The sequence below is a fragment of the Sodalis sp. RH19 genome (assembly GCF_047324215.1).
Lineage (GTDB): Bacteria > Pseudomonadota > Gammaproteobacteria > Enterobacterales > Enterobacteriaceae > Acerihabitans.
In genome coordinates this window covers 745,595-803,265 of the sequence record NZ_CP178734.1, presented here as the reverse complement: position 1 = coordinate 803,265, position 57,671 = coordinate 745,595, and the positions used below count along the sequence as shown (strand labels likewise).

Genomic DNA, 57,671 nt, shown 5'->3' with positions numbered 1-57,671 from the left:
ATACTTATCAGCGCGTCGGTGATTTAAGCACTGAAATGGTCGAGCACTTTTTCCGCTCGCTGTCTTATGCCATGGCCTGCACCCTACACCTGAAAACCAAAGGCAAAAACGATCATCACCGCGTCGAAAGCCTGTTCAAGGTCTTTGGCCGCACGCTGCGCCAGGCTATCCGCGTGCAAGGCAACACCCTGCCCAGTTCGAAAGGAGTGCTGTGATGAAGGTCGTGATACTTGATACCGGTTGCGCCAATCTGTTCTCGGTTACCGCCGCGGTGCGCCGGTTCGGCTACCAGCCCGTGGTCAGCCGCGATACCGATATCGTGCTGCATGCGGACAAGCTGTTCCTGCCCGGCGTCGGCACCGCCCGGGCGGCGATGGATCAATTGCGTGAGCGCGGCCTGATTGAGCTTATCAAGGCCTGCACCCAGCCGGTATTGGGCATCTGCCTCGGCATGCAGTTGCTGGGCCGCGAAAGCGCCGAGAACGGCGGCATCACGACGCTTGGCATTATCGACGCCCCGATCGACAAAATGACCGATTTTGGCCTGCCCCTGCCCCATATGGGCTGGAACCAGGTGCATCCCCATCATGACAACCGGCTGTTTCGCGGCATCGGCGACGGCAGCTACTTCTATTTTGTCCATAGCTACGCCATGCCCCTGTGCGCCGCCACCATAGCCCAGACCCATTATGGCGAGCCGTTTACCGCGGCGGTGGAGCAGGATAATTTTTTCGGCGTGCAGTTCCATCCTGAACGCTCCGGCGCCGCGGGCGCTCAACTGCTGAAGAATTTTCTGGAGATGTAAACGGTGATTATTCCCGCGTTGGATTTAATAAATGGCGAAGTGGTGCGGCTGCATCAGGGCGATTACGGCCGCCAGCGCCAATACGGCGGCGATCCCCTCGCCCGTCTGCAGCAGTATGTCGGGCAGGGCGCGCAGCTTTTGCATCTGGTGGACCTTACCGGCGCCAAAGACCCCGCGGCCCGCCAGATCCCGTTACTGAAAACCCTGCTGGCCGGCGTTCGGCCCACGCCGGTGCAGATTGGCGGCGGCATCCGCACGGCGGAGGATGTGGCGGCATTGCTGGATGCCGGCGCCACCCGCGTGGTGGTGGGCTCCACCGCCATCCGCCAGCCGCGCGAGGTACAGCGCTGGTTTGAGCGTTTTGGTCCCGATGCCCTGGTATTGGCCCTGGACGTACGCATCGACCGTGACGGACAGCGCGAGGTGGCGGTCAGCGGCTGGCAGGAAAATTCCGGCATGACCCTGGAGCAGGCGATTGGCGAGTATCAGCCCTTCGGCCTCAAGCACGTACTCTGTACCGATATTTCCCGCGACGGCACCCTGGGCGGCTCGAACGTGGCGCTTTACCAGGATATCTGCCGCGCCTGGCCCGCTATCGCCTTCCAATCCTCCGGCGGCATCGGCTGCCTGGAGGATATCGCCCGGCTGCGCGGCACCGGCGTCCAGGGCGTGATCGTCGGCCGCGCGCTGCTGGAAGACAAATTTACCGTTGAGGAGGCTATCGCATGCTGGCAAAACGTATAATTCCCTGCCTGGACGTGCGCGCCGGCCAGGTGGTGAAAGGGGTACAGTTCCGTAATCATGAAATTATCGGCGATATCGTGCCCCTGGCCCGGCGTTATGCCGAGGAAGGCGCGGACGAGCTGGTATTTTACGATATCACCGCCTCCGCGGACGATCGTGTGGTGGACCAGAGCTGGGTGGAACGGGTAGCGGAAGTGATTGATATCCCGTTTTGCGTCGCCGGCGGCATTAAAACCCTGGAGCAGGCGGGCCGTATCCTGTCGTTCGGCGCCGATAAGATTTCCATTAACTCGCCGGCGCTGGCGGATCCCGACCTGATAAGCCGCCTGGCGGACCGGTTCGGCGTACAGTGCATCGTGGTCGGCGTCGACACCTGGCATGACAGCGGCACCGATCGTTACCTGGTCAATCAATATACCGGTGATGAAACCCGCACCCGGGTGACGACATGGGAAACGCCCGACTGGGTGACGGAAGCGCAAAAACGCGGCGCCGGCGAAATTGTGCTCAATATGATGAACCAGGACGGCGTGCGCAACGGGTATGACCTGAAACAGCTCCGGCTGATCCGCGGGCTGTGCCACGTGCCGCTGATCGCTTCCGGCGGCGCGGGCGCGCCCGAACACTTCCTTGAGGCGTTTCGCGACGCCGACGTGGACGGCGCGCTGGCGGCCTCGGTATTCCATAAGCAGATAATTAATATTGGCGAGTTAAAAACCTTTCTCGCACAACAGGGAGTAGAGATCAGATGTTAACCACACAGCAGCGCGACCAGTTGGATTGGGATAAAACAAATCAAATGATGCCCGCCATTGTCCAGCACGCCATTTCCGGTGAAGTATTGATGATGGGGTATATGAACCCCCAGGCCCTGCAGGCAACCGAGGACACCGGCAAGGTGACTTTTTTTTCCCGCAGCAAGCAGCGCCTGTGGACCAAGGGCGAAAGCTCCGGCAACGTCCTGCACGTGGTGGGCATCTATCCCGACTGCGATGGGGATACCCTGCTGATCCTGGCCAACCCCGACGGCCCCACCTGCCATACCGGCGCCAGCAGCTGCTTTTATCCGGCCGCCACCGACTGGGGTTTCCTGCATAACCTGGAAACCCTGCTGGCGCAAAGGAAAACCGCCGACCCGGAAAGCTCCTACACCGCCCGGCTGTATGCCAGCGGCACCAAACGCATCGCCCAGAAGGTGGGAGAGGAAGGCGTGGAAACCGCCCTGGCGGCCACGGTGCACGACCGTGAAGAACTGACCAACGAGGCGGCGGACCTGGTTTATCACCTGCTGGTGCTGCTGCAGGATCAGGATCTGGATTTAAGCCGGGTTATCGGCCGGCTGCGCGAGCGGCATCAATAACCGCTCCAGCAAGCCGCCCGGCGGCAGATAAGGCGTATTATGTGCCCCCGCTCATTGATCGGGGGTATGTAAAACCGCGGTGATTCGTCATCACTATTTAAAAAAATTGCGAACCTTTTCCACAGCCCGCTTAGTTTCATTCTTTGTCTGCTCTGCAACACGGTTAAATTCATGTCCTATCTTCTGTGGATCAATACGCGCAGCTTCATCCCCTATCTGCTCTAAAATACGGTTAGCTTCATGTTTTAACTTCTCTTTATCCAGCGATTTTATTTGACCATGAATACGCGAGGCTTCCCGCAATACCTTTTGCCCCAAAGAAAAAGAGGTCGCTGATCCGGCCGGTTTATTGCCGGCATCATTAGCCGCGGCCGCTTCAGGACGGGTGGCGTCATCCGGGTATTCGTTCCTTACCCTTTGTAAATAAGCGTGAATATCATTAAATAATGCTTCATCGATATCTTCGCCTCCCCGGCTATTATCTATACGCGCAAGCAGACCCTCGGGCAACGGCCGCTGGGAAGCATTGGCGACCCCGGTCAGCTTATCGCGCAGAGATGAAAAAAATGCATTATTGTCTGAATTCGTTGATACACTGTGCTGAATAGGTGCATGATTACTTTTAGGAACTAAACCATCATAAATCATTGTAAACTCCTTATTTATAATATATTAAACTAAAAATATTGCTGATAAGTTTACCTGGCATGCTTAGAGCAAATACGTTCGTTAATTGAATCATTATCAGCATGATTATCCGGCGCTAACTTTAAACAAATCGTCAATATGACAGGTAAATCTGAATCAAATATGAAACGCCTCTTTATCCCTTGGCGGCGCCATTGCTGCATGGATAACATCGCCGTCGTGACCGGGCTAGATTCACTTTCAGCGCCGGCTACGATGGTTAAGGCTGCGGCGTTAGCCTTCATGGCGCGGCGCTGCCCGATCCTGAACTGCCGCGCAGCGAAGGCGAGGCTGGGAACAGTTTTTTGTAGCTGGGAGGCGGTGTGTAGCTGGGAGGCGGTGAATCGCCCTTAATGTTCTTGAGTTCAGGAACGGCCGGGAATCCCGCATCCAAAGGGGGTGGATAATAAGGAACTAAACTGAGCGGCGGCCCATGGCGGTTCGACGCGAACGACAGCGCGCTGAACCCCCCTGACGTTGGCGCCGGCCCGGCTATCGGGGTATTATCCGTCTTTCGCGTGATGGGGCCAAAACCGCAACAGTATAACCAACTTGGCATCTGATACTCCTGATGATTGAGACACAAAAAAACACAGTCTAAGAACATTACGGATGTGTTATTTTCCACCGAGCACAACGACCGCGATCGGTTTGAATTTATGATACCGGGCCGCCGCCACGGGTAATGCTTCCGTCATTTTTGGATTATATTTACAAGCCATTTCGTCAAAAAACCGCAGATTATTGCGATTAATTTTATTATTCATTAGTCCGTGGCAATATAACTCCGAATTATCAGGAAGCAGTAAAATTATCCTGAATATTCACTTCTTTTTCATCCGGTTTAATGAATTTGTTGAAAAATGATTAAGGTATTTTCACTTCATTATCACGACCTGTTGATACTGCATTTAGGGCTTTATTAAGGGGCAACCTTTTCGCGTATTCTTGACATAAAAATGGTAGAATAGGTTAATTATTCATTTATACCTAAGTACACCGCCATGCGTTAATCAATCGGATTGCCACCTGATGATTAAGTCTGGGCAAAAGAATATGGGGCAGTTGATACTTAAGTTCACGGAAGATCCTCAATCTTCCGTCCAGGGGCAGGGTTAATACCGCCGCAAGCAATGCATCCAATGCCGGTAATATATGCCCCGGGCAGAGATGAAGAACGTCAAGCGACAGCTCTGCCAGTATGGCTTCCCGGGTCCGCCGGCGATAGCTTACCGTCAGCGCCAGCAACCCCAGCATAATCTCACCTCGATCCCGCTGCCGCAATAGCCTGAAATGGTAAAGGATATTTTCGCCGACATGCTCACGGCATACCGTCGACAGCACCGGCCCCTTACGTAACAGGTCTTTGCAGGCATCGGCCAGGGCGCAGGCGGATAATCCCCGCAGGCGGTAATAACTGAGCGCCGTCCAGCCCTGGTTTTGTAGTGAATCCGGCCAGGCGTCGATAATCTGGCTAAGACGCTGATATAGCCATTCCGCCGCCGCCTCGTCCGGCGGGCTCACCCTTTCAATGATACGCAAAACCGGCGCCAGCTGGTAGTGAGGAGGAAACGCGGCCAGGACACCCGGGGTGTCGTCACTGCCCATCAGCATTTTCACACGCGGATAACCGCACCGGCACGCCAGGCTGCGGGTTAGAATAATGCTATCCCGCTGCGTTTTCAGCCGCTCATATAATGTTTTATTAACGCAGGATAATCTGAGTAAATCCCCAGGCGAGAGAGAATGGCCGATACGCGTTAAAAGCTCCATGGATAAGGTATCCAGGCCCTGCGGGCGCGCCTCGCCTGCGGCCTCAAGCGACGGCGCCATGCGCAGCGCCTGGGAGCATCGGTTGGCAACGGCATTGATTCCCCGTGCCAGCGCGCCGGGAATGCAGCTCCCGGATGAGAACGCGTTGGCAACGCCCGGCGGGGCAACAGATTCAGGCTCACTTGGGGAATGACAGCATAATAGCGAACGCAGCATGGCATGTTCCTCTTTATGATTGGCAAGGTTAGCCCGTTTTTTATGGTAGCGGCAGGTATATTTACGCTATGCGGCGGCGCTTTGCATCCGGCCTGCGCGACAGAAGTTAATTCTTGAACCCCCCTCGATTCTTCAGGAAGCAAACATAAAAAAACCGCCCGGTTTCGCGGACGGTTTACGATGACATCACGACGGTGCCTATGCCCTACACCGCCGGGTTACAGACGGCTTACACCGGCACCCAGCACAGTGGTTTGCCGGGCAGTCTTATTCCAGCCATTCGGTATGGAACACGCCGTCCTTGTCGGTGCGCTTATAGGTATGCGCGCCGAAATAGTCGCGCTGCGCCTGGATAAGGTTAGCGGGCAATACCGCCGAGCGATAGCTGTCGTAATAGGCGATGGCGGCCGAAAGGGTCGGGGTCGGAATGCCGTGCTGTACCGCATAGGCCACCACGTCGCGCAACGCCTGCTGATAATCGTCGGCCACCTTTTTAAAGTAAGGCGCCAGCAGCAGATTGGCGATGTCGGCGTTTTCGGCATAGGCGTCGGTGATTTTCTGCAGGAACTGCGCGCGGATAATGCAACCGGCACGGAAGATCTTGGCGATCTCGCCGTAGTTCAGGTTCCAGTTATTTTCTTGCGACGCGGCTTTCAACTGGGAAAACCCTTGGGCATAAGAGACGATTTTACCCAGATAGAGCGCCCGGCGGACTTTCTCGGTAAATTCTTTTTTATCACCGCTAAAGGCTTGCGGCGCGGGACCGGATAATACTTTCGCGGCGGCGACGCGCTGATCTTTTAGCGACGACAGATAGCGGGCGAACACGGACTCGGTAATCAGGCTTAACGGTTCGCCCAGATCCAGCGAACTCTGGCTGGTCCATTTGCCGGTCCCTTTATTGGCGGCCTCATCAAGGATAACATCGACCAGGTAGTTACCCTCTTCATCTTTCTTGGTGAAGATATCTTTGGTGATGTCGATCAGATAGCTATTCAGCTCGCCCTTGTTCCATTCGCTGAAGGTGGCGGCCAACTCGTCATTGCTCAGGCCCAGGGCATTCTTAAGCAGCGCATACGCCTCCGCGATCAGCTGCATATCGCCATATTCGATGCCGTTATGCACCATTTTAACATAATGACCGGCGCCGTCCGGACCGATATAGGCCACGCAGGCTTCGCCTTCGGCGCGCGCGGCGATTTTCTCCAGTATCGGGGCCACCAGGTCGTAAGCGGCTTTTTGCCCGCCGGGCATGATGGAAGGGCCTTTCAGGGCGCCCTCCTCACCACCGGAAACGCCGGTGCCGATAAAATTGAACCCTTCAGCGGACAGCTCGCGGTTACGGCGAATGGTATCGCGATAGAAAGTGTTGCCGCCGTCAATCAGGATATCGCCTTTTTCCAGGTAGGGTTTCAGCGAGTCGATGGTTTTATCGGTGCCTTCGCCGGCTTTGACCATCAGCAGGATGCGCCGCGGTTTTTCCAGTGAATTGACAAATTCTTCCAGGCTGTAGTAAGGCACCAGATTCTTATCGGCATTCTCGGCGATCACTTCTTCCGTCTTTTCGCGGGAACGGTTGAAGATGGACACGCTATAACCGCGGCTTTCAATGTTCAGCGCCAGATTGCGCCCCATTACCGCCATACCGACTACGCCGATCTGTTGTGTGGACATTAAGCAACTCCTGTCTGAAGTATGTGTCTTAAGTATGAACCACCTGCGGCCACACGTTGGCCGGCAGGTTATAAAATGTGGATGATATGTTAACCCAGCTTTACGGGCGACGGGTAGTTATTGGTGCGATAGTCACTGTTCGCTACGCATTCCATGCCAACATAACGGTGCGGCTGGCTTGCCGCCGCGAGCGTGTATGACATGCCAGAAAACGTCTACAGTAAAGAACGATACAAACTGATATAACTCTCGACCATTTTCGCCGAGGTAAACATCGCATCGAAACGCTCCCGGGCGTTGTCGCCATAACGCCGCGCCAGTACAGGATTATGCCAGAGCTGCCGCATGGCATCGGCCAACTCCTCGGGATCGGTAGGACGAACCGCCAAGCCGGTCTCATGGTGAATATTAACAAACGTGGTGCCGGTACCAATCTCGCACGTAATCATAGGCTTGGCAAACATTGCCCCCTCCAGCAGAGTAATACCGAAGGCTTCTGAGCGCAGATGGGATGGAAAGACGATACCGTAGCATAACGTAAGCAAAGCAATCTTATCCTTATCCGGCAGCGCACCGAGAAAATGAATATTTCTCAGCCCCAGTTGCGCCGCTTGTTGCTTCAACTCGCCTTCCATGGGACCGACGCCGACCAGCACCACCGGATAACCGCTGATTTTAGCCGCGGCCAACAAAGTTTGCAGGCCCTTGTAATAACGAAACGCACCGATGAACAAAAAGAAAGGCCCGCCGATACGGGATCGCCATGCCTCAAGCAGCTCATCCCTGGCCGGCGGATACGACGCCGGATCCAAACCAAAGGGGATAACGCTTATTTTAGGCAAAAAGCGCTGCAAAACAGGGCTACTGTCCACATAGTTTGGCGATGACGCCACGATACGGTCAACGCTGGTCAGAAAACGGTTCATTAACGGCCGGTAAAGCTGCAGCATCGCCTTTTGTTTGACGATATCGGAATGGTAGGTCACGACAGTCGGCTTTTTAATTCCGGCGACAAAATGCATTATATCCATAAATGGAAAGGGAAAATGGTAATGAATAATATCCGCCCCGGCGGCAAGGGCCTTAAAATGACCAATCGCTTTATAGGAAAAAGGCGTGGAAGCGAACTGCCAGCTGATGGCGCTATAGGCGACATGGTGGCGGTAAAACGGCTTGCTATCACTGGACCCGTTTGGGCTAAGCGCCAGAACGGTTGATGATATGCCGTTGGCAAACGCCCCTTCACTTAATTGGAAGATCACCTGTTCAATTCCCCCGTAAGAATCGGGATAATAGGTTTTATAAAGGTGAAGTATTTTCAACATAACAGGATTCAGACCTTCCGGTAGGCTTCAATCGTTTCCGCAGCACAACGCTGCCATGAAAATTGCCGCGCGCGCGCCAGGCCGGCGGCTATCGCACTCGCGCGTTGATGTTCATCTTCAAGGCTGGTGCCAAGAGCCAGAGTCAATGCGTCCACATCCAGCGGGTCAAACATACTGGCGGCGTCGCCGGCCACTTCCGGCAAAGAGGCGGCGTTGGAGCAGACCACGGGAACCCCGGAGGCCATTGCCTCAAGCACCGGCAGGCCGAAACCTTCGTATAGTGACGGAAAGGCAAACACCCGCGCCGCCGCAAATAATAAGGGCAGGTCGTGGTTAGGGAGATAACCTAAATAATGCAGCCACCCCTGGCGCTGGCCACGTTCAAAGCGCCGATGCACCTCCTCGCTGCCCCAGCCCTGGTAGCCGCAAAGCACCAACGGATAGCGCATCCTTACCTCTTGCGGCAACCGTTCATAGGCGGTAAGCAGCGTGGCGATATTCTTCCTCGGCTCGATGGTGCCGGTAAACAGGGTATATCCCTGCTCGGTCAGGCCAAGCCTTGTCAGCAGCGGCTGCAACTGCGCGCTTTCCCTGGGATAAAATTCCGCGCTACAGGCCAAATAGGTCGTATCGATTTTTTCACTGGGGTAATTGAAATAGTTGGCTAGTTCATGCCTGGAAAAATCAGACACAGTGATGACGCGACTGGCGCGCTTTAGGCTGGCCTGCATAGCTTTATGCATGTAACGAACCCGCTCGTGGGGATGGTATTGCGGGCAGGTAAAAATCGAAATGTCATGGAACGTGGTTACTGCGCGGTCAAGGCCGGCGGGCAGATAGTAATTCGGGCTATGATAAATATAATCGCGGTAATCGCGCAACGCTCTCTTTTGCATCAAAGGGTAAAGATGCTGGTAGACTTCAATCAATGTTGCACGTTTTTTTAGCCATTCTTTCAGCGGACTCGACGGCAGCGCTTTATCGGCATGATCGGGCAATGCATCGACCACCTTCAGGTTGTTGAAATATTTCAATTCACTGATAGCACTGCTTTGTTGCAATTGTTTCAGTAATTCCAACGCGTAGCGGCACACCCCGGTAAGGGGATACTTGATGGCATCGGTGGAAAACATAATTTTCACTATGATTATTTCCATTCTCATCTATGGATACAAAACCGATGCGATACGCTTTATACCCGCACCTTATAGAATTTAAACGTACTCCCGCCTGCGCCCTAAGCCACTGGCGGGACAGTACAGTGGCTGTTTATTTTCCAGCCGGTCGTAATAATGGCAGTTTATTTAATAACAGCCGTATGTCCTGCGGAAGGTTAAGCCCGGCAGCATTCAACGCGCAAACGTTAAGGTAAGGGTTTGCCATCACCTCTTCAGCACATTCCTTTAACCACAACCGTAGTTGATCGGCCTGATGATCAGAAGCACAAATGATACCGTCGGTATGCCTCGCCAGGGCGCTCAATACAGGGCGGTTGTTCGTCTGCCGGTCGGCATCGGCATCCGCAGCGTTGATAAAAATCTCTTGTTCCTGAAGAAGGCAATAAACCGTTGTGCCGACGCGCCTCAACGTATCCCACTGTTGAGTATTCAGGGGAAAAACGCCGTTGGCCGGCACGTTGACCAGCACAATATCGTCTTTTTTTAATAAAATGGGCTCATCATCCCCCCAATCATGCCCCTGATGAGCAGCCTGGTAGCGATTTGCATAATGATAGTATCCCGCCTCATTGCAACTGATGGCCCTGACCTGATAACCAGGGACATTGCCGGCCAGCAGGCTTGCCGTCAGCGCTTCTAACGGCGCCGGCGCTGCAGCTGTGGTAAGCGGTTGCAAAAAGCGTGATACATCTATCGCTAATTGCCGCTGGTGCTGGCTGAAATTATTGCGTGCAATAGCCCATGCCGTGCCGAGTTTATCCGTATCACTGAGGTGATGCGTTTTCGACATCATGCGATTAAGGATATCATCCGTCGATTGCTCAGGCGTGCCGTCAAAGACTCGAAACATTTTTGGCGTATTCATTATGTGCGCAAAACTATCCCAGGCAATATGGGCGGTACGATCCCATGAAAACAAGCCAGACTGGGTCAGGGCATGCTTTTTAAGCGCCAAGAAAAAATCCTCATCCGTCAGAGCGCGTTCCATTACTGCCTTAATGGCATTGACATCATTTGGATCAAACATCGCCTCTGACCAGCCGATCACTTCCGGCAAACTGGTAGCGTTAGAGCTCAGCGTGGCCGCACCGCAACTCATGGCCTCCAGGGGAGGTAACCCGAATCCTTCGTGCAGCGACGGGAAAACAAACAATTTACAGGTGTTATATAAGGCTATCAAATCACTATCAGGCAAATAGCCGGTAAATACAATTTGGTTAGGCTTGATACCATATTTTTCCACCATCTCAAGCGTACGTTCTAAATCGTAGGGGCGGATCTTACACGCCATCACCAAGGGATAACGATCTCGCAATTCCTCGGACAACATGCCAAATGCCTGAAGTAATGCATTAATGTTTTTACGCGGCTCGATCATAGCGAGCGTAAGCAGATATTCATCGGGTAAATTATAACGTTCTTTTAATCGGGCCCTGGCTTGGCTATCTAACTCCAGGCGGCAAAATTCAGGTTCAACCGCTGATGAAATATTAAAAATCCGTTTATGATCGATGGACGTGAAGCGTTTAACCTCATCAGCTGCAGAATTAGAAATCGCAAAAATCGCATCCGCATATTCATATTCATGCAAACGTTCAAGGTAAAAGCCTCTGAAATTAGCGTCAGCAAGATACACTTCTTTATTAAGGTATGGTATTAAATCATGGCAAACGCAAATGGTACGCCATTTTACCGGAAAGTCAGGAATAGAGACAATATAGTCATCAACATGGCCTTCAAAGAAACTGATAACAAAAACAATATCAGGATTAATGTTGGCAATCGCAATATTACGGCACTCTTCCGCCGTTTGATGACGCCATTGATTTTCAGCATGGCAAGCGACCACTGGTCCATGGGCTGAAAAAGTAAATATTTCCTCGGCAGGTAATATATCTTGATAAAGATGCCGTGTTTCTTCAATGTTATCAATAGGAAAAATACCGTTAACCAGTATACTTACTCGATTATCACCGGCATTGCGTATGATTGCCCGGCTCATGGCCAAAGTACTGCGTCCTATACCCCGAAATTTGCTTTGTGTTTGCAATCCCTGCACGTCAATAAGAATATGCATTTAATCAACCTTCTTTATTATCGTTTTTTAATTTATTGAATATAATTTGTACCTGCCGCGGCACGTTTTTTAGATCGATTAACTGCGATTGTAGTTGCGTTTTAACGATTTCATTATTAATTGCCTGCTCAACGATCACCGGCTCGATAGCTTCGGGGTAGATACGGCGATAAAGACGGAGCGCTGCATTATATGCTCCTATTTTATTAAGCATTATTCTCAAGCGGGATTTCATGACCGGCCGCTGTTGAATACGGTAAAATGCCGCTTTCAGTATTCGTCTGATGGCATGCTTGCTACGTTGCTTAGCGCCATACTGGCGCAACAAATGATACTGGTTGCCGGCGTAGCGATAAGGGAATGTGAAACGCCAGGAGTTACTTTGGGTTATCGCTTCAAGGCGATGGGCCAAATCCTGATTGATCGCCGATAACTGTTTGATTTGCTGTTCTTCGCCAGCAATGATATCACTTAGTTTGTCGTTGCGTTCCCCTGCAGCAGTAAGCATCTCAGCAAAGCGCATGTTGATATTTTGTGTTTCAGTCAATAAATCGCGCAGACTGTCGCTGGCTTTGCCGCTTTGCGCTGCGTTGAGGCTTTCTTTCTCGGCCAGTTTCTGTTGGATATAAGCATATTCTTGACTCAAATCGAAAATTTTCTGCTCCGACATTTCACCATTACTGTGAAGCGTAGCAAGTATTTCATCAACAAATGGGATCCGTTCATCCAAAGCCGTTTTACACTCGGCGATCCCCTTGCGCATTTCCTGTGCCAGCAATTCGACGCGGACATCCTGTTGATCAATGCGCTCCGCTAACGATAGTTCCATATCGTGTAAATGTATTTGATACATTTGCATCCCTCTTTCAACCGCAGCAATCCATTGATTAAAACCGTAATTATCCGTTGTGGGTGCAGGCAAAGACACGCGTGATTGCAGTAATGCCAGCATAGTCTCGAAGGACCATTGTGCTTTAGGCAACTGCCACACTGCGTACAGCCAATTATCATACGGCTCCGGCAGGTTAAAAGGGCTTAGCGCAAAGGGCCGGGAAAAATTAATTTTAATTTCCGGCGGGTTAAATATTTCATTAACCAGAATAAAAAACGCCAGAAAAGGATCATGGGGCCAGACGCAATCGGTCTTTTCAGTCGCGACTGAACCCAAATCGATCAGACGCGCTTCACTGTTATCGTTAACCAGTATATTCCAACTACGCACATCATCATGATACAAACCGGCCTGTTCGAGGGCGGTAAGTTGAACCAAAAGAGAATTGAGCAGCGTCTCATGATTGAGGGGCGCACGGCGGCTCAATAAATCCAGCAACAGCTCTCCAGACAATCGCTCCATCATAAGCCAGCCATCGTATTCGCTGATGCCACCGCCAAGAAATTCCGGTGCGGGAAAACCCGCCGGCGGTTGCTTTAAAAAAGCGCTTTCGCTGGCTATCTCATCACGATTGCGTTGGCTTTCCATAGCGGAAAGTTTGCTGCCTTTAATATCAAAGTTAAAAACCTTACAAACAAAATCATGCCCAAAATAATAACGCCGGCTTCCTTTATGGGCCCCCTGCGCCGCTTTATAGGGCCAGTCGCGCCACTCAGTAAAGAGGGCAAAAATATCATCCAGGATGATATATTTGTTACTTACAACATATAAAGGACGGGTGATGCTCGAAAGATGAGTATCGAAACTTGTCAACTGATGATAAAAAGCGCAATCCGAGATGAGTTCGCGTGCATCTTCAGGCTGAGAGGGACCCCAGTACAACGGTTCATCGCGCAGCGCCAACTCCAGTATAAGGGCCTCGGAGCAATCCGCCAGCCGTTTCAACCAGGCCTTGACCTTATCCACACCGTGTAAATGTACGATATGATGAAAGACGCTCAGTCCGGTAACGAGGTCATAATCTCCGGGCGAGAGCGCATCAATAACATCCTCGATACGCCCTACCTCGAACGACACCTTGAGTTGAGGGTTTTCCGCGGCCAGGGCGCGGCACAAGTCGATATTTTGCTGCTGGAAATCAATCCCCTTCACACTGGCGCCTTTGGCGGCCAGGCTTAAGCAGAAAAATCCCTGGGCACAGCCTAAATCCAATACCCGCAGCGGACGCCCCAGTTTTGCCGATAAGTGTTCATACACCCCATCGATAACCTTTAAACGATCAAAACAATTCCTGGACGCTTCCTGAGCACATTCCGGGTGACCATAAATTGCCTGATATACTTCGGGGAGCTCAGACACAAGTAGCTGTATGCGTTTATCTGTCGTTGTCATCTGGTTCGATCCAATTAACAAATTTCGAATGTTGATTCAAGGTCAATTACGCCCCAAAATTCAATATTCCGTCCAACATGCAGTATTATCGAATCATAACGACGGTCAAGGGGAACGACCTCCCCTTGAGGATGACCGGACGATACGCCGCAGGATAAGAGATAATCACCTTGATTCAGGTTCATCGGAAAGCTGAATTTATAAACCCTGACATCGCCGGCTTTGACTGAAATCGTAGTTACGCGCCCGCGGGAACTCAAATATGAATTGCTACCATATAAAAACAACCCCTCGAGACTTTTGATCAGAATACCCAAAACCACATTATCAAAATCTTGCTCAAAAGCGACTTTGAAATAAAAGTCGGTTTGAGTATTGCTTTCAATACTAGAGGGATAACTAATACCCCCCGCGCGAATATCGTAATCTATGATTTTGGCACCACCCTGCCCCCAGCGGTATTCTTCCGCGCGGTAACCGTGACGGGATGAAAACAGATCGGCTAAGTTATCGCCAGTGGGCGTATTGAGGCTAAACAGCGTCTCGGGGCTATCTGCTGCAGTCTCAGGGACACCATTTTTGGCAACAGATTTGCCGAACAATTCGTCGAAATAACGATTGGTGACATCGCGGGAAGGTCCATCCATTTCAATGGAACCATTTTTGAGAAAAATAGCGCGGTCGCAATGTTTAACGATATCCCCCGCGCTATGGGAGACCAACAGCAACGTGGTACCTTGCTTTTTGTAACCGGCAATACGTTCATAACATTTCGCCTGGAAACGCGAGTCGCCGACAGAGAGCGCTTCATCAACGATCAAAATATCCGGACGGGATGCGGTGGCTACGGCAAAGGCCAATCGCATTTGCATGCCGCTTGAGTAGATGCGTACCGGCTGATCGATATATTCGCCAATATCGGCGAATTTCTCGATTTCCGGCATCAGATTATTGATATCGTTGCGGTTATACCCCATCATAAGACCTGACATATAGACATTTTGGCGTCCGGTGAAGTCTGGATGAAAGCCCATGCCTAATTCAAGCAAGGCCGCAACTCTGCCATTGATGTTAATCTCTCCGCAGGTCGGTTGCGTTGTGCCGGTTAGTAATTTTAGCAGCGTGCTTTTGCCGGCGCCGTTAACCCCAACGATACCTACAGCCTCTCCGGCTTCAATAGAAAAAGAAATATCCTTGAGCACCCATTTTTTTTGGTGGCGTTCCTTAGCTGCCGGATCAAGTTTCTCTATCAGCCGCAACCATTTGGAAGAGTAATATTTGTAGGCCTTGCCTACATTATGTACGGAAATAATGGTCATTATAACTCATCCACAATATCGGCCGAATGCTTCTTAAACATACGCCAACCGATAAAAAACAGCACTAAAGACACAATCGTTACCGGTAGCAACGTCAACCATTCAGGGCTTTTATGATAGAGCAGTATATTTTGATAAGACCCGATAATCACCGCCATAGGGTTATACACCAATGCCTCTCTAACCCAATCCGGTAGGGTTTTACTAACATAAACGATAGGGGTAAACCAAAACCAGAATTGCAAAATAATGTTAACAAACTGACCGACATCGCGCACAAAAACATTCATGACCCCCAAGATAACACCAAGCCCGACGGCAAACACCATCTGCAATAGTAATATGGGGATAACATTAAAAAATACCAGGCCAGGAAAATTGCCTGTACAAACCAAGAAAATAATAAATAAACCGAAAATAATCAAAAAGTTAATAAAAGCGGATGCCGAGACAATTATCGGTAAGCAAATACGTGGAAAGCTAAGCTTCTTTAAAATATTAGCATTAGTAAGAAATATGTTAACCAGCCCATTCAGAGTTTCGGTAAATAAACCCCAAGTCAACACCCCTGAGCATAAATAAATACTGTAGGCAAAAGGACCGCTGATATCCGGCAGTTTTGCTTTCATCAATTCGGAAAAGATCAGGGTATAAACAGAAATCATCGCTACCGGCTGTAAAATGAGCCATAGCGCGCCCAAAAAACTGCGCTGATAACGGGACTGAAAGTCGCGCTTGATACTGTCTATAATGAACCCTCGATAGCGGGCGACGCCACCGATCAGACCGTTCAGCATTGGCTGTCACCATTGAGCAAGGTCATGATTTCAGTGGTCTTCGCTTCCATCAATGCCGCATCACCTCTGGCTTCCACATTCAAACGCACCACGGGTTCAGTATTAGATGTTCTTAGATTGAAACGCCACTGGGCAAACTCCAGGCTCAGGCCATCGGTTTTATCAATATGCAACGCGGTCGGAGCGTATTTTTGTTCAATGCCGGCAATAACCGCCTGAGAATTATTCAATTTCAAATTGATCTCGCCGGAAGCCGGATAGGCCCGCATCCGATCACTCACCAATTCGCTCAGCGACTGGCCTTTTACCGCCACCAGCTTCCGCCACCAGTAGCCAGGGGATCATACCACTGTCGCAATATGAGAAGTCGCGGAAATAATGATGGGCGCTCATTTCTCCGCCATAAATAGCGTCTTCCTTGCGCATGCGCTCTTTAATGAACGCGTGGCCGGTCTTGGACATGACCGGCTTGCCACCGGCTCCGGTAACAATATCAATAGTGTTCCAGGTGAGACGCGGATCGTGAATGATCTTCGCCCCAGGCTGTTTTTTCAAGAAAGCCTCAGCCAGAAGGCCGACAATATAATAGCCCTCTATGAAACGTCCATCGCCGTCAAACATGAAACAGCGATCGAAATCACCGTCGAACGCTATGCCAAAATCAGCACCAGAAAGTTTGACCGCATCGGTTGTATCCTGACGGCATTCAGGTAAAAGCGGGTTGGGGATCCCATTAGGGAAATTGCCATCCGCCTGATGATGAACTTTAATAAATTCCACAGGGACACCCGCGAGGCGGAAGCGGTTTTCGATACCGTCGATAACGCGCCCTGCTGCGCCATTGCCTGAGTTAACAACCAGCTTCATAGGACGAACAAAATTTTTCGGATCGATATAACCCATCAGATGCGATATATAATCATTAAGGATATCGATTTTTTTATAGCCGCCCCTTTTTGCCGCATCCACCGGCGGGAATTTATTCTCCTGGGCCAGCCGCTGGATATCATGCAGACCGGTATCGCCACTAATCGGTTTAGCCTTGTCGCGCACCAGCTTCATGCCATTATAATCCATGGGATTATGACTGGCTGTCACTTCGATACCGCCGTCTACGCCAAGGTGGAAGGTCGCAAAATAGATTTCTTCCGTACCGCTCACACCAATATCCAGCACTGCCGTACCAGCGTCCCGCAGCCCTTCGGCCAACGCATGTTTAAGTGATTCGCTGGTCAGGCGTACATCGCCGCCCAGAACCATGGTGCGGGGGTGCAAAAACTCGCCATAAGCGCGGCCGATACGATAAGCGATGTCGTCGTTAAGCTCAGCACCCAGTTTCCCGCGGATGTCATAAGCTTTAAAACAAGATAGAGCAGACATGTTTTCCTCAAATTTCCAGATCGGCCATTGATTATGGTCTTGATTTAGTTAAATAAACTTGTGGGATGAGCACCCTCTCGCCCCCAGGCAACCAACGGCGGTCTGCGGCTCATAGGCCGGTCCAGGCGACGCGGACACAGTTCAGGGGGCAAATTATACATCAGTCGTCAAATCGGGCTAACCTTACCTCGCTTATCAAAGCTAACTTCGGATAGTTCCGAAGAAGTATCCCGGGCTGCGAAATCCTTATGAAAATGCCCGGCCGTAATTCAGCGGCCTATGATAACAGGAAGTGATATCGCATTTCCTCCGGAGAATAAGCACGAATGATTAAATTATAGCCATAAACGCTGGTTAACCTGCACGGACCGATGGGTTTTAACCGGCAAAGGCGGCGTTATTTCTTGTCGTAGTAGCGAAATCTTGGCGGGGAAACCGGTTGCGGGTTTACAAAAAAGCTTTTGATGCCCTTGCCCGCACATTGATTTGTCTCAGATACGCACTGCGCGACCCTAATGGATCGCGCAGTGACGTTTGCCTTAACGGCCTGGCAATCTCATAATGTTACCGAAACAAACTTCAGCAACGGCCATACAGGTCTTTAATACGAATAATATCATCCTCACCCAAATAGGCGCCGGACTGGATTTCCAGTAATTCCAAGGGAATTTTGCCGGGGTTTTCCAGCATGTGCGTGGCGCCGATGGGAATAAAGGTCGACTGGTTTTCAGTTATCAGGTAAGTCTTATCATCAAGGGTAACCTTGGCGGTGCCCGCTAAGATCACCCAATGCTCGGCCCGATGATGATGCATCTGCTGCGAAAACACGCCGCCTGGCTTGACTGTCAAACGATTGACCTTATAACGCGGCTGGCTGACCACATTGTCATTACGTCCCCACGGATGGTATGACTCCCGGTGGCGACGATATTCACTGCGAGCATGTGTTTTAAGATAATCGACGGCTTTTTTCACGTCCTGCACTTTCGATTTATCCACAATCAGCACTGCATCCTTGGTATTGACAATCACCAGGTTTTCGACGCCTATGGCCGCGACCAGTTTTTCATCGGTATTGATATAACAGTTGTTAACGTTATGCAAGAAAATGTCCCCGGTCAGGACATTGCTATTTTCGTCCTTGTCGTTAACTTCCCACAACGCCGACCATGAGCCCACATCACTCCAGCCGGCATCCAGCGGCACGACGATAGCTTCACTGGTTTTTTCCATCACCGCATAATCCACCGAATCATCCGGGCAGGCAAAAAAAGCATCTTTATCAACACGGATAAATTCCTGCTCAGAATCCTGTTCCGGCGCGGCAAATGCTTTTTGACAGGCAGCCAGAATATCCGGACGGAATTTACCCAATTCAGCTAAATATTGCCGGGCCCGGAACATAAACATGCCGCTGTTCCAATAATATTCGCCAGTGCCAATGTATTCCTCGGCGGTAGCCAAATCGGGTTTTTCAACAAAACGATGGACGTTGAACACCTTGTCGCTTTCGCTACCGATTTTTTCACCCCGGTGAATATAACCGTAACCGGTCTCAGGGCCGGTGGGGACAATACCGAAAGTGACGAGTTTCCCCGCGATGGCGAAGGGCATGGCACTCTTTATCGCCTGATGAAAGGCCGGGACATTCTCGATAACATGGTCGGCCGCCAGAACCAGTAACAAGGGATCGTCGCCGTTCGCCACGGCGCTCAGGGCCGCCAACGCTATCGCCGGCGCGGTGTTGCGGCCCACGGGCTCAAGAATAATATTGCGCGCTAACTGATTAATCTGGCGCAGTTGCTCCGCCACTAAAAAACGGTGTTCTTCATTACAAATAACCAACGGCTCGCGGGCATTGATGCCAGCCAGTCGGGACACAGTGCTTTGCAGCATTGACTGTTTACCGTGCAATGTCAGGAACTGCTTTGGATACAGCTCTCTGGACATTGGCCATAAACGGCTGCCGGTGCCGCCAGCCATAATAATTGGAAGTAACATTTTTTTCCCTAGAGTATGCAGTAAGTTACCGTAACATAACCGCGGCAACGTCATTCTTTATTGAAAGCCAAAAGTTGGTGCCGACATACCAGCCGCCATGGGATTCACCCTCTGGAAGTTAGTATATTTTCATAATAAATAATATCATAATGATTAGCACTACTTAATGACAATACCAATAAACAAGGTAAATTATTCAGGCTGACAGTGGTTTTGGTTTTGCACGCCAGGCGTGTTACAAGTCACGGGTATCATCACTCCCCTCGTTCGCCGACTATCTGAATCAAATACTGCCCATACTCGGTTTTACTCATTAACCGCGCCTCCTCCAGTACCTGTTGCTTATCCAGCCAGCCTTTATTAAAAGCAATCTCCTCCAGGCAGGCAACTTTAAACCCCTGGCGTTTCTCAATGGTGTGGATAAACGCCGAGGCTTCGATCAGGCTTTCATGCGTACCGGTATCCAGCCAGGCATAACCACGGCCGAGCAATTCAATATTCAACTGTCCCTTTTGCAGGTAGAACTCATTCAGCGCGGTTATCTCCAATTCGCCCCGTATCGAGGGGGTGACCTGCTTAGCCAGTTCCACCACCTGCTCATCATAAAAATACAGCCCGGTAATAGCCCAATTAGACTTCGGCTTAAGGGGTTTCTCTTCCAGCGACAGCACACGGTACTGGTCATCGAACTCGAGCACGCCAAAACGCTCCGGATCGGCCACATGATAACCAAATACCGTGGCCCCGATTTCATGCGCCTTGGCATGCTCCAGCTTGGCGACAAAGTTCTGGCCGAAAAACACATTATCACCCAGCACCATGGCGCACCGCCCGCCGGCGATAAACTTTTCGCCGATGATAAAGGCCTGGGCCAGCCCGTCGGGGCTTGGCTGCTCGGCATAGGAAAAATTAAGACCAAACCGGCTACCGTCCCCCAGCAACCGCTGAAAAGAATGCATGTCCTCCGGGGTGGTGATAATCAAAATATCACGGATGCCCGCCAGCATTAATACCGAAATGGGATGATAAATCATCGGCTTATCATATAACGGCAATAATTGCTTCGATACGCCGCGGGTAATGGGATACAGCCGGGTCCCCGTACCGCCGGCCAGCACTATTCCTTTCATCAGCTCACCTTTCCTTATCTATCTGCTTAACCCCAGCCGCTCACCGCTATACGACCCGTCAAGCACACGCTGCCACCAGGTTTGGTTATGCAAATACCAGGCAACGGTTTTGCGGATGCCGCTCTCAAATGTCTCATGCGGGCGCCAGCCCAATTCGCGCCTGATTTTGGCGCCATCTATGGCGTAGCGCAGATCATGGCCGGGACGATCGGCAACAAAAGCAATCAGCTCTTCATAATGACCTATCCCCGCCGGTTTATCGGGCATTAACTCATCCAGTAAACAGCAGATGGTACGCACCACATCAATATTCCTGCGCTCATTATGCCCACCGATATTATACGTCTCGCCCACCACGCCTTGAGTAACCACAAGATACAGTGCCCGGGCATGATCCTCCACATATAACCAGTCGCGGATTTGCGCGCCATCGCCATAGACCGGCAGAGGCTTGCCGGCAATAGCGTTAAGAATGGTCAGCGGGATCAATTTTTCCGGGAAGTGATAAGGACCGTAGTTGTTGGAACAGTTAGTGATCAAAACCGGCAGGCCGTAGGTGCGATGCCACGCCCGTACCAGATGATCGCTGGAGGCCTTGGAGGCGGAATAGGGACTGCTGGGGGCATAAGGCGTGGTCTCGGTAAACGGCTCATCGCCGCCGGGCAAATCACCGTAGACTTCATCGGTAGAGATATGATGGAAGCGAAAAGCGGATTGGCGGGCGGCACTCAACCCCAACCAATACTGACGGGCGGACTCCAGCAGGATATAGGTGCCGATAATATTGGTTTGCATAAATGCCGCCGGCCCGTCGATGGAGCGATCCACATGGCTTTCCGCCGCCAAATGCATCACCACATCCGGCTGATATTGCGCAAAAACCCGGTCCAGGCCTGCGCGATCGCAGATGTTTACCCGTTCAAATGCATAGCGCGAGTCATTGCTGACAGGCGCCAGGGAATCAAGATTGCCGGCATAGGTCAGGCAGTCCACGACGACGACCTGATCATGAGTATGACGAATAATCTGCCGTACAACGGCGGAACCGATAAAACCGGCTCCGCCGGTAATTAAAATTTTCATGTTGCAACATTCCATAAAGCCCGGCAACGGGATGCGTAATATTATCATACTCACCGAAGTCGGGTTAACGTTGCGCCATGGCGTTTCCCAGGGAACTGCATGCGGAAAAGCGATCATGCATTGCGTCTTCACCTATACAGAAATTCTGAAATGTTGAAAAGTAAGCCTTAATACATCATTCCCCATATGATTCTTACTTTTAACAGTCTGGATTGGTGATAAAATACCCTACCGTTTTTTACATGGACATCGTTATGACCAGGTGGTGGTACATTGCAAACGATATCCAGCACGGTCCGGTAACCTTACCGACGCTAAAACGGCTGTTAAAACGCCAGGTGCTCGGCGCGCAAAGTATTGTCTGGCGCGAGGGATTTAATCATTGGACTCGGTTGGACGACACGCCTGAGTTAAAACATTTGCTTAAGGCGACTCCGCCGCCCCTGCCCCGGGTAAACAATACGGCGCCCGCCGTCAAAACATGGTCTCAAGCAGGTCGGTCCAATGTTTCCCTTACGCCCAGCACACGTCAGCGCAGACATTGGCTAAGTTGGGCGCTGCCTGCCTGCGGTTTAGCACTCGCGGCATACTACTTTTTCCCGCTGCCGCGCATGACCCAAATAATGCTTGGCGCCAAAACCTTTACCTCATCCCTCAACGGACCGTCGTCCGTCAAAACACCCGGGTTTGCGGATGCGGCCACGGAAGAAACCCAATGGCAAAACCCCGTCACTTTAAAAAAAGCCGATTTAGCGGGATGGACGGTCAGGCCCCTGTCCTCCGGAAAAGGCAGCGTCGCCAGCTCGTTTATCAGCGAGAATGCGGTGGTCAATTTCAGTGTTGCCGAAGCCAAAAATCAAACTTTGAATACCCTGGTTAATTATCTTAAGACTAACGAATCAGCTTTACGCTTTATCAATCAGGGCACTTACGGCCATACGGGCGGCCTGCCAAACTGGACCGGCATCGCCACCAGCACTGACGATCATGATAAAAGCTACGTGGTCCACGTCACCAATGCTCCCGATGGGTATGGCATTCTGATTGCGGCGATCAATCAGCAGACGACCAGCAGCGTCAGCCGGCTTGAGACATTGATGGCGCAGTTGGACCAGACGTTTAAAGGCAACTGATAAGGCAGCGTGCGATTGCTTATTTTAGCCTACTAATGAGTTCACCTATATCACTATCAAGCATACAAAATATCCATCATTGCATAGTTAAATGCCTTTAATACCAAGCGCCCATGCTTCGCCAACACTTTTATTTGACCACCAGTGAGGAATCCACATTCTGCAAGCCATTGTCCACCCAGATTGATCGCTGGCGAGGACGGACGTTTGCCGCCGCTTGGTACATATCCACTATATTGATGAATATCACCATTTATTTTGATGCGAAACTAGGATGCGATGCGGCCGTTTATTGTGAGATTTACCGAGTTGGGTATTTCATTTTTAGTCGCCATATTTAATCTTCCGTTGAAAACCTGATTAGCTACTGAAAAGCACGGGCTGTGTATATTACCAGTGAAAGGGAGCCATTCCAGTCGACATATGACGGTTGAAGATAAGAATTGTTAATTTATACCTTCATGGTATTAGGTAAAAGTAATTATGCAAACATTTATATAAAAAATAATGCATTGCATGCTGATGAATAAATTTTCACTACCAATAATAGCCCATTAAGCAACGGGCCAACATCATTCATTAAGCATAGCCACCTAATATTACCGACAACACTTAGTACTCTGAAACGGTAGCCGTAAAACCTATCACCAGCAACAAAATCTTTACTCCAGCAATAATCTGGATCCGACCGCAACGGCCGTTCAAGTTGGTGATCCGCCGTGATATGCCGCCAAAATGCAATTTTTTCTGGCAACAAATACCATTAATTTTTTTAAATAACATATTATTCGGATTATAATTTGTAAGCCTAATTTTTTAACTTCTATGCGAGAGAATGCTTTATATCATAACCTAAAAAACCCATCGATTAATGATGGGCTTTTAACAATTGGCAAATGCTTAAGCATTATAACCGGTAGGATTTTTTTCCTGCCAGTTCCAGGTATCTCGCATCATGCAATCAAGATCCCGGGCAACCGACCAGCCGAGCTCTTTTTTAGCCAACGAGGCATCAGCCCAAAACGCGGCCAGATCACCCTCCCGACGCGGCACGATATCATAAGGTATGGTCTTTCCGGAAGCTTTCTCAAAGGCATGTACCATCTGCAGCACTGATGAACCCACCCCTCCGCCAAGATTATAAGCTTTATAACCTTTAATCTCTGCCAGATGATCCAATGCCTTTAGGTGCCCGTCGGCCAAATCCATAACATGGATATAGTCACGTACACAAGTGCCGTCTTCGGTGGGATAGTCATTGCCAAAAATCTTGAGTTTTTCCTGGCGCCCTACAGCAACCTGGGCGATAAAAGGCAATAAATTATTGGGAATGCCGTTTGGATCCTCACCAATTCGCCCGGACTCGTGGGCGCCCACCGGGTTAAAATAGCGCAAAGCAATGATGGAAAACTGCGGTTCAGCCTTGGCAAAATCTGCCAGCACCTGTTCAACCATCACTTTTGATGTACCATATGGGCTGGTAGTGCCTCCGATCGGAGTAGTTTCGATATAAGGCACCGGCGCATTTTCGCCGTAAACGGTGGCGGAAGAGCTGAAGAGAAAATTATGCACGCCGGCACGCCGCATCTCTTCCAACAATACTAGCGTACCGGAGACATTATTCTGATAATACTCCAGCGGCATGCGGGATGATTCCCCTACCGCCTTGAGACCTGCAAAATGGATCACCGCGCTAATGTCGTGATCATCGAATATACGCTGCAGGCAATCGGGATCGCGCACGTCTCCCTGGTAGAAAATAATATCTTTATCCGCCAGTTCAGATACGCGATCAAGAGATATCTCGGAGGCGTTGCAGAGATTATCCAGCACCACCACGTCGTCCCCGCGCTCGAGTAACGACAATACCGTGTGAGAGCCGATGTAGCCGGCTCCTCCCGTGACAAGAATCGCCATACAATCTCCTTGGATAACTTTAAGTGCAGCTAAGCACTAAATTCTACAGCAGGCTTTTGATCTTCTCGCGGAAATCTTTGCCCCATTTCTCGTTACGCAGGCCATAGGTAACAAACGCCTGCATATAGCCCAGCTTACGGCCACAGTTAAAGCTTTTACCGGTCAGGTAAAGCGCATCTACCGGCTGATGATTCACCAGGGAGGCGATAGCATCAGTCAATTGGATGCGGCCCCAGGCGCCCGGCTCGGTTTTTTCCAGCAATGGCCAGATATCCGCAGATAGTACGTAGCGCCCAACCGCCGCCAAATCTGAATCAATTGTGCTCAGGTCTTGGGGTTTTTCAATAAACGACTGAATAAGCGCATGATCACCAGGTTCAGAGACATCCTCATTACAACTGATAACAGAATACTCGGGCAGATGCTCGCGCGGCATGGACTGCACCAACACCTGGCTATGACCATTTTCATAGAAACGTTTAACCATAGAAGCCAGGTTTTCGGTACGGTTGTTATAGGTAGAATCGTCCAGCAGGATATCCGGCAACACAACCACAAACGGTGAATCGCCCAACATTGGCTTGGCCGACAGGATAGCATGGCCCAACCCCAGCGGTTCACCCTGACGCACATTCATGATGGTCAGGCCTTTGGGGCAGATCGCCTGTACTTCGGCTAACAAGGTGTTTTTTACCCGCGCTTCGAGTAATGCTTCCAATTCATAAGAGGTATCGAAATGGTTTTCAATGGCGTTCTTGGAGGCGTGCGTGACTAATACTATTTCTTTAATACCTGCCGCCGCGCACTCTTCCACCAGATACTGGATCATCGGTTTGTCGACGATAGGCAGCATCTCTTTAGGAATGGCCTTGGTTGCCGGTAGCATATGCATACCCAGACCGGCGACGGGGATAACGGCTTTCAATGTTTTCATTCAATAATTACCCATAATATGAGAAGAGACATGACTCGTTGAACTTTGTAACAATCATAGCACCAGATAACTGGTAATGATTACTCGGTTCGTAGGATATTCAGCAGCGCTGCTGTTTTTTCACGCATAAGCTCGGTATTGCCTCTGCTCTCGACGTTTAGCCTTACCACTGGTTCGGTATTGGAACTGCGTAGATTAAATCGCCAGTCCGCATACTCCACACTGATGCCATCCGTGTGATCAACACTAATCGCACCTTTTGAATATGCGTCTAATACGCGTTGGATAGCCGGTTTAGGATCTTTGATAGAACTATTAATTTCACCCGAAGCTGGATAGGCCGACATGCGGTCGTTAACAAGTTCACCCAGGGTTTTGTTTTTGATATTCAGCAGTTCTGCAACCAGCAGCCAGGGGATCATGCCGCTGTCACAGTAGGCAAAATCGCGGAAATAGTGATGTGCACTCATTTCTCCGCCATAAATGGCGTCTTCCTTGCGCATACGCTCCTTGATAAAAGCATGCCCGGTTTTAGACATTACCGGCGTACCACCCAACTTCGATACGATATCGATGGTATTCCAGCTCAGGCGGGGATCGTGGATCATCTTGCTGCCGGGGTGTTTTTCCAGGAATGCTGCGGCCAAAAGGCCCACGATATAATATCCTTCAATAAAGTTCCCATGCTCGTCAAACAGAAAGCAGCGGTCGAAGTCGCCATCGAACGCGATGCCGATATCCGCGTCAGATTTTTTTACCGCATCGGTTGTATCCTGCCGGCACTCCGGCAAAAGTGGATTAGGGATACCATTGGGGAAATTACCGTCCGGCTGGTGATGGACTTTAACAAAATTCACCGGCGCGCCTGCATGTTTGAACCGTTGCTCAATTGCGTCGATCACATGCCCTGCTGCACCATTGCCCGAATTGATGGCTAACGTCATTGGACGGGTAAAATTGGCCAGGTCGATATACCCCATCAGGTGATCGATATATGCCTCAAGGATGGATATTTGCTGGTAGCTGCCACGTCTATCCGGTTCGACCGACGCAAAGGCGTTTTCTTCAGCCAAGAGTTGGATATCGCGCAGGCCGGTATCGCCACTTATGGGACGAGAGTTTTCCCGTACCAGTTTCATACCGTTATAGTTAAGTGGGTTATGGCTGGCGGTGACTTCTATGCCGCCATCGACGCCTAAATGAAAAGTCGCAAAATAGATTTCCTCTGTGCCGCTGACACCGATATCCAGCACATCGGTACCCGAATCACGCAGGCCGTTGGCTAATGCCAGTTTTAACGACTCGCTGGTCAGGCGCACATCACCGCCCACTACCATCGTTTTTGGTTTAAGAAATTCTCCGTAAGCACGACCGATACGATAGGCAATATCCTCATTAAGCTCATCGCCCAGTTTTCCACGGATATCATAAGCTTTAAAGCAGGAAAGCAGCGTCATAAATCCCCTCAATGATTATCAAAGACTAGAATGATCTTTTATTCGTATAATATCATCTTCACCCAGATATGAACCTGACTGAATTTGCAACAACTCTAATGGGGTTTTCGATAGATTTTGTAGCATATGGAAGGAACCAATCATGATAAAAGTAGATTGATATCCAATTAGTATTGATATCCAATTAGTCGAAAGGTTTTATCTTTAAGAGTTATACTCTTTGCACCAAAAAATACTACCCCAATACTCGGCGCGATGATGCATTTGCGAAGAGAACATACACCCAGGTTTTAAAGAGATAATATTAAATTGAAAGAATTCTGATTAATATTATATCGCTGCTGCTCCATTACGCGATAAGATTCATGATACAGGGGGCATTCACTATAGATATTCAGCTTAAGATATTCAACGGTTTTCGAGACATCCTGGATCATAGACTTACCGACAATAAGAACAGCATATCGGCATTTACACTAATCAGTTTTTCTACACCAATAGCTAGCGGTTACAATTTTTTCATTACTATTAATGTAACAATTATAAGGATTATTGCGCCGAAAATTCGGGCCCTCCTGGCTGTATATTTGGTGCGATTTTTTGTGATTCACGCACCAATCTTTATCCTTTAGTTATACGAGTATTCGCTCGCATCCGTAACTAATACGGGTTTCGACAATCTCCCGGATCCGCATCGTCAGTACCCAGTCATCACGGCAAGAACGATAATTATAAATCAAGGACTTATGCGAATCACTTGGCAGGCACGACAATCATCTATCCGGTAAGCATCAACAAAAAATTGACAACTTAGCTCTTACCTGCCAGGCCTTAAAAAGCTTTCATTTAGTACTTTCTGCAGTACCTTATTGTATTCTTGTCTAGGCTGAGGTAGACAATAAGCCGTTTTCTCGCTAATTGAATTTTTCCAACTAGCACAAGCGCCACAGCTCGTCCACGCCCATACCACCGAATTCTTCTTCCATCTGAATAGAAAAAGCTAGGTAGCTATAGAGAAGCCCATCTTGGGATACATTTCATCACTAGTAGTGTGCCGCCCTCCGCCAGTTTCAATGCAAAAGCTTTTTTTTCCTCAGTTAACTTCAATTAACTCGGATTTTTCTTACCCGGCACCTCTTTTTTCTCTGAAATAAGAGGTAGAAAAATCCGATTTCGCTGATCTGGTTAAATGAAAGTGATCAATAAAACCTTAATCTTCAATAACTTAACCACTATAAGAGTCAATTTATTAATCACCTTATAATTATCAACTTTATTATAAATGTAAGTAAAAATCATAGAATGTTTTATTGCTAGAAATACTTTTTGAGCAATCGATTTTATAGCTCAGCTTATAAATCTTGATATCGTCAGCAAGCAATTTTTTGTTATCTTCATCATTAAACTCATTCATTAGCAAAGACATTAATAAATCACGATTATCACCTAAGCAGGGCAAAGCATCGATATCTTCTTTAACATCATCAAAAGACAAATATGCTATTTTGATAATATAATCAATTAAAAAATAATCTATCAACTTTGTTTCATTTTTCCAATATTCAAAGAAACATTCTCTCAAAAATGAAATTAGTTTATATTGGCAATTTGCTGACATGCAGTAACCTGTCCATTTCCCATGGGAAATATGAACCTTATCCTCAGGTCTATTACTTTTAAGAGTACAGAAATTTGATTCAAAGAAGGCAAGAGGCAAATCATTTAGACAAAAAATTGTGGCATCTAACCAAAGTCCACCTCTTTCGTGAAGCAGACAACTTCTTAATATATCAGAAAAATGCGTTTTCGATATTATCCCAGACTCGTATTTACCCACAATATATGATGGGATGGATACATAATCAGCATAATTATTATCTGTAATAACAACCACTTCATGGCCCCTAGAGGAACTTCTAATGCTTCCAATGCATTTTTTTACAAGGGCTGGCGCAGCATCCTCACCTTGAAACCAACATATCCAAATTTTCTTCTCATTTGAGAAATGTCGTATACTTTTCGAATCGGGTGACAAAAAAGAACTCAAGATATGTTTGAATTTGTGTTTCAATTTATTTACAATTAGCTTATGTTTAATTTCCAGTAGAAAATTGATTATTTTTTTAGACGCAAGGCATTTTCCATTCTTTAGTCTTTCGGATATAATATATATTAATTTTAAATTAATTTTGAAAAAAAAATCTCTCATGTAATACCTCAACTAATAAACCCCCAATGAGTATAATTCAGCGTTAATATCAAACAATACCCAACTTTCTTATTTTATCAATAAACTTTAAGATGGTTGAAATATTCTTTGTAGTGAAATATCAAAAACCAAGCTTAGCAAAAATAATAACATTTACTCTACTTTATAAAATCTATGATAGTAATAAATACCTGATGTTTCGATTAACCCAAGAGCGGCGGATATTCCTAGCATGTGATTGAACTGCACACAAGACCCGAAAATCCTCTGTTCTCATGATTTCCCACAATCAGGCTCGTTTAAACACATTGGGGCTGATCATGCTCAGTTAGTCATGTAAAAACCATCGACTACATATGAATTGCGTGCCTTTTATGTCCGCCTCAAAACATAGGTTGCTGCCGTATAATCCTTCATTTGCTGTTTTTGGTTTTTTAGGATACACCATCAACATATTAGCACGTTGCCATAGATTCCTTTCGTAGACTGCCACGCGGCCAGTGTGATGACGGACATCCGTTTTGGGCAAGGGCTATAGCTGTAATAACAAGCTGTTATCACGCATCACGCGCCATACTCGGTTTGTGTTCACCCCCCGTAGACCTTCCTGCTCCAAACGGCGACGCTGATTCGCCCAGATGCGCCGATAGCCATAACTCGGCAGGTTGGCCACTTCGGCACAGGTACGACCAATAATTCGACGTCATCCTGAGACCACTTTTGCGGCCATCTTGCCAGTAACGATAAAGGGAGAGCTGCTCACATGACACACCCAGGGCTTTACTCACTGACTTTACTCGTCGTCTCCGGGCAATAAGGGGCCGAGCGCAATCCATTAATGGGATGGTTCGCCCCGCCCCCGTGTATAATTTTGGGGTTACGCTAATTCACTAATGAGATGCATAACGAAAAATAAACCGATCCCGGATATTGTTCATTTAGGCATTGATGTTGGTAAAAATTCCTTCCATATCGTCGGCCTTAATTCGAGCGGTAAACCTTCACTCCGAGCAAGGATGACAATAGAACGGCTTATTGATTTTTTTTCCCCGCTCGTCATCAATGACGATTGGGATGGAAGCCTGTCCAGGTAGTAATTGGCTTTCAAGAAAGGCAAAGCATACGGACATGTGGCTCGAATCGTCCCCGCTCAATTTTTAAATCCTTTCGTCAAATCAAACAAAACCGATATTGTTGATGCTGAGGCCATCGCCGAAGCCATTTCACGTGCGACGGTGCGCTTCGTTGCTCTAAAAACTGAGGCGCAGCTTGATCTAAAGTCCTTCATTGGGTTCGGCAACGTCAGGTTTTACATCAAATATCTGTTATAAATCAGGCTAGGGCATGTTTACTTGAGTACGGCATTACTATTGGTACTGGTGCGAATTATTTAGTCCGCGATGTGCCGGATAAACTGACAGATGAAAACAATGAACTCACACCTGCCATGCGAACCATTCTTAACGAGCTTTGGAAGGAATATAAAGCTATCGAAGAACGTTTACTGCTCTTACGTAAAAGAATTGAGCAGCATCCCTGGTTTTGAGTCCATATATCCGTGCACCTCTTCCCGCTTAGGCTGATGATTTCCGCCGACGCTGATATTCTCTTGGTGAGCGATATCCCAATGCGCTGTGCGGGTGATATTCGTTGTAATGTTAGAACGCTAACGACAGGTTTAACACTGCCGTCTGGCTGTCCGGTTTTGGCATCATGCCGATATAATCACGCTTCATCGTCTTAACGAAGCTTTCTGCTACACCATTACTTTGTGGACTTCTGATCGCGGTCGTTCGGGGCTCCAGGCCCAGCATTTTAGCGAAGCTCCGGGTTTCATCGGCACGATAGGCCGAACCGTTATCCGTCAGCCATTCGAGGGGCGCTGTCGGCAGGTTTTGCCCGAACCGGCGTTCAACTGAGCGTAGCATAACGTCCTGTACCGTATCGCTGTCATAACCGCCGGTGCTGGCCGCCCAGTCCAAGGCTTCCCTGTCGCCACAGTCGATGGCGAAGGTGACCCGCAGCTTTTCGCCGTTATCGCAGCGGAACTCGAAGCCATCCGAACTCCAGCGCCGATTGCTTTCGGCCACCGCCACCCGGCCTGTGTGACGACGGGTATCCGGTGTGGGACGGGGTTTCGACTCTAACAACAAGCCGTTGTCACGCATCACGCGCCATACCCGTTTTGCGTTCACCCTCGGCAGACCTTCCTGCTCCGAACGGCGGCGCAGATTAGCCCAGATGCGTCGATAGCCATAACTCGGAAGGTCGGCAACTTCGGCACGGATGTGTTCCAGTAATTCGGCGTCATCCTGATGCCGCTGCATGCGACCGTCCTGCCAGTCAGCCTGCCGATAACGATAAAGCGAGAGCTGCGCATGCGACACACCCAGAGCTTCACTCACTGGCTTAACTCGTCGTCCCCGTGCAATAAGGGTCCGTGCGCAATCCATTTTTTTGCTTTGCCGTATTCTACTTCCTCCTTAAGCATCTAATTTTCAATGGTTTTCTTACCCAGGAGACGCTGGAGTTCACGGATCTGTTTCATGGCACTGTTTAACTCAGAAGCCGGCACAACTTCTTCGCCGGCAGAGACCGCCGTCAGGCTGCCATCCTGGTATTGCTTACGCCATTTAAAGACTTGATTAGCATTCACATTATGACGACGAGCGACAAGAGAAACGGAGCTTCCTGGCTGGAAGGTCTCCTGAACGATGGCGATCTTCTCCTGCGGAGTGCGACGACGGCGTCGCTCTGGCTCAGTAAGAACAGTACCCATGATTTCGCTTTGACCAGTCTTGAACATAGTTCCAAACCTACCTCTTATTCTAGGCGGGTCAAAGTGTATGGATCATCAGGGGGCTAATACAATCCCAGTGCAGACGTTACTGCAACTAAACTAACTTCCATACCCTTTATTGGTATATTAACCGCAACAGCAATCACTGCTTTTGCCGGAAATGGTAACCAGTTTAAATCTAGTCACGATCTTGCTGCCTTGTTGGGGTTAGTCCCGAGAGAATACTCTACTGGTGGTAAACAGCGATTGCTGGGCATCAGCAAACGCGGAAACCCCTGTCTTCGGAAATTACTTACCCATGGTGCCAGGACAGGCCTTTTGAACCTTGATCGCACGAGAGATCGATTGGGCGCATGGATAGATAAAATGGAGGCCAGAGGTATGCACCGAAATAAGGTGATCGTGGCACAGGCTAACAAACTTGCACGAGTGCTCTGGGTCGTATTAACCCATAACGCGACATTTTATCTACCACAAGTGCGGTAAATATAGTTTTATATCATCCATCTATAAAGTTTGCAGGGTTTACCTGATGACAAAACAGTGACACGATGGTCAGTAAATGTGGGGCAAAAAAGCAGCATCCGTAGCCGATCCATTTGATAAAAACTGAGCATGCCTATCCCATCATGACCTTTCCGTCAAAAGCGGGCTGACTCGTGAGAGGTCGGATACATTTACGCAAACTGATTCGGTCAAAGACGGACATGCAAAACATGAGCGAACCAAACAATTTTTGCTTTGCCGTATTCAACCGCCTCCTTGAGGACCTCATTTTGCAGGTTTTCTTGCCCTAGAGACGTTGGAGTCGCAGATTTATTTCATGGCATTGTTTAACTCAGAAACCGGCATAACTACTTCGCAGGTAAAGACTGCCGTCAGGCTGACGTTCTGGTATTGCTTACGCCAATTAGAGATCTAATAAGCATCCACATTATGACGACGAGCGACAAGAATAACAGAGCTTCCTGGTTGGAAGAACTCCTGAACGATAGCGATCTTCTCCTGCGGAGTACGGCGGCGACGTCGCTCCGGCTCAGTACAAACAGTATCCTTGATTTCGCTTTGACAAGTCTTAAACATAGATGTAATTCTAATAGATTTAAGCCTAAGTCTAATTTTAGACGCGTCGAAGTGTATAAATTATCAAGAGGTTAAAACAGCAAATAATATGAACAATAATTTTTTTAGCTGATTCACAGTGTCGTCATGCGTCAATATGCTGCTGGTAGATTCGGGTGTGCCGCTCTTTCATAATCAAATTCGCTCTGGAATGGGTAAAAAAAGCACTTCGTATCTGTTATCAATTAATAAGGCAATATATACTATAATTTATAATTAAGTTGAAAACTGGTATACCTAACGCGATTTCCTTTTTCAATCGTCAAAATTTATCGGTTGCTGAAGAATATTATTCTTTCGCGATCTCACTTAATTTGCGCCACAAGAAAATTATTATTTCGGACACTCATCTTTTTAGATAAAATTATCAAACCACGATTTCTTAATTAACTAATTGGAACATTTCTTTTTCTATAATTCAAAATATAAATAAATACTCGAGGCGATGATATTAAAATAAAGGCAGCAACAAATGTTTTAATACTTAATCTGGACATGATTTTTAAAAGACCAATAAGGGATAGTCTTTTTTTGCAGGTGTTAATACCGTCATATGAGGAAGATTCATTTGCATAATTTTTAGCGATAAATCGAGCCACATCTATGATTACTGAATACTCATGGACTAAAAGCAATTGTTTATCACTTTTGTTTTGTAATGCAGGCGATACTAATTCCTTAGTCAAATCTAAATACTCCAACCTCGTAGTAGCTTCCAAATATGATTTTTTTGTTAAAGATTGAGGTCGTTGGATATAATAGTATAATGGTTCACAAGTTGAAAACAACGAGGCATTATTAAGGAAAATCTTTAACAAAACCTCATAATCCTCAAATGCTTTTTTCTTTATATCAAATCTTACATCATCAAATACATGTCGTTTAAATATTTTATTCCATAAAAAACCAGGAATTTTTCCTTCTAGCATTTCCAAAATAACTTGATGGCCAGTTAAAGCCATTCGGGAAGTTCTTATCGGATAGATCGATTTATATTGACCATTATCATTTTCCTTGAAGAAAGCACATTGAGCAACATCAACGTCTTTTTCTTTTATTAAATAAATTAATTTCTCAATCAAAGTATTTGCAAAATAATCATCCGCATCAAGGAATGCGAATAAGTCACCGTTTGCATGATCTAATAAGCTATTTCTTGCAGCTGAAACGCCAAGATTAGTCTTGTGTTTTATTACAATTATTTTTATTTGTGGGTGACTCGATCGAAAATTTTCAATACATTGTAAAGAGGCATCCATAGAATGGTCATCAACAATGATCACCTCTAAATTTTTATAAGTCTGGTTGATAACGGAAAGCAGACCTCTTTCTATATATTTCTCCGCATTAAAAACAGGTATCAATATACTTACAAGTAAATTTTGAGAAGACATATACCCACCTAAAACAACAATCACAAAAAAGGATTAAAAACAAACAAAGCTACTTACGTATGATTTTATAAAATCTTTTTGAAAAATCCCTCATCTCATCGGTGAAAATAATAAATAAGATCCAACTAACTATAAGCATTTCAAAAAAACGTTGGACGCCAATACACAAAAATTTATAATAAGAATCAGGAGCAGAATTATTGAATAAAGGTATTTTTGAGACCACATAAATAGTGCACAATGAAATTATTATATACTTGGCAAGATTAATCACATAAATGCTAATTTTCTGAGGCATAAATTCACGGTATAAGAAAAATGGTTTCCATATAATAACTATCAACCCCATACTAATAAATGCACCTAATGGAATCCCAATTACGCCCCAAATTCGCCCACAGATTATCATTACTGCCACATTAATTATAATTTCAGTAATCGGAGCCCAGATATCTTTAAACAATCCGCACGCGCCAAGAAATTCATCATTTGTTTTTCTTATAATCATTATGAAAAGGTTTAAAATAATAAATAACTTAATGTTAGTATCAAGAATAAATTCATTCCCAACCCATGAGCTTATAAAAATATCTATTGTGATAAAGCAAGTGAAAACTACTGATGTCGCTAGCCAAAACCGAGAAACCTGCAATTCCCAATACACTTTCAACACACGTGAAGTATTTTTTTCAGCCACAAGGTTTCCCACAGCAGCATTGGTGCTATCGAATAAGCTTGATAGTAAAGTCACTATCGAAGCAGAAATAATAATATAGTTTGAATATTTAGTAACCATATTTAACGAGGAAAAAAAGTATACGAAAACATTTGCGGTGTTTTGTAAAATCAATGTGCTAAATTTATGAAAAAAAGCTTGCTTTGCTTTCGTGAAAATAAATGCATATTTGTGTGATAGCTCTTTGCCTTGTTTAACAACACTTGTAAGGTTGGGGTAAATTCTTTTTATTTTTAAGTTTAAAAAAATAGAATATGAGGAAAGGAAAATAAGCTCCAATATAATCCAAAGATAAATGCTATCGCTTATATAATTAATAGCTAGCATTTGAACAGCGATTTTAGCAAGTCTTACATTATTATATATACTTATTTTTATATAATTTTTTTGGTCAGCAACTAATAACACTTCTTTATAGTTTACAAAAAAACCGAGCAACGTAGTAATTAAGTAAGTAAGATAAACAGTTAAAATAGCAGTGGAATCAAAACCACTATTTTTAAAGAAGAATAACACACCTATGGCTAATAGAATCCCAAAAAAAATTATGATATAACCTATAAGTCGATATATATAACCAAATACCGATACAATCTCATTTGTTTCTTCTTTATTCCTTTCCAATAAAGGTTTATAAAGAGCAAAGGCGATTACCGAGGCAAATCCCATCTCAGCTAAATTAAGGAACCCGATAATGTTCAGCATCGTGGTTGTTAAACCAACAAAATCCGAACCTAGCTGCTTTATAAAAAAACTTCGTGAGTAAAATGTCACTAACAATATTATAAGATAAAAAAATAAACTTACTCGAGCGTTTCTTATTGTATTTCCAAGTCTAGATTCATTCATAATTTATTCCGTTTGGAAAATCTGACGTGCTATATTAACCAATCATCTACTATAACATTTGCGGCAATTTTGCGGCAATAATGATTTAATTAAATAAAATTTTTCACATAAGTTAATATATAATTTAGATAAATAACAACATTACATTTGTCAGATATTGATTCTGAGAAGTCACAACATTTATCGTGCTGTTTATAGTTTCATGTTAATACTTATCACTTTATTTATATATTGTAAGACGACTGATTTTTTCTTTATGTCAGAAAGGATAAAAATATATTATCTGGCATTTATTGAACGTGTGATATTATATAAATTCTAGCAATCTAAAAGCAATGCAAATAGCTAAATGAAAACATAGCTATTAAAACAATCAAATCATATTGTGCTTATGTAAATATTGACTTAAATTTGTTTAATACGAATTGATTTCTTTAAATTGATACTTACATAAATTCATTTAATACACGTTCAAGGCTTGCATAAGATTCAAGTTGATTGAATTCTTTTTCAATTTTTTCTCTAGCATTAGTGATTATTAATGAATTTGAATCACCAGATTTAACTATTTTTTCTATAATATTTGCAATACATATAGCATTATTTTCAGGGGCCAGCCAGCCTGTAACCTTATCTTCAATCAATTCAGGAATCCCACTATGATAAGTAGAAATAACAGGAGTACCTACAGCCATCGACTCCATCAACGCGACAGGTATACCTTCCATATCGCCATTTTCAGCAGTCCGAGAAGGTAACAAAAAAAGATCTGCTTCGTTCAAATAAGCCATTATGTCTTCCTGTGCTTTAAAACCTAATAGCTTAACATCATTTTTAAGATGTAATTTATCTATTTGCTCTTGTAAATTAGACATCAGAACTCCACTACCTATGACTTCGTAACTAAATTGAACACCACGAGCCTTTAGGATAGCGCAAGCTTCTATTGCTATGTTAATTCCCTTTTTATCCTCTAATCTTGCAATAGTAAGAATTTTTAATTTCAAACCTGGCGCGCGTATTTTTTTTAATTTAAAGTTTTTTGGATTAATACCCATTCTGATAACCCGGATTTTATCAGGTTTGCAACCCAATGTAATAAGTTTATTTCTCCAAAGATAGCTAACAGGCAATAAAATTTCGGTATCATCAAATAACCTTATATAATCATCATGATACAAAGATAACACATCAGCACGGGAAATATCTGCCCCGTGAAAGATTGTTGCTATTTTTCCGTTAAAAAGTCCTAGTTTCCTTAGCTTATTTGCAAGTACACCAGAAAACCCAAAATGGACCAAAAAATAATCCGCATCAATCTTTTTATTATTTAATGCCATAATGCTTGGCAAAATGAGATTTTTTGAATGTATTCCAAATTGTCTTGAACTCAAAGCATCGCGGACTAAATATTTATAAAAATTAGATGCCACTATTAAGCTCCGCATCACAACCTTAAGTATTTTATTCTTATTTTCTCGAGGTAGTAAAAAGGTCGTTTTAGATGCTAGTTTATAATTAACAAAATCCTTGTGTGTATTAATAAAATCTCCAGGAAAAACAGCAATGATATTAACATCGTATCCATGATCAATAAAATACGTTATTTGGTTCATAACAAATGTTTCTGAAGGAACAGGGAATTCCATAACAAAAAAAACCAGTTTCATCCTCACCTCTAATAATTAAATGACAATAAGGTGCTTAGATAACACTAATAAGATATCAAAAAAATGCAATTAGAGCTAGCATTGCGCATCTATTTAGTTGTATAGACTACATATATAGTGCTAGAAAAACATTTTACACACGTATATCTAAATACTTTTTCATCTAATGTTAATGTTGTATTACTAGAATTTTGTTCTAATTTGATTAGTTGCCTCTCACCGCCAGGATAAAAAATATTTGCTTCATTTATGCTCCTCCCTTCATTAAAATGATAAGTGATAGTACTAGCTTGCACGCTTTTAAAATCCCGAGTAATTGCTATAACACCTTTATTTAAGCCCACTTTAAATCCATACACTTCATTTTTATCAACTTTAGTTACATTTACTGGTAGTATTGATAAGGCGCCATCACCAAAAATTGAAGTAATTAAAGCCAATTCTTGCCCGTTGGATGTTAAAAGAACTTGTCGATTTTTTGTTGTCGTTAGGCCTCTTGGCTCCTGTTCAATACTTCCCCAGCCGGGGTACCAAAATACTTTATATTGTTCTTTTGAATGCCAATTATTTTTCAATGCCCAATGGAGAAGTGGTATATATACTCTACTAATAAATTCAGGACTAGTTGTATAACCTAGTTCAGTCTGCCATAGTCCCATTACTTTCCCAGTTGCGATATATTTCTTAAATAAAGTGTTATATCCTCCTAAATTTCGATAGTGTACATCTAATATATCTGTGTAAGATATAGCGTCATGATAATTTAGCGTCTCCTCATATTCTTTTAATGAATTAGATGCTGGCCACCCTCCAAAAACAACTTTTGCTTTATTATTTCTAATGATGTTTGCAGCAGGAATATAAATTTTATCAATAAACTCATTCTGGCTAGCTAACCAATAGCTTGCCTTTTTCGTCGGCTCATTCCAGACCTGAAAATATTTGATATTATATGGTGGCTTTGTATAACGTTCAACAGCCGCTCGCACAAACGCAAGCCAGCGAGAATAATCTTTAGGAGGAGAACCTGCGGTATGTGGTATGACTCTATCCCAATCCGGCGTATATGCTAGCAACGGTAAAACTTCAACACCTTCGGAATGTGCCCTTAAGACTTTTTGGTCAAAATTATTCCAATTATAATAACCTTTAGTCTTTTCAATATTTGCCCACGATAAATCTTCTCGAACCCAGCCTAACCCTAAAGTAGCAGCAGCCTGTCCAGGAGGAAGATAATTAGCAGAGTTGAAGTCCTTAAAAGTAATGCCGTCTGCAAATGGAATTTGGATACATATTAGGAGTGAAAAGTAAAAAAAAAGCATTTCCGCATAAAATTATCCTAAACGTGTAATTAAAGCATTCGCTATAAAATCCGTAAAATTTATAACATATAGCGGGAAAATATACTTTGTCTAATAGGCTTGCTTATTAATAAAACCCTGAATATAGTGAAGAATACGATTTTTAAATCTAGAAAAACACTCCAAGCGCGTATATATTCAAGATCATATTCAATCCTCTTCTCCATTTTTTCAAGCGTATCAGTCTCACCTCTCCAACCATTGATTTGAGCCCAACCGGTTATGCCAGGCTTCATTTTATGACGGAGCATATATCCAGGTATTAATCGACGATATTGTTCATTATGCGCAACAGCATGCGGCCGTGGACCAACGATAGACATATCGCCTTTAAGGACGTTGATAAACTGTGGCAATTCGTCAAGAGAGGTTTTCCTTAAAAAACCGCCAACTGGAGTTAATCTGGTATCATACTTAGTTGCCTGAACAACATTTGCGCCATTTTCCATAACAGTCATAGATCTAAATTTCCATATTTTAATTGGTTTGCCATCCATTCCGTAACGCACTTGCTTGAATATTACCGGACCAGGAGAACTTATTTTTACAACCAATGCAATTAATATTAATGCAGGTATTATTAAAATCAATATAAAAAATGAAAGGATAATATCTTCTAACCTTTTTAACACCATATTAATGCCACTCATCGGTGTATCAAAAAGAGATACTACAGGAGTGCCATTAACTTCCTCGAATTTTGATTGCAATATATCAAAAGTAAAAGTATCTGGTATAAACATTACAGAGCAAGTAGAGTCTATTAATTTACTGAGTAATTCTTTTATTTCATCTTCTTGGTTCATTGATATTGCAATATATATGCGATCTAGCAAACCCTCTCTTGCATCAGCCGCAAGTTGGCTAAAATCACCTCGATAAGTAAGATCATGTAAATCAGTTAAAACTTCAGTATTATAAAGACCTACAACTTGGAAACCTAGCCATGGAGCATCTATAAAACTTTTTGCCAATTTGATACCACTGGGAAGGCTTCCGGCGATAGCTACTCTGCGAGTATTATATCCTAAGTTTCTTAAAAGCCCCGTGACATATCGAATACAAGTTCTTGAAACCAGCAAACCAATAAATACAGCAATATACCAGTATAAGAATAAGCTTATTTGATTTCTATCATTTGTATAAAAAAATAAAATACCAGTGTTAAAGATAAAACTAATTGTCCAATTTTTTAATAGTAATTTAAATTCAGTAGAGATTTTTACCCCGCGCCATGAACGATAAAAATCGGTCATACCACCTATCATTTGAAAAATGACCAAGACCATTAGTGCCATTAACAAATAGCTATTGTCAAAAGCCATTTTGCTCATTGCACACGCAAAATCCAGACCAAGAAATATTATAAAAATATCAGTGAAGCGTTGAGCCATTGATATCAGCGATGCATTTGTTGGCGTTCCGGCTTTATTTAAATGTGCCATAATTTATCCATACATAATCAATTTTTCGGAGTTTAAATGACATCATAATCAGTTGTATGAATTATTGAAGCAATCAATGTTTACATCCTCATTTATTAGCATATCGATATAAACTATTATTTACGAAGTAAATTGCGTTAACCAAACTTTTGTAGGTATATTCTTATATTTAAATAAGAAATGTACGTATATTTACTTATATTTTCTTGTCGATTCTTTTAGTTCTAATTTTTTTAAAAATTACATCTGATTATTAGTATATATATTTTTTCTTAAACAATTACATTTCAAATCTATTCCATATTTAATAGGTTTAGTTGAATATCATCCCATTTAAAGTAGCACTTTAAGTATAAATATTTACTTAATTCGAGTGATTATCATAATATTTACGAAGGGATATTTTTTCAAAATAAATGGCAACCAATCATTTTAATTATTACGAAATATGTTCCATTTTTCAGTTACATAGTCCTTTAATTCATTTTTAAATCTTAACGTACTAAATTTTTCCGCATTTTGTCTACAGTTAGTAGCATTAATGATTCCATAATTCTTTTCAAAAGATTCAATTGCAGAAATGATCGATTCACATGTTTGTTCTTTGAAAAAAATCCCTGTAGGAAATAATGACTCCAGGCCATTAACAGTTTCTAATGCCCCACCTTTAGCAAATGCTATTACTGGAGTACCACAAGCCTGTGCCTCAACTGGAATTATTCCGAAATCCTCCTCAGCAGCGAATATAAAACCTTTCGCTTTTGTCATTTTCTCTTTAAGGATATTAAATTTTTGATACCCTAGCAATTCGACATTTGAACCTGCTGATTTTTTTATTTTGCTAAATTGTGGTCCATCTCCAATGACAACAAGCTTTTTATCTGGCATCATTTTAAATGATTCAACAATTAGATCTATTTTTTTGTATGGCACCATTCGTGAAGCTGTGAAATAATAATCGTCTTTTTCATTTTCAGTCTCAAAATCCTCAATAGCGACATTTGGATAGATAATATCAGCTTTTCTACCGTAAACCTTATTTATTCTTTTAGCGATATATTTTGAGTTAGCAATAAAATAGTCAACTCCATTAGCAGTTCTGTAATCCCATATTCTGACTTTATGCAGCAACCATCGCGTAATCCAGCTTTTAACACCTTTTTCTAAGCCTGACTCCTTGAGATACTGACTTTGAAGATCCCATGCATATCTGATTGGAGAATGACAATAACATATATGCAGCTGATTAGGGCCTGTAATAACTCCTTTCGCCACTGCATGGCTACTGCTTATGATAATATCATAGCTTGAAAGGTCGAGTTGTTCGATTGCCAACATCATTAAAGGTAAGTAATTTCTGTATTTTGTTTTCGCATAAGGTAAATTTTGAATAAATGTCGTATGAACTTTTTTATTCCTGATTATATAACGATCATCCGTGGATAAAAAATCTATTGTACTAAAAAGATCACAATCTGGAAATGTATCGATAATTGCAGAAAGAACCTTTTCTCCTCCTCCACAGACGACCAACCAATCATGTATTATCGCTACTTTTGCGTCAATCATTCATTTTCCTCAACTTGATTGTGTAATTCTAAATACAATTTATTAATATTTTTTTCATAGTTATCATAAGTGAAATCATCCTCGTTAAGCAGATAATTTTTACTTTTTTTTAAGATGAGCCCGTTAATTAATTCAGATATATTATCATTCTCATAATCAAACGTAGCAAAGTGTTCAGTTAATGACGCCATCTCTTTTAACCCCCCCTGATTTGTAACGAGACATGGTAGACCCGCAAACGCTGCTTCAATTATTGAAATTGGCGCATTTTCATACCATATAGAAGGGAGTATAAAAATATCAAAATTTCTAATCAGCTTATTAAGTTCAACCCTTTCAATATACCCATGAAATATTATATTAATATTTTTATTTAATTTTAAATTAGTAAGATTTTCTAATTCTGGGCCATTACCAAATATATGCAATTCAATGGGATCATTAAACTCCTTATGTAATTTCAGTAAAAAACTTTCAACACCCTTTTCTTTAGATAATCTCCCAAAAAAGACTAATTTTATTTTATTTTCTTCCTTTTTTGGTTCACCATCAACTTTAGGTATCAAATCAGAAGGCGTTAAAGAAATAGGATTTCTGATGACTTTTATTGGTATACTTATGCCATAATTGTGAAAAACATCTCGCAAGAAGTAACTTGGACTAATTATTGTATCTATAACAGATGCAGTTTTTAAAAGTCCATAATTAAATTTATGTTGAAATAATTTCAAAGTCGAATGAATTATTGACCTATCGTCAAACTTATTTCTATAAGAGATATTATTCTTTTTTTCATCAAAATTTCTCCTTATTCCGCCATCAAAATATTGAAGGCCGCTATTAGGACAAATGAGATGATAATCGTGAGCTGTAAATATAACTTTAAATTTTTGCTCTCTTTTAACTTTCCTTAAGGCATATAGAATACTAGGAGTTAGATAATGGTAATAATTATGAATATGAATTATATTAGGCTGGAATTTCTTCACTATTTTTTTTAAAGCCTTATAATTTTTTAAAGAAAAAACATAAGCGAAGGCTGATATTTTTGAATCACTGTAATACACTTCATTTTCGAAACCTAATTTTTCGCATGTTGAAATTGTATCACGGAAAACCGATTCTGCTCCCCCACCTTCATATTCATCTGAAATATGTAGCACTTTGATTTTTGCCATTTTTACCTTCATTCTTATGTTTATAAAGAATACTCTTGAGAAGTGGAAATCTTTTGTTGATAGTATGTTTTACAAACATTTTGAGAGTGTTACTACTGTAATTATTAAAAAGCTCTTGCAGTGATATATTCTGATTTCTATTTATTTTATCTTGGAAAAAAAGGCTTGATCTATTTCCTTTGCTCAAAAAGCAATCGTATCGTTGAAGAAATAATTCATAACCCATTTTTGCTTTTGGTGAAGTACTGATACGCCCTTCTTCATGATCGATATTAAGTTGATACGTATGGCAAGGTAATTTAAAACCTGAACCGATGGATTGCGTCAAGCGCACCCAAGCGTCATAATCTTGCCAAGCTGGAAGTGATTCATCGAAGCCATTTATCATTCTAAAAGCCTCAGTTTTGACAAAAACTTGGTTACCTACATAATTTCTATTGAATAAATGACTAAGCTCTATTTTTCCAGGTTGATGAGGCTGTCTGTAAATTCCCGTTTTGGTTTTTGTTAGTTGCCCAGCACAAAGGTAAGCATATTCTGATAACTCCTTTGCTTGAACAAATGTTTCTATCCTATCAGGTAAAAACTCGTCGTCATCATCTAATCCTGTTATATATTCTCCATCGGCGATCTGGATCATTCTATTCCTTGAATGACATGCCCCTCTCGAACTTTCATTCCGAAGAAGGATCAAATCTGAGAAGCTGTTTTTATATTTTTCATATATCTCTTCGTAATTCTTATCAGAGCCATCATCACATATTAGTACTTGTAAATTTTTATAAGTTTGCCTTTCTACGGATGCTAATGCTCTATCTAGGAAATCAGGGCGATTATAGGTTGGTATATAAATGCTAATCGATTTTTCTGCAGTCATCAGCAATTCCTTAAGAGATATGATTGATTATCTCTACATTTTTTTTCTTGAAATATTTAACATACGCCATGCCAAATAATATAAAAAATGGCACCATCTGCGCTGGCGTAGTGATACGATGTTCCGTAGCGGCGGAAAATACACATGTCCATAAAGAGAGACTCAAAGCTTTAGATAAACCAGGGTTGAATGACTTAATTTTGACAATTTTTTTATTTATTTCTGAGAAAAGCAATACGTATAATGATATGCCTAATAGACCTAATTCAGCCATTATATCTAATAAGGAGTTATGTGCATGCGAGTCTGAATGACGAGTGATGCCGCCCTCTTTAATCGCATATATATGTGGTACCACATTTATATATTCATAATAAAGATCATCATAACTCCCAAATCCCAATCCTAAAAGCGGCGAATGTAAAAAATTATCATAAGCCCGTGGCCAGAGATAATACAACCGATCAACAAAGGTCCCCGCACGTTCGAATTTAACATTGACGGACGCAGTGAAATTTGCTTCCGGGGACATATATTTTCCACTATCGACCCATGCTGGATAAGTTATATTTACAATTACTATTTGTAGAGCAAAGAAAATTGCTATTACTAGGCCTGGTCTTTTAAACTTAAATATTGAATATGCTAAAGCTCCAAAAATCGCGAGGATGCTTCCTCTTGAATCACTCATATAAAGTAGAAAACAAAAAGCTAATGTACAGCCTAATAACACTAATTTGCGGTTAACTAGATATAAACCTATTGCCATAGAAGCCATAACGGAATAGAATCCTCCAGCGGCATTATGAGATACAAATAAATAATGATGGACTCCTGCATTCTCGGCTTCAGTGGGAATTAGGATATATGCAGGGATCGAAATAACAAGAAATAAAACTAGTATTTTTTCAAGTAAACTATTTATCTCAAAATTGATTTCATATGGTAAAAATATAAAAACTAATAGGACTAAATAAGTAATAAAAAAATTCCCATCTCTTCTATAAAAATCATATTCACTAAAAGATGATGGGTTATAGGTTAAGGTTGAAAATATGATATAGATAAAAAGGCCTAAAAGATAAAACTCAATCTTTTTAAAACGTAATCCATGATCTCGATAAAATATCTCTATAAGAGCTAATGGTAAAAAGAGTAGGACAGTTAAGCTGAAAGGCACATAATTTGTGACTGAACATATTAGCGAAAATAATATTATATAGCGTATAAAAATTTTCACATTTTATCCTCGCAACCTCAATACATCAAGGCTTGGAATCATTTTCAGTCTACTAGTTGCGTCAAGTTTGGTGTACGAAAATGTCACTTTCATTTAATCAGACCCTATGTTTGCTTTTTATTATTTCAGGCAATTTCGTATTTATTTTAAAATGTTATAAATCCTTGCCATCACTGTCTTTTTTAGACTGATAATCATATTCGTAATAACCATAACTTTCATTACCATAATAGCTAGCAGCACGTTTCATTACAACGTTCAAGATGACACCTTTGATCATAATTCCATTCTGTTCAAATCGTTTTAAGCTTGCTTGTACTTGTTTCACGGTATTATCTTCAAATTTTGCTACTAAAAGTGATGTCCCACAGAGGCTGCCTATTATCGCACCATCGGTTACAGCCAGAATAGGAGGCGTATCTATAACAATAATATCAAAATGTGTTTCAGCCCATGCAAGTAATTCAGCTAATCTTTTTCCCATGAGCAACTCTGATGGATTCGGAGGAACTTGACCTCGTGTTAAGATTCTTAAAGTTTCTACATTTTCAATACTTTGTAGTCCATCGCCATTGGCAGCAAGACCAGATAGAATTGTTGAAAGCCCTATTTTGTTGCTTAAATTACCGAATGATTGATGAATAAAACCTTTTCTCAAATCACCATCTATGAGTAATACTTTTTTGCCTGTTTGCGCAAGTACAACTGCGAGATTCGAACTGACGAATGATTTGCCGATAGAAGGGCTTACCCCAGAAATCATTAGAGCCTTGTTTTTTGCTTCCATCATTGCAAAATGTAAACTCGTCCTAAGGCTTCGGATAGCTTCAACGGCCAGATCAGTTGGATTACCTAGTGCCAAAACTTCGATCTTTGCATTCTTATGGCGTTGGCTAGCCAGCCTTAATTTCTCATCATGCGATTTCTGCCATTCTGATAGTGGTATACTTGCATAGACATTCATTCCTAGTGCTTCTAGTACTGCGGGTCCTTCGATACCTCGATGGAATGCTTTTCTAACTAAGCACAATGCAATAGCAACTAAGAAGCCTAAAAATGTGAACAAAATTATTATAATTGCCTTTTTAGGAGATATTGGCGCAAGTCTTGTCATTGCTTGATCAATGATCCTAACATTGCCCACAGCGCTTGCTTTTGCAATTTGCAATTCTTGTTCTTTATTAAGTAATTGCATGAAAACTTGTTGTCCCACTTCAACGTCGCGAGTCAATGTTACAATTTCTTGTTGTGTTTTTGGCAATCCCGATATGCTTTTATTGAGCTGTTCCTTTTCGTCTGAAAGGATCTTTTTCTTTTCTATAAGGGCCTTATAAGCGGGATGATCTTTTGTGTATAGTTTAGATATATCCGTTTCTTTAAAAGTCAGTTCATTAAGTTCTGAGTCGAGTTGTACTATCGTATCCAGTAATGATTTTGACTGTAATGACATGTCGACAGAATTATTCGTTTGACGAAAATCGTTCAGTTTATTTTCTGCGACTGTCAAACTATTTTTTACAATAGGCATTTGCTCATGAATAAATTCCAGACTTTTTTCAGCCACCTCTGTCTTTCTTTGAACATTTTGCAGGACATAATTTACTGAAATGCTATTCAATACTTCAGTGGCTTTTTCGGGATCAGAGTTATCGTAGCTTAACCCCAACATTCCCGTATTTTTGCCTTTATCTGCAACAGTTAATGCACCAAGTAACTCATTGTATATGTTTAGGAAATGGCGTTTAGTTAAAACAAATTGCGCACCAGCAGAGGCATTGATATTGTTTATATTAAGCACTATCCCTTTCGAGTGCACCAACTCGTCCTTATTTCCATATAGAAGTATTTCGCCATCTTTTTCTAATGTATATCTATTTTTATCTAGGACCTTTATTATAAAAGGCTGATTAATATAATTGTCAGGTACAGAAAAAGTAGCAATACTCACTGAATCGTTATTCGATTTTGATAATTTTGCGAACCATCCACCTATTATGGGAGGTGAATATTTTCTTTTTATCTCATCTTCAAGATCTAAATCTTTAATAGTTTTACCTATTACTAGCCTAGATTGCACTAAGACTGTTTCAGTATCGGAAGTCGGCGCTGCCCCTCCAGGAAAAACGCTGTTCAAATTATCTAAGATGGAAGATTCCGGTGTTCCCTCAACCTGAATTAATGCATCAGAACGATAAATCGGGGTGACAAGAACGCAATACATAATAGCTAAAATCGCGAATATTATGGTAATCGACAAAATGAGCCATTTGTTATCAACTAAGGTGCCGAAAATTCGCCCTAAATCTATCTCATCAGGGTTATCAGTGGATAACGCCAGTTTATTAGTGTCACTCATTACATTCCTTGATTATCGTTTGAGTGCTTGAGCCCATTTAAGTGCTGCGGAATCAAGCAATTGGTAGACAAATCTGAAGATTTCTTCGCTTTTTCTATAGGGATCCGGAATTTCACGTTTACCGAGCCAATGCCCATAGAGCATGATCTTTCCTCGCGCTTCTGGAGCAATCCGACACACTGCATCAAAATGCTCCTGTTCCATTACGAGGATCAATTCATTTTTTGTGCACATTTCCGCCGTCAATTGCTTAGCAACGTGACCATTCAAACTCAGGCTGTTTTCCTTGGCAATTTTTTCCGCTTTTATGTCAGCCGCATGTCCTACAACTGCACTGATGCCAGCTGAAGTGATGCTACTTGTTGGTGAATATTTCATCAGCAATCTTTCACCTGTAGGTGACCTACAAATGTTGCCTACACATACTACAAGTATTTTTCCTAGCATTACTTAGTTCCATGCTCCGGCATTACGTCCGCCATCGGATACGTTACGAACTCCGCTTATTGTCGGTACCAATTGACCGATAACGCGATTCCATCTCGTTATTGGAGCTGTAGTTACGTAGACCATATCATATGGTTGTAATCGAAACTCAGTTCCGAGGATAAGAGACGTCGCATCAGACAGATCCAGCTGATAAACATTTGCTAATTTACTACCCGGCCCACTATTTCTTATTGGGCGAATGACGAAAATACCCGTAGCATCGGCCGTCGTTTGGCTTATCCCTTCTGCGTTACCTAGCGCTTCAGTTAGAGTCATGCCACTGCGATCCATTTTAAGAGTTGTTTGTTTAGTTACTTCACCCATCACGAACACTTTTAAATCATCATTGCGCGGAACAAACAAAATATCACCAGGATAAAGTAGATGATTTTGTTGTAAATCACCATTTTGCATTAGAGCCTGTAATGAGATAGATTGCCCTTTACCATTGTGAGTAAGAATCACATTTCGCCAATCTGCGTCTCCGCTCAGACCTCCCGCATTATTGATAGCATCCAGTATGGTCAGCGGGACATTAGTAATAGGTTGCTCCCCTGATTTACTCACTTCCCCAGTCACATAAGCTTTCTGTGATCTGAAGGTCGCAATGCTTACATCTACCTGCGGACTTTCTATAAATTGCGCGAGTCGGCTGGTAATATCTGACCGAATTTCAGTTACAGTCCTTCCGACGACGTTAACTTTACCTATATAAGGATAAAAGATAGTCCCATCTGCATGTACCCAGTTTCCGGCATCGCTAGCGCTACGAAAAGTACCCGAGGGTGTCGTCAACTCTGGATGATCATAAACCGTAACACTAAGCACATCTCCAACCCCAACTCGATACTCATAGTTCTGTAGTTCACGATCTAGTTGACTATTGTTTTGAGCGACAATAGGTTTGGTGCGTAGTTGTTCGATAAGCGAGGGCGTCATAGCAAAAACATTCACATACTTGCCAATATCAAAATCCGAATCATCTGATTTTATTACTGTTTTGCCACGCGTTGTCATATTTGAACCAGGTACAACTGTACATCCGCTAATCAAGACAACCGACACCAAAAGCGGCATCAACTTAAGTTTTGTTTTCATCATTGAGTTATCATCACTATCGCTGTTGCTCGAGTAAAAAGCGTATCCAAGTCTTTGGTATCGCCTTACGCAAGGATGTTAATGCCAAAAAAAAGCCCCAAAACTTAGCGCTGTTCATCTTTTCACTTACTATGCCCTGTCTGTACGCCATCATGGTCTCACTGCGCAACGCATATCACTTAAGTAGTGGTACAACTAATTGACCAAAAATAGCAGATAAATTCAACTATAAACCTGATCATTCTGCACATATTTGATTAAGTATTCATTTATGCAAAGGTTCATCATCGCCTTACACCATGTTCAGCATAGAGAATAGTCGCTTGTATTGAGGAATGCTGGATTTGTCAGCAAAAATCAGCAGAATTTCTGCTTAGTAACAAATTTATTTATCACTAAAGCTTTTACCCCGTTGGCCGATACAGATGAGCATCTCATTCCAGTCAGAGAATAGGTCATTTTTTAGCCAATATTGAGACTTTATGTACTACCGTAAAACCGAAGCCATAACACATTGCCAATCGACGGCATTGTCATGACACGCACGTTTATCGGTTGACTGATCAGATCACAGTGTGATTACCGGTCCGTTTGAGGCTGGGGGATATACTTGTGCCTTGGTTACGTAAAAACACGCTACCGCCCTTGGCTTGTAGCTACCAATGCACTGTTGGTCTTTTTTATCGGGTTCCGGTCTTTTTTGGGTCCAAAACTTCAGGGGTTCACGTGTCTTTGTGCGCGGTCAGTCACAAAACCGCACTTTCCATGCCTATCTTTTGACCAAAAACAATATAATTGGCACAACATATGCCTCATCATTGTTATACTAATTATTAATTATCTCTTTACAAGGTTTCGATGACCCCTGCGCCACGTTTTAGGAATAAGACTACCCTCAGGTTTGTTGCGCCAAGACGACAATTGCCTATAATTTCACCACTTCCGCGGTTTATGCTTGCGATCTGCTTGAGAAATAACAATTTCTTATCCAGCATACTCTTTGAGCGATGCGCATCCATTTAGCAGGTTATTAACATTAATAAAGCAACTAGATAATAACCAGTTTGAGTTAGTTCAACCTTCAAGTCAGTGATAGGTGTTGCATATTAATTAATGACGCTAATGTTTTGTCCATATATCATTTTTATCCTTTTGTAGCTCCATCACCCCTCTGCTATCGCCGCTGGATGTAATGATCGGTTGAGTTTTGCCGCGTTACCTCCCATCATTCCCCTGAAACAGTCATTGTTATAGGTAAAGTAACGATTATGGAATGGATCGCCGATCCGACGATTTGGGCAGGCCTGGCGACGCTTATCGTGCTGGAGCTGGTGTTGGGCATCGACAATCTGGTGTTTATCGCCATCCTGGCGGAGAAGCTGCCGCCGAGCCTGCGGGATCGGGCAAGGATAGTGGGCCTGGCGTTTGCGCTGCTGATGCGTTTGGTGCTGCTGGCGTCGATGTCCTGGCTGGTGTCGTTGACCGCACCGCTGTTTAGCGTCTCCGGACACCCCTTTAGCGCCCGCGACCTTATTATGCTGGCCGGTGGTGTGTTTTTGATCTTCAAAGCCACCATGGAGCTTAACGAGCGTCTGGAAGGCAAGGATGAAGAGACGCAGACACAGCGCAAGGGCGCGCGCTTTTGGCCGGTCGTCACGCAAATCGTGATCCTGGATGCGGTGTTCTCCATAGATTCGGTGATTACCGCGGTGGGCATGGTGGATCAGCTGGCGGTGATGATGGCGGCGGTGGCGGTGGCCATTGGCGTGATGATGCTGGCCAGCAAGACGCTGACCCGTTTTATCAACGCCCATCCCACCATTGTGATCCTGTGTTTAAGTTTTCTGCTGATGATTGGTTTTAGCCTGGTGGCGGATGGCTTTGGTTATCATATTCCCAAAGGCTATCTGTACGCCGCCATCGGCTTCTCGGTGGCCATAGAGGCGTTGAACCAGCTAGCGCAGTTTAACCGGCGGCGGTTTTTATCTTCCAGCGTGCCGTTGCGCCAGCGTACCGCCGAGGCGGTGCTGCGCATGCTGAACGGCAAACACGAAGAAGCGCAGCTGGACGCGCAGACCTCCTCTCTGATTGCCGACAGCGACGGCGAGGGCCAGGAGGTGTTTAACGAGCAGGAGCGGCGCATGATTGAACGGGTGTTGGGCATGGCCCAGCGCACCGTAAGCAGCGTGATGACCTCGCGTCATGATATCGAGCATATCGATTTGCGCGATCCGCCCGAGGTGATAATCCCGCTGCTGGAAAATAACCAGCATACGCGGCTGGTGATTACCGAGGACAGCGCGTCCAATGAGCCGTTGGGCGTGGTGCACGTTATCGACCTGCTAACCCAGCAGTTGCGCAATGAGCCGCTGAATCTGCGCGCGCTGATCCGCCAGCCGCTGGTGTTTCCCGAACAGCTGTCGCTGCTGCTGGCGCTGGAGCAGTTTCGCGAGGCGCATACCCATTTTGCGTTTATCGTCGATGAGTTCGGGTCGGTGGAAGGTATTATCACCCTGAGCGATGTGATGGAGACCATTGCCGGCAACCTGCCGCTGGAAAACGAAGAAATCGACCCGCGCCATGATATCGTGCAGCATGATGACGGCACCCTGACGGTGAATGGGTACCTGCCGCTGGAGGATTTGGTCGGCTATATCGGTATTCCGCTGGAAGAGCGGCGGGAATACCATACCCTGGCGGGATTGCTGATGGAGCATACGCAGGCGATCCCCAAGGAAGGCGATACCTTGAGTATTGATAATTATCTGTTTGAGATTCTGGAAGTAGAGAGCCACCGGATATTAAAGGTACGCATCACCCCCGAAACCTTACCTGAATACGAAGTCTGAGAATACGCGGCGGCGCGGGGGCTTAGCCATGACAAGCCTTAGGCCCCCGCGTTCCGTTAGTCCCCTGCCCCGTTACAGCTTATCCAGCAGTTTTTGCACGTTTTTGTTCTGCGGGTGATCCTGGTTTTTCTGCGCCCAGGCGTCCAGGCGTTTCTTTAGCTCGTCCTGCAAGCGGTCTCGCAGCAACTGGTCGACGTGCAGCTGATAGCTGAGGCTGTCCCAGGGGCCGTAGACGCGCAGCGGGATGGCGGTATTGACCAGCGCCTCGGTCAGCTGCGGCTCGCCTTGCCAGCCCTTAAGCACCCGGATATTGAGGTTCACGTCGCACTGCCTGCCGGGCAGGTCGAGCACGCCGGTGCCGGCAAGCGACATCAGGTCCGAGTCTCCCGCCAGATTGTTCAGCCGCAGATTGCCCCGCTCGAGCGTGGCGTCGGCGGTAAGCTGTTTTACCGCTGAGTAGGTCTCGTTGCGCTCTTGCGCCGTGACATTATTATTGGTGCGCTCGACGGCCCGTTGAATCAGCTGTTGGATATTCAATCCTTCCAGGCGGGCATCATCGAGCTGCATCCGGCCTTTGCCGCTCCAGTTTTCGGCAAAATCCCGGAAACTGAAGGTCTGCCCGGTCAATTGCCCGTCCACGGATAGCCGGCCGGTCAGGGTCTGCGGCAGGGCAAATGCCTGCAGCAGCGGTCCCAGCGCCACCTGTTTTAAGCTTGGGTTTAATTCAAAACGGGGCCTGGCGCCGGTGGTATCCACCGTGCCCGGCAGGCTGAATTCGCCGTCGCCCAGTTTTCCGCCCAGGGTATTGATCGACAGATGGTCGCGGCGGTTATCCGCCTGGGTTTTAAAGCCGGTGATATTGAGCCCGTGGTAGATAACCTGATCCGCCGTCAGGTTTAGCTGGCCGTTGAAATCATTCAATACCGCCAGCGGCTGTTCCTCTTTACCGATGGCGGCGATCACCGGCTTGGCGCTGTGGCGATGGCTTTGCGTGTCATTGCCGCCGCCGGCGTTGATGCCCAGCAGCGTGTCCAGGTTCAGGCGCTTGGCGGTGAGGTCGAGCTGATAAACCGGCGCGTCGCCCAGTTTGGCGCTGGCCTGGCCCGCCAGCTCGCTGTCGTTGGCGCTGAAGGACATGTTGCTTAATTCGACGGTCTGGTTGGTGGCGGAATAGTCGGCGCTGAATTTACCCTGCCCTTTGATGCCCTCGGCCGGTAACCCTTGGCCGTGGAGTTCATAGTTAAAACGGTCAAGGCTGGCGGCCAGCTGGCGCGGGTAGTGGCTCAGGTCAGCTTTGCCGCTGAGGGAGACCGCCACGTCGCGCTGATCGCGGTTAATGCGGCTGGAGAAGGTGATATTGGCCAGCCGCGCCGCCGTTTGCTCCACATCCAGGTTGAAATCGCGCAGGTTGATTTGTTCGTTTGGCTCCCGTTGCCAGATAAGCAGGCTGTCGGTCACCTTTAAACTGGCGATATCGTAGGACCATCCTGAGTGCGGCGTCAGGTCGGGCGTGCCGGCGGGCGCAATGGGCGCATTTTCCGGCCGGCGGGCTTCGCTGTCGGGCGTGATGGTAATGACGGCCCCCTTCAGCAGTACCTGTTTTACCGAGAGCTGATGGGACAGCAGCGGCCAGAGCTGGACATCAAGGCGCATATTTTCGGCGCTGACCACCGGCACGGCGGCGCCGGGCGCGGTGAGCGTCATGCGTCCGGCCAGGATGCTGAGCTGCGGCCAGACGTGCCAGCGCAGATCGCCGTCCAGGCGCAGCCGGTAGCCGCTGCGCTGCTCAACCTTGGTGACCATATAATTACGAAAGTCATTGGGATTGATCAGCAACACCAGCGCAGTAGTGCCTGCCACCAAAACCGCCAGCAAAATAACCAGCGTCGTCAGAAATCGTCTCATGCCATCCTCAAAAAAGTCTGCGCCATACAGTTCGTCTGACGGAATTAATCCTCATCAATCCGGCTGGCCACCGCGCCCTGTTGGTTGCGGTACTTCGCATCCTCGCGGCGATTATACGGCCGCGCGGCATGGCCGCTCAGCGGCTCGAAACTCAGCGCGCCGATAAGCATGCCCGGACGCAGCGCCAGCGGCAGCTTACCTGAATTATAGAACTCCAGCACGATCCTACCCTGCCAGCCGGGATCGATGCGGTGCGCGGTCACATGCACCATCAGCCCGAGGCGCGCCAGGGACGAGCGGCCGTCCAGCCAGCCGACCAGGTTATCCGGCAGGGTGACTGATTCAAGGGTGACCGCCAGCGCCAGTTCGGCGGGATGCAAAAAGAAGGCGCCGCCTTCCGGCAACACGATTTCATCGCTCATGACGCGATCGAGCGCGGCCGAGACTTCTTCCTTAGGGCCGCTGAGGTCGATAAAGGCCGCGGTATGGCCCTGGAACACCCGGAACTGATTGCCCAGGCGCACATCGACCGTGGCGCCGTTAATCCGTTCCACCGGCGGACGCGGGCTGATATCCAGCCTGCCGTCGTCCAGCCAAGCTTCAATATCGCTGTCGCACAGTCTCATCGTTATTTCTCCATAAGCGTTCTGGGGGTCGTAGCGCCGGCGGCGCCGTGAACCCTACCCGCCTGCGTTAGGGGGATTATTCAAAAAACTGACTGATTTTTGCCTTCAGGATATCGATGGCAATACGGTTCTTTCCCCCGCGGGGTACAATAATATCGGCGTATTGCTTGGAAGGCTCGATAAACTGCAGGAACATCGGGCGTACCGTTTTCTGATATTGCTCCATCACCGAATCCATGGCGCGGCCCCGTTCGTTGACGTCGCGCTTCATGCGCCGCAACAGGCAGATATCCAGCGGCGTATCGACGAAAATCGAAAAATTCATTTCCGTGCGCAGCCGCAGGTCGGTCAGCAGCAGTATGCCTTCCAGGATAATCACCTTCTTGGGACGCAGATGGATGGTCTCAGGCCGGCGGGTGTGCTCGACATAGCTGTAGACCGGCATTTCGATGGCCTGGCCCGCCTTGAGCATCTGCAGATGCTGGAACAGCAGGCTGTGATCCATGGCGCTGGGATGATCATAATTGGTCTTGACCCGCTCGCTCATGGTCAGGTGGCTTTGATCCTGATAATAGCTGTCTTCTGGGATAATGCCGATATGTTCGTCGCCGACCTGCTCACAAAGTTCCTGGTACAACGTGCTGGCTATCAGGCTTTTCCCGGAGGCGGAGGCGCCGGCGATGCCGATAATGACGCACTGGTGAGGCTTGTCAGTCATACAATAAATGGCCTGGTGTTATAAAGATGAAGGGCTGCGCCGGGGCGCATTTGACGCGGCAATTATAGAGTGCGGGAGAAACGGATGCCAGCAATAGCGTTTATCTGACGTGGCTTTACGCGGTTTAGACCGATGATTACCGCGATTTATGTCACACTTTTAAGATAATTCATGCTGGAGAGGGGCCGGAAGTTTGCGTAAGGTATATACAGTGGCATTTTTAATCTACTTTCGAGCGGTATTGGATGAATTGGCATTGGTTGACGTTTTTTGGCGATAGCATGCTGTTGCTGCCCTGCGCGGTTATTATCGTTATGTTGCTGCTGTGGAAAGCCGATACCCGGCGCACCAGCCTGCAGTGGCTGCTGCTGTTCGCTACCGCGGGCGCCGTGGTCGTGATATCGAAACTGGCTTTTATGGGCTGGGGCGTCGGCAGCAGAATGTATGATTTTACCGGTTTCAGCGGCCATTCGGCGCTCTCCGCCAGTATCTGGCCGGTGATGATCTGGATTTTGACCAGCCGCGCCTCCCGCGGCTGGCGGCTGGCGGCGGTGTGTTTCGGTTATCTGCTGGCGCTGGCCGTGGGATTTTCCCGCGTGGTTATTCATGCCCATTCGGTTTCCGAGGTGATCGCCGGGCTGGCCTTGGGTTTTACCATCAGTACCTCGTTCCTGCTGATGCAGTATTCCCGCCGGACCGCTATCCGCCCCCTCTCCTACGGGCAACTGAGCGCGGTGCTGCTGCTGCCGCTGCTGCTGGTCGTCCAGGGGAAAAAAGCGCCGACCCAGGGATTGCTGGAGCAGATAGCCTTGACGGTGGCGCCCATCGAGCGGGTGTATACGCGCGCGGATTTGCACGGCAAGGGGCGGCTGGCGTTGCCGGATACCGTGCAGATCACCCCGCAGTAAGCCCTTTATCCGCTATGAAGCCCATGGCCGCATCGCCCTGGGCGGCCTGTTGCAATGCCGTTTATTCCACGTGTTCTCAGCATGAAATGCGGCTTTCATGCCACCTCGCCCGCCGGCGCTGCAGCGGCGGCAGGGTATTTCACGTTCCCTTCTGGGGTATCGGCGCGCCGTTTCATTCTTCTTCCCTGTTTATGCCTGTTCGCATCCCAGGAATTCCCCGCTGGTAATTAAATCGTGATCCGCTTCAAATTTTTATCATGAGGTGATAGATCGCCGATGGAACCGGTTCCATACTCTTCTCAGCGTATTTGCCGCGCCGGCTGCCAGGTTAGCCCTGTCCGCGCCCGCCCGGATGCCACCCTGTATTGATGTCTTGAGGAGTATCTTTTATGTCCAGCAACCCTATTCCTACTGACTACGACCAGACCCTGGACGTGGTGACCTTCGGCGAAGCGATGGCCATGTTTGTCGCCACCGCCGGCGGCGAATTGCACACGGTGAGCCAATATGTCCGCCGCGCGGCCGGCGCCGAACTGAATGTCGCTATCGGCCTGGCGCGCCTGGGGCTGAAATCCGGCTGGGTGAGCCGTCTGGGCAACGATTCTTTCGGACGTTTTATTCTGGATACCCTTGATGCGGAGCAGGTGGACCGCCGTGCGGTCACCCTGGATACGGCCTACCCTACCGGCTTTCAGCTGAAATCCAAAGCGGAGGATGGAACCGATCCCACCGTTGAGTACTTCCGTAAGGGCTCGGCCGCCAGCCGGCTCTCCATGGCGGATTTTGATGAGCAATACTTCGGCGGCGCCCGGCATCTGCATCTCAGCGGCGTGGCGGCGGCGCTGTCGCCGGAATCTTATCAGCTGGCCGCCCATGCGGCGCAGTGGATGAGGCAGCGCGGCAAGACTATCTCCTTTGACCCCAACCTGCGCCCGGTGTTATGGCGCTCGAGGGAAGAGATGGTATCCCGCCTGAATGCGCTGGCGTTCAGCGCGGAT

General features: G+C 45.7%; 44 protein-coding genes and 4 pseudogenes (2 of these 48 running past the window's edge). 11 read left to right on the top strand and 37 right to left on the bottom strand.

The annotated features are described in order from the left end of the window. The 5 genes in view from hisB to hisIE are tightly spaced (at most 3 nt apart) and all read left to right on the top strand, a layout consistent with a single transcriptional unit that may run on beyond the window. On the top strand, nt 1-215 hold the 3' portion of the coding sequence (gene hisB / locus ACL2XF_RS03655) for a bifunctional histidinol-phosphatase/imidazoleglycerol-phosphate dehydratase HisB (RefSeq protein WP_413728029.1). Its footprint begins 853 nt before the window's first position; only the last 215 of its 1,068 coding nucleotides appear in the window; its start codon lies off the left edge, out of view; the stop codon is at nt 213-215. Further along, nucleotides 215-805, top strand: a complete 591-nt coding sequence (gene hisH, locus ACL2XF_RS03650) for an imidazole glycerol phosphate synthase subunit HisH (RefSeq protein WP_413728028.1) — start codon at nt 215-217, stop codon at nt 803-805. The genes hisB and hisH overlap by 1 nt, the downstream gene beginning before the upstream one ends. A 3-nt stretch (nt 806-808) precedes the next feature. Next, the gene (hisA, locus tag ACL2XF_RS03645) at nt 809-1,549 is read left to right on the top strand and encodes a 1-(5-phosphoribosyl)-5-[(5-phosphoribosylamino)methylideneamino]imidazole-4-carboxamide isomerase (RefSeq protein ID WP_413728027.1); all 741 of its coding nucleotides are present in this window, start codon (nt 809-811) and stop codon (nt 1,547-1,549) included. Next, nucleotides 1,531-2,304, top strand: a complete 774-nt coding sequence (hisF, locus tag ACL2XF_RS03640) for an imidazole glycerol phosphate synthase subunit HisF (RefSeq protein ID WP_410014385.1) — start codon at nt 1,531-1,533, stop codon at nt 2,302-2,304. Before hisA ends, hisF begins: the two co-directional genes overlap by 19 nt. Continuing rightward, nucleotides 2,298-2,909 (top strand): bifunctional phosphoribosyl-AMP cyclohydrolase/phosphoribosyl-ATP diphosphatase HisIE, encoded by a 612-nt coding sequence (hisIE, locus tag ACL2XF_RS03635; protein WP_410014384.1) that lies wholly within the window; start codon nt 2,298-2,300, stop codon nt 2,907-2,909. Before hisF ends, hisIE begins: the two co-directional genes overlap by 7 nt. A gap of 93 nt (nt 2,910-3,002) precedes the next feature. On the opposite strand, the gene ACL2XF_RS03630 is transcribed toward hisIE, so the two are convergent. From ACL2XF_RS03630 to rfbB, 14 genes and pseudogenes are all read right to left on the bottom strand, one after another. Continuing rightward, nucleotides 3,003-3,557: a hypothetical protein gene (locus ACL2XF_RS03630; RefSeq protein ID WP_413728026.1), complete on the bottom strand. Its 555-nt coding sequence runs from the start codon at nt 3,555-3,557 to the stop codon at nt 3,003-3,005. Nucleotides 3,558-3,607: 50 nt separating this feature from the next. Next, nucleotides 3,608-3,841, bottom strand: coding sequence for a hypothetical protein (locus ACL2XF_RS03625; RefSeq protein ID WP_413728025.1), 234 nt, complete (start codon nt 3,839-3,841; stop codon nt 3,608-3,610). Between the two features lie 745 nt (nt 3,842-4,586). Then, nucleotides 4,587-5,585, bottom strand: coding sequence for a hypothetical protein (locus ACL2XF_RS03620; RefSeq protein ID WP_413728024.1), 999 nt, complete (start codon nt 5,583-5,585; stop codon nt 4,587-4,589). A 267-nt stretch (nt 5,586-5,852) separates the two neighbouring features. Further along, complete coding sequence (gndA, locus tag ACL2XF_RS03615) at nt 5,853-7,259, bottom strand: NADP-dependent phosphogluconate dehydrogenase (protein ID WP_410014381.1); 1,407 nt, start codon at nt 7,257-7,259, stop codon at nt 5,853-5,855. Between the two features lie 215 nt (nt 7,260-7,474). Further along, nucleotides 7,475-8,584, bottom strand: coding sequence for a glycosyltransferase family 4 protein (locus tag ACL2XF_RS03610; protein WP_413728023.1), 1,110 nt, complete (start codon nt 8,582-8,584; stop codon nt 7,475-7,477). 8 nt (nt 8,585-8,592) lie between these two features. Beyond that, nucleotides 8,593-9,726, bottom strand: a complete 1,134-nt coding sequence (locus ACL2XF_RS03605; RefSeq protein ID WP_413728022.1) for a glycosyltransferase family 4 protein — start codon at nt 9,724-9,726, stop codon at nt 8,593-8,595. Nucleotides 9,727-9,853: 127 nt separating this feature from the next. Beyond that, nucleotides 9,854-11,839, bottom strand: coding sequence for a glycosyltransferase family 4 protein (locus ACL2XF_RS03600; RefSeq protein WP_413728021.1), 1,986 nt, complete (start codon nt 11,837-11,839; stop codon nt 9,854-9,856). A 4-nt stretch (nt 11,840-11,843) separates the two neighbouring features. Further along, nucleotides 11,844-14,123, bottom strand: a complete 2,280-nt coding sequence (locus tag ACL2XF_RS03595; protein WP_413728020.1) for a methyltransferase domain-containing protein — start codon at nt 14,121-14,123, stop codon at nt 11,844-11,846. Nucleotides 14,124-14,137: 14 nt separating this feature from the next. Then, complete coding sequence (locus ACL2XF_RS03590) at nt 14,138-15,442, bottom strand: ABC transporter ATP-binding protein (protein ID WP_413728019.1); 1,305 nt, start codon at nt 15,440-15,442, stop codon at nt 14,138-14,140. Then, the gene (locus tag ACL2XF_RS03585) at nt 15,442-16,239 is read right to left on the bottom strand and encodes an ABC transporter permease (RefSeq protein ID WP_413723240.1); all 798 of its coding nucleotides are present in this window, start codon (nt 16,237-16,239) and stop codon (nt 15,442-15,444) included. The genes ACL2XF_RS03590 and ACL2XF_RS03585 overlap by 1 nt, the downstream gene beginning before the upstream one ends. Continuing rightward, nucleotides 16,233-17,619, bottom strand: a pseudogene (cpsG, locus tag ACL2XF_RS03580) (phosphomannomutase CpsG). Before cpsG (ACL2XF_RS03580) ends, ACL2XF_RS03585 begins: the two are co-directional and overlap by 7 nt. 579 nt (nt 17,620-18,198) lie before the next feature. Then, complete coding sequence (locus tag ACL2XF_RS03575) at nt 18,199-19,620, bottom strand: mannose-1-phosphate guanylyltransferase/mannose-6-phosphate isomerase (protein ID WP_413728018.1); 1,422 nt, start codon at nt 19,618-19,620, stop codon at nt 18,199-18,201. 254 nt (nt 19,621-19,874) lie between these two features. Further along, a complete protein-coding gene (gene rfbA, locus ACL2XF_RS03570; protein ID WP_413728017.1) occupies nt 19,875-20,750 on the bottom strand; it encodes a glucose-1-phosphate thymidylyltransferase RfbA in 876 nt (291 codons plus the stop codon). A gap of 18 nt (nt 20,751-20,768) precedes the next feature. Beyond that, complete coding sequence (rfbB, locus tag ACL2XF_RS03565) at nt 20,769-21,833, bottom strand: dTDP-glucose 4,6-dehydratase (protein WP_413728016.1); 1,065 nt, start codon at nt 21,831-21,833, stop codon at nt 20,769-20,771. Nucleotides 21,834-22,048: 215 nt separating this feature from the next. On the opposite strand from rfbB, the gene ACL2XF_RS03560 reads away from it, so the two are divergent. Continuing rightward, nucleotides 22,049-22,966: a DUF4339 domain-containing protein gene (locus tag ACL2XF_RS03560; protein ID WP_413728762.1), complete on the top strand. Its 918-nt coding sequence runs from the start codon at nt 22,049-22,051 to the stop codon at nt 22,964-22,966. A 56-nt stretch (nt 22,967-23,022) separates the two neighbouring features. Here ACL2XF_RS03560 and ACL2XF_RS03555 read toward each other — a convergent pair whose 3' ends face one another. The 6 genes from ACL2XF_RS03555 to ACL2XF_RS03530 all read right to left on the bottom strand — a co-directional run bounded on the left by ACL2XF_RS03555 (nt 23,023) and on the right by ACL2XF_RS03530 (nt 29,483). Next, a complete protein-coding gene (locus tag ACL2XF_RS03555) occupies nt 23,023-23,211 on the bottom strand; it encodes a SymE family type I addiction module toxin (protein WP_413728761.1) in 189 nt (62 codons plus the stop codon). Between the two features lie 655 nt (nt 23,212-23,866). Beyond that, the gene (gene galE / locus ACL2XF_RS03550) at nt 23,867-24,883 is read right to left on the bottom strand and encodes a UDP-glucose 4-epimerase GalE (protein ID WP_413728015.1); all 1,017 of its coding nucleotides are present in this window, start codon (nt 24,881-24,883) and stop codon (nt 23,867-23,869) included. 43 nt (nt 24,884-24,926) lie between these two features. Further along, a complete protein-coding gene (locus tag ACL2XF_RS03545) occupies nt 24,927-25,817 on the bottom strand; it encodes a sugar phosphate nucleotidyltransferase (RefSeq protein ID WP_413728014.1) in 891 nt (296 codons plus the stop codon). An 80-nt stretch (nt 25,818-25,897) separates the two neighbouring features. Then, complete coding sequence (gene cpsG / locus ACL2XF_RS03540) at nt 25,898-27,274, bottom strand: phosphomannomutase CpsG (protein ID WP_413728013.1); 1,377 nt, start codon at nt 27,272-27,274, stop codon at nt 25,898-25,900. Nucleotides 27,275-27,292: 18 nt separating this feature from the next. Next, on the bottom strand, nt 27,293-27,442 hold the full coding sequence (locus ACL2XF_RS03535) for a hypothetical protein (protein ID WP_413728760.1): 150 nt from the start codon (nt 27,440-27,442) through the stop codon (nt 27,293-27,295). A gap of 1,108 nt (nt 27,443-28,550) precedes the next feature. Next, the gene (locus ACL2XF_RS03530; RefSeq protein ID WP_413728012.1) at nt 28,551-29,483 is read right to left on the bottom strand and encodes a capsular polysaccharide synthesis protein; all 933 of its coding nucleotides are present in this window, start codon (nt 29,481-29,483) and stop codon (nt 28,551-28,553) included. A 1,097-nt stretch (nt 29,484-30,580) separates the two neighbouring features. Between ACL2XF_RS03530 and ACL2XF_RS03525 the strand changes: the two genes are divergently transcribed. Beyond that, nucleotides 30,581-30,814 carry a hypothetical protein gene (locus ACL2XF_RS03525; protein WP_413728011.1) on the top strand — a complete coding sequence of 78 codons (234 nt, stop codon included), beginning with the start codon at nt 30,581-30,583 and terminating at the stop codon, nt 30,812-30,814. A 249-nt stretch (nt 30,815-31,063) separates the two neighbouring features. Here ACL2XF_RS03525 and ACL2XF_RS03520 read toward each other — a convergent pair. Continuing rightward, nucleotides 31,064-32,262 (bottom strand): annotated as a pseudogene (locus ACL2XF_RS03520) (IS3 family transposase); the annotation flags it as partial. 126 nt (nt 32,263-32,388) lie between these two features. Here ACL2XF_RS03520 and ACL2XF_RS03515 point away from each other — a divergent pair. Beyond that, a pseudogene (locus ACL2XF_RS03515) lies at nt 32,389-32,769 on the top strand (transposase); the annotation flags it as partial. Between the two features lie 432 nt (nt 32,770-33,201). Here ACL2XF_RS03515 and ACL2XF_RS03510 read toward each other — a convergent pair. The 13 genes and pseudogenes from ACL2XF_RS03510 to ACL2XF_RS03450 all read right to left on the bottom strand — a co-directional run bounded on the left by ACL2XF_RS03510 (nt 33,202) and on the right by ACL2XF_RS03450 (nt 49,670). Then, nucleotides 33,202-33,366 carry a transposase gene (locus tag ACL2XF_RS03510; protein WP_413728010.1) on the bottom strand — a complete coding sequence of 55 codons (165 nt, stop codon included), beginning with the start codon at nt 33,364-33,366 and terminating at the stop codon, nt 33,202-33,204. A gap of 425 nt (nt 33,367-33,791) precedes the next feature. Beyond that, nucleotides 33,792-34,799 carry a glycosyltransferase family 2 protein gene (locus ACL2XF_RS03505; RefSeq protein ID WP_413728009.1) on the bottom strand — a complete coding sequence of 336 codons (1,008 nt, stop codon included), beginning with the start codon at nt 34,797-34,799 and terminating at the stop codon, nt 33,792-33,794. 49 nt (nt 34,800-34,848) lie between these two features. Further along, on the bottom strand, nt 34,849-36,384 hold the full coding sequence (locus ACL2XF_RS03500) for a hypothetical protein (protein ID WP_413728008.1): 1,536 nt from the start codon (nt 36,382-36,384) through the stop codon (nt 34,849-34,851). A gap of 446 nt (nt 36,385-36,830) precedes the next feature. Beyond that, nucleotides 36,831-38,054, bottom strand: a complete 1,224-nt coding sequence (locus ACL2XF_RS03495; RefSeq protein ID WP_413728007.1) for a glycosyltransferase — start codon at nt 38,052-38,054, stop codon at nt 36,831-36,833. A gap of 89 nt (nt 38,055-38,143) precedes the next feature. After that, complete coding sequence (locus tag ACL2XF_RS03490) at nt 38,144-39,376, bottom strand: hypothetical protein (RefSeq protein ID WP_413728006.1); 1,233 nt, start codon at nt 39,374-39,376, stop codon at nt 38,144-38,146. Nucleotides 39,377-39,466: 90 nt separating this feature from the next. Beyond that, a pseudogene (gene wcaJ / locus ACL2XF_RS03485) lies at nt 39,467-40,860 on the bottom strand (undecaprenyl-phosphate glucose phosphotransferase). Nucleotides 40,861-41,292: 432 nt separating this feature from the next. Beyond that, on the bottom strand, nt 41,293-42,429 hold the full coding sequence (locus ACL2XF_RS03480; protein ID WP_413728005.1) for a glycosyltransferase family 4 protein: 1,137 nt from the start codon (nt 42,427-42,429) through the stop codon (nt 41,293-41,295). After that, nucleotides 42,426-43,607 carry a glycosyltransferase family 4 protein gene (locus ACL2XF_RS03475; protein ID WP_413728004.1) on the bottom strand — a complete coding sequence of 394 codons (1,182 nt, stop codon included), beginning with the start codon at nt 43,605-43,607 and terminating at the stop codon, nt 42,426-42,428. Before ACL2XF_RS03475 ends, ACL2XF_RS03480 begins: the two co-directional genes overlap by 4 nt. After that, nucleotides 43,573-44,484, bottom strand: a complete 912-nt coding sequence (locus ACL2XF_RS03470; protein WP_413728003.1) for a glycosyltransferase — start codon at nt 44,482-44,484, stop codon at nt 43,573-43,575. Before ACL2XF_RS03470 ends, ACL2XF_RS03475 begins: the two co-directional genes overlap by 35 nt. Before the next feature lie 10 nt (nt 44,485-44,494). Then, nucleotides 44,495-45,724 carry an O-antigen ligase family protein gene (locus ACL2XF_RS03465; protein ID WP_413728002.1) on the bottom strand — a complete coding sequence of 410 codons (1,230 nt, stop codon included), beginning with the start codon at nt 45,722-45,724 and terminating at the stop codon, nt 44,495-44,497. Nucleotides 45,725-45,878: 154 nt separating this feature from the next. Beyond that, nucleotides 45,879-48,080, bottom strand: coding sequence for a polysaccharide biosynthesis tyrosine autokinase (locus ACL2XF_RS03460; RefSeq protein ID WP_413728001.1), 2,202 nt, complete (start codon nt 48,078-48,080; stop codon nt 45,879-45,881). Nucleotides 48,081-48,092: 12 nt separating this feature from the next. Continuing rightward, on the bottom strand, nt 48,093-48,527 hold the full coding sequence (locus ACL2XF_RS03455; protein WP_413728000.1) for a protein tyrosine phosphatase: 435 nt from the start codon (nt 48,525-48,527) through the stop codon (nt 48,093-48,095). A 3-nt stretch (nt 48,528-48,530) separates the two neighbouring features. Next, nucleotides 48,531-49,670, bottom strand: a complete 1,140-nt coding sequence (locus ACL2XF_RS03450) for a polysaccharide export protein (RefSeq protein ID WP_413727999.1) — start codon at nt 49,668-49,670, stop codon at nt 48,531-48,533. A 1,265-nt stretch (nt 49,671-50,935) separates the two neighbouring features. Here ACL2XF_RS03450 and ACL2XF_RS03445 point away from each other — a divergent pair. Then, nucleotides 50,936-52,516, top strand: a complete 1,581-nt coding sequence (locus ACL2XF_RS03445; protein WP_410014348.1) for a TerC family protein — start codon at nt 50,936-50,938, stop codon at nt 52,514-52,516. 72 nt (nt 52,517-52,588) lie between these two features. On the opposite strand, the gene asmA is transcribed toward ACL2XF_RS03445, so the two are convergent. The 3 genes from asmA to udk form a co-directional block, all read right to left on the bottom strand. Then, on the bottom strand, nt 52,589-54,421 hold the full coding sequence (gene asmA, locus ACL2XF_RS03440; RefSeq protein WP_413727998.1) for an outer membrane assembly protein AsmA: 1,833 nt from the start codon (nt 54,419-54,421) through the stop codon (nt 52,589-52,591). 44 nt (nt 54,422-54,465) lie between these two features. After that, nucleotides 54,466-55,047, bottom strand: a complete 582-nt coding sequence (gene dcd / locus ACL2XF_RS03435; protein ID WP_410014346.1) for a dCTP deaminase — start codon at nt 55,045-55,047, stop codon at nt 54,466-54,468. 76 nt (nt 55,048-55,123) lie between these two features. Next, nucleotides 55,124-55,765 carry a uridine kinase gene (gene udk, locus ACL2XF_RS03430; RefSeq protein WP_410014345.1) on the bottom strand — a complete coding sequence of 214 codons (642 nt, stop codon included), beginning with the start codon at nt 55,763-55,765 and terminating at the stop codon, nt 55,124-55,126. A 245-nt stretch (nt 55,766-56,010) separates the two neighbouring features. Between udk and ACL2XF_RS03425 the strand changes: the two genes are divergently transcribed. Further along, nucleotides 56,011-56,673, top strand: a complete 663-nt coding sequence (locus ACL2XF_RS03425; RefSeq protein ID WP_410014344.1) for a phosphatase PAP2 family protein — start codon at nt 56,011-56,013, stop codon at nt 56,671-56,673. A gap of 389 nt (nt 56,674-57,062) precedes the next feature. Further along, on the top strand, nt 57,063-57,671 hold the 5' portion of the coding sequence (locus tag ACL2XF_RS03420) for a sugar kinase (RefSeq protein ID WP_413727997.1). 393 nt of this gene lie beyond the right edge of the window; only the first 609 of its 1,002 coding nucleotides appear in the window; the start codon lies at nt 57,063-57,065; its stop codon lies off the right edge, out of view.

Bases quoted from the DNA above. Each gene is read 5' to 3' on its own strand.
- ACL2XF_RS03505 (WP_413728009.1), bottom strand. From the start codon at position 34,799: ATGTCTTCTCAAAATTTACTTGTAAGTATATTGATACCTGTTTTTAAT.
- ACL2XF_RS03610 (WP_413728023.1), bottom strand. From the start codon at position 8,584: ATGTTGAAAATACTTCACCTTTATAAAACCTATTATCCCGATTCTTAC.
- ACL2XF_RS03545 (WP_413728014.1), bottom strand. From the start codon at position 25,817: ATGAAAACATTGAAAGCCGTTATCCCCGTCGCCGGTCTGGGTATGCAT.
- hisIE (WP_410014384.1), top strand. From the start codon at position 2,298: ATGTTAACCACACAGCAGCGCGACCAGTTGGATTGGGATAAAACAAAT.
- ACL2XF_RS03450 (WP_413727999.1), bottom strand. From the start codon at position 49,670: ATGATGAAAACAAAACTTAAGTTGATGCCGCTTTTGGTGTCGGTTGTC.
- ACL2XF_RS03620 (WP_413728024.1), bottom strand. From the start codon at position 5,585: ATGCTGCGTTCGCTATTATGCTGTCATTCCCCAAGTGAGCCTGAATCT.
- ACL2XF_RS03455 (WP_413728000.1), bottom strand. From the start codon at position 48,527: ATGCTAGGAAAAATACTTGTAGTATGTGTAGGCAACATTTGTAGGTCA.
- ACL2XF_RS03530 (WP_413728012.1), bottom strand. From the start codon at position 29,483: ATGAGAGATTTTTTTTTCAAAATTAATTTAAAATTAATATATATTATA.
- dcd (WP_410014346.1), bottom strand. From the start codon at position 55,047: ATGAGACTGTGCGACAGCGATATTGAAGCTTGGCTGGACGACGGCAGG.
- ACL2XF_RS03470 (WP_413728003.1), bottom strand. From the start codon at position 44,484: ATGACTGCAGAAAAATCGATTAGCATTTATATACCAACCTATAATCGC.
- ACL2XF_RS03475 (WP_413728004.1), bottom strand. From the start codon at position 43,607: ATGGCAAAAATCAAAGTGCTACATATTTCAGATGAATATGAAGGTGGG.
- gndA (WP_410014381.1), bottom strand. From the start codon at position 7,259: ATGTCCACACAACAGATCGGCGTAGTCGGTATGGCGGTAATGGGGCGC.
- galE (WP_413728015.1), bottom strand. From the start codon at position 24,883: ATGGCGATTCTTGTCACGGGAGGAGCCGGCTACATCGGCTCTCACACG.
- rfbA (WP_413728017.1), bottom strand. From the start codon at position 20,750: ATGAAAGGAATAGTGCTGGCCGGCGGTACGGGGACCCGGCTGTATCCC.
- ACL2XF_RS03490 (WP_413728006.1), bottom strand. From the start codon at position 39,376: ATGCTTTTTTTTTACTTTTCACTCCTAATATGTATCCAAATTCCATTT.
- hisF (WP_410014385.1), top strand. From the start codon at position 1,531: ATGCTGGCAAAACGTATAATTCCCTGCCTGGACGTGCGCGCCGGCCAG.
- ACL2XF_RS03590 (WP_413728019.1), bottom strand. From the start codon at position 15,442: ATGACCATTATTTCCGTACATAATGTAGGCAAGGCCTACAAATATTAC.
- ACL2XF_RS03510 (WP_413728010.1), bottom strand. From the start codon at position 33,366: ATGTTTAAGACTTGTCAAAGCGAAATCAAGGATACTGTTTGTACTGAG.
- rfbB (WP_413728016.1), bottom strand. From the start codon at position 21,833: ATGAAAATTTTAATTACCGGCGGAGCCGGTTTTATCGGTTCCGCCGTT.
- ACL2XF_RS03425 (WP_410014344.1), top strand. From the start codon at position 56,011: ATGAATTGGCATTGGTTGACGTTTTTTGGCGATAGCATGCTGTTGCTG.
- cpsG (WP_413728013.1), bottom strand. From the start codon at position 27,274: ATGACGCTGCTTTCCTGCTTTAAAGCTTATGATATCCGTGGAAAACTG.
- ACL2XF_RS03600 (WP_413728021.1), bottom strand. From the start codon at position 11,839: ATGCATATTCTTATTGACGTGCAGGGATTGCAAACACAAAGCAAATTT.
- ACL2XF_RS03585 (WP_413723240.1), bottom strand. From the start codon at position 16,239: ATGCTGAACGGTCTGATCGGTGGCGTCGCCCGCTATCGAGGGTTCATT.
- ACL2XF_RS03500 (WP_413728008.1), bottom strand. From the start codon at position 36,384: ATGAATGAATCTAGACTTGGAAATACAATAAGAAACGCTCGAGTAAGT.
- ACL2XF_RS03480 (WP_413728005.1), bottom strand. From the start codon at position 42,429: ATGATTGACGCAAAAGTAGCGATAATACATGATTGGTTGGTCGTCTGT.
- ACL2XF_RS03595 (WP_413728020.1), bottom strand. From the start codon at position 14,123: ATGACAACGACAGATAAACGCATACAGCTACTTGTGTCTGAGCTCCCC.
- asmA (WP_413727998.1), bottom strand. From the start codon at position 54,421: ATGAGACGATTTCTGACGACGCTGGTTATTTTGCTGGCGGTTTTGGTG.
- hisH (WP_413728028.1), top strand. From the start codon at position 215: ATGAAGGTCGTGATACTTGATACCGGTTGCGCCAATCTGTTCTCGGTT.
- ACL2XF_RS03625 (WP_413728025.1), bottom strand. From the start codon at position 3,841: ATGAAGGCTAACGCCGCAGCCTTAACCATCGTAGCCGGCGCTGAAAGT.
- ACL2XF_RS03575 (WP_413728018.1), bottom strand. From the start codon at position 19,620: ATGTTACTTCCAATTATTATGGCTGGCGGCACCGGCAGCCGTTTATGG.
- ACL2XF_RS03630 (WP_413728026.1), bottom strand. From the start codon at position 3,557: ATGATTTATGATGGTTTAGTTCCTAAAAGTAATCATGCACCTATTCAG.
- ACL2XF_RS03495 (WP_413728007.1), bottom strand. From the start codon at position 38,054: ATGAAACTGGTTTTTTTTGTTATGGAATTCCCTGTTCCTTCAGAAACA.
- ACL2XF_RS03460 (WP_413728001.1), bottom strand. From the start codon at position 48,080: ATGAGTGACACTAATAAACTGGCGTTATCCACTGATAACCCTGATGAG.
- udk (WP_410014345.1), bottom strand. From the start codon at position 55,765: ATGACTGACAAGCCTCACCAGTGCGTCATTATCGGCATCGCCGGCGCC.
- ACL2XF_RS03445 (WP_410014348.1), top strand. From the start codon at position 50,936: ATGGAATGGATCGCCGATCCGACGATTTGGGCAGGCCTGGCGACGCTT.